We start from the raw sequence: 55,638 nt of genomic DNA, 5'->3' as shown, positions 1-55,638 counted from the left end.
CTCCAGGAACACATCCGGTTCCGGCTTGCCGTGCGCCACCTCCTCGGCGGAGACGTACGTGGTCAGGCACGCGTCGAGCCCGGTGCCCGCCAGCACCGCCTCGATCGCCGCCCGCGACGAACCCGAGGCCACCGCCATGGCGACGCCCTCCTGGTGCAGCCGCTCCACGAACTTCCGCATCTCGGGGAAGACCTCGGTCGATGTCCTGGCCAGCTCCAGATACAGGGCGTCCTGGCCCGCCACCAGCTCACCGACGGGCGCCGCGATCCCGTACCTGTCGCGCAGCGCCGCCAGCGTCTCGTGGACGCCGATGCCGATGAACCCGAGGTGTTCGGCCCAGGTGAAGCCGGGCACGCCGTGCTCCGCCAGCAGGCGGCGCGCCGCCTCGTAGTAGTTGGGCTCGCTGTCCACCAGCGTGGCGTCGAGATCGAGGACGACGGATGGTGCGGGGAGATGTGGGGAACTCATGGCGCCAAGCATGCCAAGCCGTAGGTCACTTCCGGCCGCCCGCTGCCGTACGGCCCACCGATTCGACCAGTGGCAGCAGCCGGTGCGGCACCCGTTCCCGCAGTGCCACCTCGGTGCGTGTCCTGACCACTCCGGGCAACTGGATCAGTTGCTGGATCACATCCTCCAGGTGTCCGTTGTCACGGGCCACCACCCGGGCCAGCAGATCCCCGCCGCCCGTGGTCGAGAACGCCTCGACGATCTCCGGCACCTCGGCGAGCGCCTCGCCGACCTCGTCGAGATGCCCCTGGGTGACCTCCAGATGGGCGAAGGCCAGCACCGGGTGGCCCAGCGCTGCGGGGGACAGCACCGGCCCGGTCCCGGTGATCACACCGTCCCGCTCCAGCCGGTCGATCCGGGCCTGGAGGGTTCCCCGGGCGACGGAGAGGATGCGCGCGTACTCACGGACGCTGGTACGCGGCTGCTCGATGAGCAACCGGAGAATACGGGTGTCGAGGGCGTCCACCGCCATGGTCCGCTGGCCTCTTCCTGGTACGACGATCCGGGCTGCGACTGTACCAACGGCACACCCGACGCCCGGTGGGAGCAAGGCGGCCGCTCACCTGCCGCGTGTCATACCCGTAGTCCTTGAGAGCTACGAAAAAGGTTCGCACCCCGGTGGGACGCCGACTACGGGACCCCGTCCATACCTTCTGTACCCGAACCACCGAAGCCGTCAGGTACGGAAAGGAACAACCCCGCCATGCCGTCCCATCCGCGCAGATCCCGCCTGCGCCGCGGCCTGCTCGCCGCGCTGGTGGCCGCCTCGGTGGCCGTGCCGCTCGCGGGCGCGGCGGGCCCCGGGGCCGTACCCGCGCCGGCTCCGGCCGTCCGGGCACCGCTGCGTACCGCCACGCCCGAGGCACTCGCCGAGCGGTACGCCGCGACGCGGGCCGACATCGGCGCGGCCGAGCGTGCGGCGGCCCGTCACGGCGACCACAAGCGGGCCGCCGCGCTGCACACGATGGCCGGCCCGGCTCGCAGTTTCCTCTCCTTCGACGGCCGGGACGGCGGCCGCGGCGTCGAGGTCGTCGGCGATCTCTCCCACGCGGAACGGATCGCCGTACTCGTCCCCGGCGCAGGCATCGGCATCGACCACTACTGGCGCCTGCGCAACGGCGCTCTCGCCCTGCGCAAGGAGCTGGGGGAGCGGTCGGCGGTGATCGCCTGGCTCGGATACCGGACGCCGACGACGGTCGGCCCGGCCGCCCTCACCCCGGGGCGCGCCACCGAGGCGGCTCCCGGACTGGTGCGATTCATGGAGGAGTTGAGGCGGATCAAGCCTGAGGCCCGCACCACCGTCCTGTGCCACTCCTACGGGTCCGTCCTCTGCGCACACGCCGCGCACGGATTACGGGTCGCCGGCATCGTGCTGTACGGCAGCCCGGGCACCGGCTACCGCAACGCCTCCGCCCTGCACACCACGGCCACCGTCTGGGCCGGCCGGGGCCGCGACGACTGGATCGCGGACGTACCGCACGTCGAGCTCCGACTGCCCTTCGTGGACATCGGGTTCGGAACGGATCCGGTCTCGCCCGGTTTCGGAGCCGAGATCTTCGCGGCGGGCTCCGGCGGCCACAGCGACTACCTGAAGACCGGCTCCGAACCGCTGAGGAACATCGCCCGGATCGTGGCCGGCGCGGCCGGATCCGCCAAGGCCCCGGGAGAGCACCATGCGTGACTTCGCCCGGCGGATCGAATCCGCCACCCCCGCCGACCGCGACCGTGCCGTCGACGCACTGCGCGCCATCGCCATCCTCGGCGTGGTCCTCGGCCACTGGCTGGTGACCGCGCTGGTCGTCGACAGCGGGACCGTGCACGGCGCGAGCCCGCTCCGGTACCTGCCGGAACTCACCCCGGTCTCCTGGATGTTCCAGACCCTCGCGGTCTTCTTCCTGGTCGGCGGACTGGTCGGCGCGAGAAGCCATGCCGCCGTCCGCGCCCGGGGTGAGAGCTACGGCCGGTGGCTCCGGGCGCGGATGGGCCGGCTGCTGCGCCCGATGGCCGTGGTGCCGGTCGTCTGGTCCGTGGCGGCGTGCGCGATGCTCTTCGCCGGGGTGGACCAGGACACGGTGCGCGCACTGTGCAAGCTGGTGTGGTCCCCGCTCTGGTTCATCGTGGTCTTCGCGGCGCTGACGGCGGCGACCCCGCTGGTGGCGAGGCTCCATCCACTGTGGCCGTTCGCCGTCGTACTGGTCGTCGACCTCTACCGCTTCGGCCTGGATGCGCCCGGCGGACTCGCCTCGGTCAACGTGGCGGCCGGCTGGCTCGTCCCGTACTGCCTGGGCGCGGCCTGGGCCCGGGGCGAGCTGCTCGGCCGCCGCACCGGCTGGACGCTGCTGCTCGGCGGAGCCGCGGCCACCGCCGCACTGGTCCGGTGGGGCGGCTACCCCGCGAGCATGGTCGGAGTGCCCGGTGTGGAGATCTCCAACCTCGACCCGCCGACCCTCGCCGTGGTCACCTTCGGCCTCGCGCAGTGCGGAGCGGCGCTGCTGCTGCTCGGCCCGCTGCGCCGGGTGCTGCGCCGCCCCGTCCTGTGGGCGGTGGTGGCGACGGTGAACCTCTCGGCGATGACGGTGTTCCTGTGGCACCAGACCGCGATGATCGCGGTCACCGCCACCGGCCTGTCGGCGGGCAGGATGCTGCCGGGCCTGCACACCCTGCCCGACGGGCCCGGCTGGGTACTCGCGAGGCTGGCCTGGCTGCCGGTGTTCGCCGTGGCGCTGCTGATCTGCCGGCTGGCGTTCCGCGGTTACGAACGGCAGCGGCCGAGGCGGACGAGGAGCCGGGTCGTCCGCGAGGGGCGCCCCGCAGGATCGATGGCGGCACGACGTGTCTGAGGTGCGAGCGGTGAACCGGGGAGACATAGGGTGCGAACTGTGAACCAGGGGGACATGGTGAAGCGTGCGGCGCGGGTACTGCGGGCACTGCCCCGTACCCTGCGCGAGGACCTCGCGACCACGGCGGTCGACCCGAACGGGCAGTCTCGGAAACCGCGTTGGCTGGAGTGGCGTCCGGTGATCATGGTGCCGCTGGTGATGTTCGCGGTGGGGGTGCTCATCGTCGGCAGCAACCAGTACGCCTTCGGCTTCGGGATGGGTATCCAGCTCGGCGTCCTGCTCGCCGGGGTCCAGTCGGCGGCTATCGTCGTCGCCCTGTACCGCCCGCTCCAGGCCTGGTGGGCGTCGATGCTCGTCATGGTGCTGGTCACCCCGTTCGCCGCGAACGTGGGCCTCGGCACGCGGTTCCCGTGGAGCGGCGCGTTCCCCTGGAGCGGGGCCGGGATCGCGATGCAGGCCGGGGTGATGTTCCTGCTCGCGCTGCGGCTGCGCCCCCGGATCGCCGCCGAGACCCTGACGATCACCGTGCTGGCGGGGCTCCTGTGCGGAGCGAGCACCTCCTGGCGCAGCACCGGCGACATCCTCCTCGCCGTCGGCGTGCTCGTCATCACGGTGGTGATGGGTATCGCGCTGCGCGGCCTCGCGGTGGCCCGTACCCGGCTGGTCGAGCAGGAGGAGCTCACCGCCGAGGAGCGCGCCAGACGCACCCTGCTGGAGGAACGCAACCGCATCGCACGCGAGCTGCACGACGTGGTCGCCCACCACATGTCGGTCATCTCCATCCAGGCGCAGGTCGTCCCGCATCTGGTCGAGAACCCGTCCGACGAACTGCGGGAGAACGTCGAGGGCATCCGCAGGAACGCGGTCGACGCGCTCACCGAACTGCGCCGGGTGCTCGGCGTACTGCGCTCCGAGTCCCCCCTGCCGCAGGCCGCCCGGCACGCCCCGCAGCCCACCCTCGAACGGCTGGACGAGCTGATCGGCAATGCGCGCGGCGCCGGTCTCACGGTCACCGCCGGGACGACCGGGGAGCCGCGTCCGCTGTCGCCGGGCGTCGAGCTGTCGGCCTTCCGCATCGTGCAGGAGGCGCTCAGCAACGCGATGCGGCACGCCCCCGGGGCGCGGGTACGGGTGGAGATCCGCCACCAGGAGTCCGGGGTCACCGTCAGGATCACCAACACCGCGCCGGACCGGGCCGCGCCGCCCACCCCGGGCGAGGGCCACGGCCTGCTCGGCATGCGCGAGCGCACCACGATGCTGGGCGGCGAACTCGCCACCGGAGCGACTCCCGACGGCGGGTACGAGGTCACTGCGATACTGCCCGCACTGCCCCCCGCGGACCGGACCGGTCCCGCCGAACCTGCCGAGGACATCCGATGACGGCCATCCGCGTTCTGATCGCCGACGACCAGATGATGGTCCGGCAGGGCCTCACGGTGCTGCTGAACGCCGAAGCGGGCATCGAGGTCGTCGGCCAGGCGGTGGACGGCGCCGACGCCGTGGAGAAGGTGGCCGAACTCGATCCCGACGTCGTCCTGATGGACATCCGCATGCCCCGGCTCGGCGGCATCGAGGCGACCCGCACCGTCACCGAGGCGGAGGGCGCCACCGTCAGGGTGCTCGTCCTGACCACCTTCGATCTCGACGAGTACGTCTACGAGGCGCTGCGCGCGGGCGCGTCCGGGTTCCTCCTGAAGGACGCCTCGGCCGAGGAACTCGCCCATGCCGTACGGGTGGTGGCGGAGGGCGAGGCCCTGCTCGCGCCGAACATCACCAAGCGGCTGATCGCCGAGTTCGCCCGGGTGAGTGCCGCTCCGCGCGCCCGGCTGAAGGCCCGCACCGGCGACCTGACGGAACGCGAGACCGAGGTACTGGCCCTGATCGCGCAGGGCCTGTCCAACACCGAGATCGCCGAGCGTCTCGTGGTCGCCGAACAGACCGTGAAGTCCCACGTGGGCCGGATCCTGTCCAAGCTGGGACTGCGCGACCGCACCCAGGCCGCGGTCCACGCCTACGAGACGGGCCTGGTGCGCCCGACCGGCTACTGATCAGGCCGCGTCACCCGGGCGACACCGGGTCCGCACCCGCGTAAACACCCCCGTCCGCACCCGCCCTTGGCTCCCGCACGACCGGAAACGGCGGGAGCGGTGCGGCTGTGACACGTACAGAACCGACACACCGACCGGACGGCACAGGCCCGCTCGGCGAGCCGTCATGCCCGCGACCGGGCATCCGGCTGCCTTCTCCCGGCGGTCCGGCCCGTTCCGAACCAACCGAAGGAACCGAGGACTCCATGGGCTCCACCCTTGTCATCACCAATGACTTCCCGCCCCGCCAGGGCGGCATCGAGACCTTCGTGCACGCGATGGCCACCCGGGTACCGGACGACGACGTGGTCGTCTACACCTCGCACGAACCCGGTGACACCGCCTACGACGCGCGTCTGCCGTTCCCCGTCGTACGGGATCCGAGCCGCATGCTGCTGCCGACCGGCCGGGTGACCCGCCGGGCCGTCGAGATCGCCCGGGCCCATGGCTGCGACCGGGTCTGGTTCGGCGCCGCCGCACCGCTGGCCCTGATGGCGCCGGCCCTGCGGCGCGGCGGCGTACGGCGCATCGTGGCGACCACCCACGGGCACGAGATCTGGTGGGCGAGGACGCCCGGCGCGCGCGGGCTCATGCGCCGGATAGGCAGCGGTGTCGACGTGGTCACCTATCTGGGCCAGTACACCCGCGCCCGGATCGAGCCCGCGCTCGGCCCGCGGGCGCACATGAGCCGGCTCGTTCCCGGGGTCGATCCGGAGGTGTACCGGCCGCGCGCCGACGCCGGACCCGACCCGCGCACCGAACTCGGGCTGCACGGCAGGCGCGTCATCCTCTGCGTGGCCAGGCTCGTACCCCGCAAGGGCCAGGACACCCTCATCCGGGCCCTGCCGCTGATCCGGGACAAGGTGCCGGACGCCGTGCTGGTGGTGGTCGGCCAGGGGCCCGACGAGTCCCGGCTGCGCAAGCTGGCGGAGCGGTACGGAGAGGGGGCGGTCCGCTTCGCGGGCGGCGTCTCGCACACCGACACACCGCCCTACTACGCCGCGGCGGACGTCTTTGCGATGCCGTGCCGCACCCGGCGGGCGGGGCTGGAGGCGGAGGGGCTCGGGATCGTGTTCCTGGAGGCCGCGGCGAGCGGTCTGCCCGTGGTCGTCGGCGACTCGGGCGGCGCTCCGGACACCGTCCTGGACGGCCGGACCGGCCGGGTCGTGGACGGCACCGACCCGGTCGCCGTCGCCGGGGCGCTGACCGGGATCCTCCTCGACCCCGACCGGGCCGCGATGGGCGCCGCGGGCCGTGAGTGGGTCCGGGAGTCCTGGTCCTGGGACGCCTCGGCCCGTCATCTGACCCGGCTTCTGACCCCCGCCGAGCAGCAGGCGGTGCCCCTGCCGGGAGAGGAGTAGGCAGCCGCCGCGGGGTGGAGCGGCCACCGGCCACGGGCCGGTGCGCCGCCGGTCCGTCGGCCTGCTCGTGGCGCAGTGAAGATCGGCGATCGCTGCGCCAATGGCTCTGTGATTGCTGCTCGGTTCGAGCCATGGGTCCCAAGGGCGGTGTGACGTACCCGTCGATGGTGCTGCGGATCTCCGCGGCGCCTCTTTCACGCCGGTGTACAGGACCGGTGCGCCGAAGCGGGAGCAAGTCGGTGCTGAGGAGGATGCTCGTCGCCCCGGACCCGGGCCGGACGAGGCTGCGCAGCAGTGTCCGGGCCGTCCTCGGCATCGGACCGGCCGCCGCGGTGTGCGGTTCGGCCGGACACTCCTCGTCGCGGCCGTCACCGGCGTCGTTGTCGCGCTGCCGGCCCTGTTCGCGGTGCTGGACAAGGTCGACGGCATGACCACCGCAGTCACGTCATGAAGAATGCGGGCGACGCTGCCGACGTCTCCTGGCGGAAGGCCCGCACCAAACCTGAGAGTGCGGTGCACAAGCCTTTGTCCGATTCGCTGTTGTGTGGATGGGGCGCGGCGAGCAGCGGTTCGGGGCGTGGCCGATACCGGGTGCCGAGCGATGCAACTCAGTGGGCGGGAACCGGCTCGGACGACGGCCGCCACTCCCGCCTGATCAGCCCGTAGACCCACGAGTCGGAGACCTCGCCGTTGACGACGCAGTCCTCCCGCAACGTCCCCTCACGCGCGAAACCGAGCTTCTCCAGCACGCGGGCAGATGCCACGTTGCGCGTATCGGCCTCGGCTTGGACGCGATTCAGGTCCAGCGTGTCGTACGCCCACCGCAGCAGAGCACGCGCGGCCTCGGTCGCGTAGCCGTGGCCCCACGCCGCATCGTCGAAGCAGTAGCCGAGCGACGCGCTGCGGTAGTCCGGATTCCACCCGGTCAGGCTGCACCAGCCGATGAACGCCCCGTCGGAGACACGATCCACGGCCAGCCGCGCCCCGGTGCCCTCCTGCGCCATCTGCCGGCAAGCCGTGATGAACTTCTCGGCGCGCACGCGTTCGCTCCACGGTGGCGCGTCCCAGTACCGCAGCACGTAGGCGCTGCTGTGCAGTGCGAAGAGGTCGTTCGCATCCGCTTCCTCGAATGCACGCAGTCGAAGGCGAGCGGTGCGCAACGAGTGGATGGGCAGCGGCATACTCATGTTCCGTCCCCTGATCGGTGGCCGACCAATCAGACATCCGATGCGGGGCACCCGCAATGGATTTTCCCGGCGGGCCGGCAGAACGACGTGTCCGCCGCGATCGGCACACCGTCACTGTCGTCCAGCACCTCCACGGCCCAGGCCGCCGTCCGCTGCAGGACGCGCTCCTGGACCCGGACCGCGCGGGAGAGCGGATCCTGCAACCGGTGCGGACCCCCATGCCCGATCGCCCGGCCGCGTCCGGCAGTTCACCTCCTCCAACTCCATCAGCAGGCCCTGGGCCGTCTCCCGGAGATTCCCGCGCCTTTCCCGCCGCGGGGAGCAGCCGGCCACCCGGATCACGGGCTACAGCTGCCGTGAGAACACGGGAGACCTGCTCAGCAACCAGAAAGCGCTGCTCGTGCCGACGCCGTAGGCGAGGTGGGCGGTCAGATCCTCACCCAGCGTCCTGGCGTCGTATGTCCAGATGGGCTTGTAGAGTCCCGTGATCGGAAGCAACACGTATCCGCTGAGCCACACGAGCGCACCGTACGGGAGCCCGTGGAGGACGTGGGGTTTGCGCAGCGAGGCGCTGACGACGCCGTAGAGGGCCGCGTTGCCCACACCGTAGGCCCAGTGCATGGACGTGCTGACGGGGAACGCCGCGCTGTCCGGCAGCTCGCGCCGGGTGAGGGCCTCGGCCAGACGCTTTCCGACCTGCCCAGGATCCGGCGCCTCCTGCCAGGTGCGGACCGGGGCGAACTCCCAGTGCAGGGCGTTGTGTTCGCCGCCGGCCCGGCGCTGGCGCAGGAACCGCACGGTGTCCATGCAGACGGTGCCGATCACTCCCGCCGCCAGACCCGCACCGACAGCGCCGAGCGGAGTCAGCTGCTTGCGAGTGCGCATAGGTCGATCACTCCCGATCCCGGTACTTTCAGAAGCCGGCGCTCTGGCCGCCCTCGACGTGCAGGATCTCGCCGGTGACGAACGAGGCCTGTTCCAGGTACATGATCGCCTCGACGACGTCGTCGATCTCGCCCATTCGCCCGAGCGGGTGCAGCGCGGCGCGTGCGCCGCCCGGGTCGTCCGGGTGCATCGGAGTGCGGATGACGCCGAGTGAGACGGCGTTGGCGTGGATGTGGCGCGCCGCGTATTCGATGGCCGGCTCCTTCGTCGCCGCGACCAGGCCGCCCTTGGTCAGCGAGGCGAGCGCCGCAGATGTGCGCGCGTCGGCGCGGCCGACCAGCGACGTCAACACGCACAGGACGTGCCCGCCGTCGCCGCCCGCGAGCATCGCGGGGGCCGCGCGTGACGTCGAAGAAGCCGCGCAGATTGACGCCGAGCACCAGGTCGTAGTCGGCGTCGGTGTAGTCGGTGAATGGCTTCTCCCGGTGGACGCCGGCGTTGTTCACCAGCGTGTCGATCCGGCCGAAGCGGTCCAGCGCCTGCTCGACGATCTGCGCACCGGTACCGGGTCGGCTCAGGTCGCCGGGCACGGCGAGTACGTCCGGATCGTGCGACGAGGGGATGGACCGGGCGGTCACGACGACGGCGTACCCGCGCCTGCGGTACGCGTCGGCCGCGCCGATGCCTTGTGAAGCACCGGTGACGATTGCCACCTTCTTCTGCGAGCTCATGGGCATGTCCAAGCTGAGGTTCTCGCGCTGGAGGTCTCCGGCTCACGGCGGGCCACAAGCGGCGACGGCACCCACCGAATCCCACTGTACGTTTCGCCGGGCCCCGGCGCCGCGCAGAGCTCTTCGGGTGCGGTCGGCGGCCGACCGTACGACGCCGGGGGCACCGGCCTGTCGAGCGCGGGAGGAGCACAGGTCATGGCCGCTCTGATCGCCGTGGATGTCGGCATGCCCCAGGGCGTCCCCTGGCACGGCAGGACCACCCGCACCGGCATCCGGAAGCACCCCGTCACGGGCCCGTGACGGCGCGCCGCCTCGACCTGGACGGCGACGTGCGGGGTGACCTCGCCGGGTACGGCGGCGAGCAGCGTGCCGTGCCGGTCCACCAGTCGGGCTCCTGTCGCCACGGGCAGGATTACCCGAGGCGGGACGACTTCACGTACGGCCGGTTCGGCGAGAACCCCACTGTGACCGGCTCACCGACGGCGAGGTGTGCATCGGTGACCGCCACGGCATCGGCGGTGCGGTCTTCGAGGTCACCCAACCCCGCTTGAGGTGCTACCGCGTGGGGCTGCCGCTCGGCGAGCCGCAGATGGCCGTCCTGCTGGGTGCCCCATCGCCGCCCGGGCTTCTGCATGCGGGTGCTGACTGAAGGGCGGGTGCGGGCCGGGGAAGAGGTCGTGGAGATCTCCCCGGGCCCCGAGGAGATGACCGTTGTGGAGATCGACGCGCTGCTCCACCTGTCCGGCCACGCCCGGCCGCAGCTCGAACGGGCCCTGCGCATAGCCGCGTTGATCCTCGGACGGAACGTCGCTGCGATCCCTGCTCGGCGACGCGGATCGCGGCTCCGGACCCGTGGGTGGAAACCGCGGGCCGACCACCAGTAACCCGCCGCCGGCCCGGTCCGGGTTCCGTCGGCTCGAAGTCGCCCGCATGGTGCCAAAGAGTGCGAGCATCTTCTCGCTCACTACGGCGGCAGTCGACGGTGAGCCCCCCAGCAGCTCTGCCGGGGCAGTAGTCCCTCACGGTCCGCCTGCGGCGGGACCCGCAGGCCTTCCCGGTCATCCGTAACTGCTCGGTCTCCGGCCGACCGGGCGCCGAGACGTACCGCATCAGTGTCGAACAGGAGCCACACGGCGTCGCCGGCACCTGCCTGCGTCAGCACGTGAAGGGGTGACGTTCTCGATGTCGCCGCTCCGCGCGGCACGTTCCTGCTCGCGGACGGGGACACTCCGGTCCTGCTGCTGTCCGCCGGTGCCGGTGCCGGTGCCACCCCGGTCCTGGCCATGGCAGCAGGAGATGCAGTGATCAGGTGGAGGCTCCGGGGTGGTGGTTGCCATTCGCGCGCCGGTGTCGCAGGAGGTTGGTCCGTTGGCTCTGATGCGACGGGCAGGGGGAAGCCATTCTGAACCATTGGCCCAGTAGATGGGGCTTGGTTTGAACCATTAGCCCTCAGGATGCTGAGATGGAGCTATCAATGGCGCTGCGGGTTCCCCCAGGGATCTCTGCGGCGCCTTTCTCATGTCTGCACTGGTCTATGTGCGAAAGGGGCAGGGCAGCTTGCTGAAGAGGGCATTCGTTGCACATGATCCGGGCCTCATGCGGCTGCGGTTCGCGTGCCGGGCTGTGCTCGGCATCGCGCTCGCCGTCGCGGTGTGCGGGGCGGCGGGGCATTCCCTGGCAGCGGCCATCACCGGTGGCCTGGCCGCGCTGCTCGCCCTGTTCACGGTGACGGACCCGACGGTGCGTGGGCAGGCGATCACTACCGTGCTCCTCCCCGTCGTCGGTCTGCCGGTGCTCACGCTCGCCGCCGTGCTGCACGATGTGCCCATCGCGCGTGACCTGGTGTTCCTTGCCGTCGTGGGGGCAGGGGTGTATGCGCGGCGGTGGGGGCCTCGCGGGCATTCGCTGGGCGTGTTCGGCTTCATGGCCTACTTCTCGGCCCAGTTCCTGCACACTGTGCCCGGCCGGCTGCCCGAGCTGTACGTGGCCGTGCTGCTGTCGCTCATCGCGTCGTCGGTGGTGCGGTTCGGTGTGTGGTGCTATGAGCGGCGGCTCGCGGTCCCCGTGGCAGTCGCCCTTCCTGCCGGGGCCGCGGGGCTCGGTCGAATCACGACGCGGCAGGCCGTGCAAGCGACATTGGGGGCGGGGTTCGCGCTCGCGGTGGGGCAGGTGCTCTCCGATCAGCGTTGGTACTGGGCGGTCGGCGCCACCTGGTGGGTTTTCGTGGCCACGGCCTCGCGGGGCGAGGTCGTCGTGCGAGGGTTCCGGCGAGTCCTGGGGACGGTGCTCGGGATCGGCTTGGGCTTCGCCGTGGCTGTGCCGCTGCACCATGAGCCGGTCGTGGCCGCCGTGGTGGTGGCGATGAGTGTGTTCGGAATCTTCTATACCGCCGCTGTCTCCTACACCTGGATGATGCTGGCCGTGACCGTGATGGCGAGCATGCTGTACGGGCTGCTCGGCGTGCTCGATGCGGGCCTGCTCATGCTGCGGGTGGCTGAGACGGCGGTCGGGGCGCTCGGTGCCGTACTGGCGGTGCTGTTCGTGCTGCCGGTGACCACGCACGCGGTGACTGAGGCGTGGGTGGAGCGGGCGCTGCGGTGCGTGCACGCGTGCACGGCGGAGGCAGCCGCCCGGCTCGCCGGGAGCGAGGACGCCGACCCACCCCGGCGCGTCGTCGAACTGGAGGCGCTCCTCGGCAGGGTGCGCTTGTCGCTTGCGCCGCTGGAGCATCCGCTCAACCCGATGAAGGCCCGCAAGGGACGGGCACGGCAGGTGCTCGCGCTGCTCGACGACTGCGCACGCGAGGTGCGCGGCCTGGCGTCCGTCGCTGCCGATCCGGAGGCCTCGCACGACGTCCGGCTCGCCGCAGCCTGCTGGCGTGTGGAGGCTGCTGTCGAGGCCCTCACCGATGCGCCGGCCCTCGGGCGGGACCTTCGACTCGACAACGCGACGGCTGCACAGCCTGCGGGCGTCGAACCGGTGCTCGCCCACCTCCACGCGCTGGAACGAGCGCTGCTCGAACTTGCCGTTCCCCTGCGGAGGTCCAGCCGGATTCCGGCCGGTGCCTGAGCCGTCGCGCGCGAGATGACCGAGCACCACCCGACCCGGCGCTGCTCCTCGGCCTCCGGCATACGGGTCGGGACGAGCACGACGGTGCGATCGCCCTCCCGGCAGCGGAGACCGTTCGGCTTCGCCGGGTGTCCGAGAACGTCGACTGCGCCCCGCGCGACGTCGTCGCACATGCGACACTCTTCGCCGGCCGGCTCCTGCACGGCTGTGCAGCGCGTAGATCTGATACCCGTGCCGAGCAGCCTCGCGCAGCGAGAGGCCGCTGCGCGGCCCTGCGCTGCGCGCACGCCTGCACCGCGGGAGCCGCCGCGCAGCTCCCGGGATCGACGACCGCCGATCCCGCACCCCGGATCGCCGAGCTGGAGGCGCTGCTCGGCCGGGTGCGGATGTCACTGGCCCCGCTGGTGCACCCGCTCAGCCCGCTGCGCGCCCGCAAGGCCCGTGCCGGTCAGGTACTCGCCCTGCTGGACGACTGCGCACGCGAGGTGCGCGGGCCGGCCTCCGTCGCGGCGGACCCGGAAGCCTCCCACGACGCCCGCCTCGCCGCCGCCTGCTGGCGGGTCGAGGCGTCCGTCCAGGCTCTGACGGCCCCCGACCCGCGGCACCGGGCCGGCGTACCGGACGTCCCGCCGCACACGGCGGCGGCCGCGCTCGTCCATCCGCACGACCTGGAACGGGTGCCGGCCGGACCGGCCGGCACCGCTGCGCAGCGACCCGTGCGCTCCGCCGGTCGGCGTGTGAACCGCCCCCGACACGTTCCCGCAGGCGACCCCGGCGACCGGGGCGCTGGTCCGGACCTGGCCGGTGACTGTACGGTCGCTCCGGAAGATCACGACGGTACGGACCGTCGTGATCAGTCGGCGGAGAGGGGACAAACGGTGACCGGCAGTGCGGTGGGCAGCGACAACGGCGCGGTACGGGCATTCATCGGGTCGTTCACCTCGGCGGGCGGACGGGGAATCACCGTCACCGCCGTGGACGACGGGACCGGGGCGCTGACCGTCCTCGGCGCCACCGACGCGGTCCCCGACCCGTCGTATCTCGCCCTGGGCCACGGGCCGGGGCCGGGCGGCGGCGCGCTCTACACGGTCAGCGAGACCGAGCACGGCGCGGCAGCCGCCCTGGACATCACCGGTGACGTACCGCGGCCGATCGACGGGATCCGACCGGTGGACGGCAGCGGCCCCACCCATCTCGCGCTCGCCGGCGGTCATCTGCTCACCGCCAACTACGGCTCGGGCAGCGTCAGCGTCCTGCCGGTGCGGCCGGACGGTTCCCTCGGCCCGGTCGCCTCCGTGCTCCGGCACGAGGGCAGCGGCCCCGATGCCGGCCGGCAGCAGGCCCCGCACGCCCACCAGGTGCTGCCCGACCCGTCGGGGAACTGGGTGGTCAGCGTGGACCTCGGGACCGATTCCGTACGGATCTGTGCACTCGACACCACGACCGGGACGCTGCGGCTGCACGGCGAGACGGCCCTGCGGCCGGGCACCGGCCCGCGCCACCTGGCCTTCCACCCCGCCGGCGGCCACGCCTACGTCCTGAACGAACTCGAACCGACCGTCACCGCGTGCAGGTGGAACGCCGCCGCGGGCGTCCTGGAGCCGGTCGGGGAGACGTCCGTGCTGCCGGCCGGAGCGGAAGGCGGAGAGGCGGCGACCTACCCGTCCGAGATCGTCGTCTCGCACGACGGAAGGTTCCTCTGGACCGCCAACCGGGGGCACGACAGCATCTCGGTTCTCGCACTCGACGCGACCGGTGAGAAGGCCGCCCTGGTCACGACCGTCGACTGCGGCGGGCACTGGCCGCGCGATCTCGCACTCGACCCCACCGGCCGACGGCTGTACGCGGCCAACGAGCGGTCCGGCGACGTCACCTGGTTCGACATCGACCCGGAGACCGGTGTCCCGAGCCGCGCGGGCTCGCTCGACGCCCCCGCCGCATCCTGCGTGATCTTCGCCTGACCTCGTAGCGCGCACAGCACGAACGCCGGACGGGCCCGGTTCTCCGGGCCCGTCCGGCGTTCGTGGACCGACGGTCCGCCGGGCGCACCGGCGACGGGTCAGTGCGCCTGGGCACCCTGCGGCGCGACCGGCGTGATGCCGAGCGTCGTCATGTACATCGACAGCACGAGCTTGCCGATCGCCGGGTACGCCCCCAGCGGCTCGGCCGTCGCACAGCCGGCCTCCTTCGCGGCGGCGTCCAGCAGCCCCTCGGCCACCTCCGGGCCTACGAGGTAGGGAGCGACCGCGAGCTGTGCCGAGCCGGAGCCGGTGAGCTGCTCGGCGACCGACGCGACGGAACCCTCCACGTCGAGAGCCGCGGCCATCACCGGAACCGCGAGCCGGGCGGCCAGCAGCATGCCGGTGATCCCGGCCGCCTGCACCGCCTCGTCGCCGCCCACCGTGGCCAGCACGATGCCGTCGGCCGCCGTGGCCACGGTGAAGAGCCTCGCCCGGTCGGCGCGGGCCAGACCGGCCTCGGAGAGCCGCACGTGCAGCGCCTCGGCGAGCAGCGGATGCGGGCCCAGCACATCGGTCAGCTCGACCTGTGTACCGCTGTCCATCACGGCCTGCCGTATCCGCCGGATCAGGGCGCTGTCCGGCCCCGCGAGCAGCGGTACGACGACGGCGGACGGCCCCTCGGGCTCGGCGACCTCACGGCCCGCGGCCCGCGCCTGCTCGAAGCGCGCGACCCGCTCGGCGGCACAGTGGGTGAGGACGGCGGAGAGTGCGGGGTACTCGGCGTCGTCACCGTCGAGGTAGCCGATCCGGGCGTTGAGGCCGGGCAGCTCGGAACGGGCGATGCTGATCACCTCTTCGGCCAGACTGCGAGTGGCCGAAGAGGGGGTACCGGGAACGGCGAGAACGAGCGCGGCAGCGCCCTCGGGCGCGACCACGGGCTCCGGGCGGCGGTGCCGTCCGGACTGGCGAGGTCGCGGCATTCGTACAGGCAGGCCGGAAGCGGGCCCAGTGGGGGTGCTCATGGCGCCGCATGCTACTGGTTTTGGGTACGGCTCTGTTCGGGGAGGGCCCGGACAGGCGTTATCTGTCCGCTTTTATCCGATGGGCGGCTTAATGGTCGACTGTCCTGCTCTGTCGGCGCCTACGCGGGCTTCTGCCCAGGCCCTTCGTCAAGGACCCGGAGCAGCGTCGGGTGACGGGGCAGCCGCAGATCCCCGGCCGCCAGTGCCTGGGCGATGGACAGCGCACCGGCCAACGGATCACCCGAACCGGGGACCGCCCGTGCCTGTGGGACCTGCCGGGACAACTCCTCGCGCAAGGGCACGAGCAGCGGCTCGCCCATCCGGAACAGGCCACCCGTCAGCGCCACTTCGCACGGCTCGCCATCGATGCCCGCCTCCGGGCACACCGCCGCGGCCGCCTCCGCGATGTGCTCCGCCGCCTCGCGCAGAATCCCCGCGGCGACCGGATCGCGCCCGGCGCACGCGGCGACCTCGGGCGCGAACGAGGCCAGTACGGCAGGCCGGTCGGTACGCGGATACAGCAGCCCGGGCAGCTCGGGCGCCGGCCCGAACACCGCCTCCAGCCGGGACAGCAGGGCGTCGGACCCGCCCCGCCGGCCGTCATGGGCACGCATCGCCGCGTCCAGCCCGGCCCGGCCGATCCAGGCCCCGCCGCCGCTGTCGCCCAGCAGATGACCCCAGCCGTCGGCCCGCCGCCAGTCCGCCAGGTCCGTACCCAGCGCGATCATGCCCGTGCCCGCCGCGACGACCGCCCCCGGGCGGTGACCGACCGCCCCCGCGTACGCGGTCACCGCATCGGCGGCCAGCGCCAGCCGGCGCACCCCGAGCGCGTTCTCCAGGGCCGACGGAAGCTCCGCGCGCAGCTGTCCGCCGAGCGTCGCCATGCCGGCGGCGCCGATCGCCACGGCGTCGATCCCGGCACCGTCCGGGCCGCCGCACCGCTCCAGCAGCCGGTGGACGGCGGGCAGCAGCTGTTCCAGCAGATGGCCCGCGTCGATCCCGGCCGGACCGGTGCGCACCGGATGCGCGCAGACCGTCGTCGCCAGTGCGCCGGACGCGCCGACGGCGCCCAGTGCCACGCGCAGCCCCGAACCCCCCGAGTCCACACCGAGCACATACGGCCCCGATGCGGCCGCCCCGCCCGCGCGCACACCGGCGGCGGGGCTTTCCGGTGATCGCCGCGGTGCGCTCATGGGCCGACTCCAGGAAGGAAGGGTAAGGACGGGCGGCAGCCTATCCCCACTACCCCCGACCCGGGCCGGGGGAGTAGGAGTTCGAGGTCAAAGGTGGTTCGTGTACGCCGGTAGAGTGACGTTCCGTGGCACCACGACCGTTGAATGAAGTAGTCGAGCCCGGCTGGGCCGAAGCACTCGCCCCCGTCGCCGGACGGATCGCAGCGATGGGCGATTTCCTGCGCGCGGAGGTGGCGGCGGGACGCACCTATCTGCCGGCCGGGGCGAACGTTCTGCGCGCGTTCCAGCAGCCGTTCGACGAGGTACGCGTCCTGATCGTCGGTCAGGACCCCTATCCGACACCCGGAATGGCGATGGGGCTGAGCTTCTCCGTGGCCCCCGAAGTGCCTCAGGTTCCGGGCAGCCTGGAGAACATCTTCCGGGAAATGCACACGGACCTGGGGCTTCCGCGCCCGTCGAACGGCGACCTGACGCCCTGGACGCGACAGGGCGTTCTGCTGCTGAACAGGGCGCTCACCACGGCGCCCCGCAAGCCCGGCGCGCACCGCGGCAAGGGCTGGGAGGAAGTGACCGAGCAGGCCATCCGGGCCCTGGCAGCACGCGGCAAGCCACTGGTGTCCGTGCTGTGGGGGCGCGACGCCCGCAACCTGCGGCCCTTCCTCGACGGCTTCCCGGCGATCGAGTCCGCGCACCCCTCGCCCATGTCGGCGGACCGCGGCTTCTTCGGCTCGCGGCCGTTCAGCCGCACCAATGAACTCCTGCTGCGCCAGGGGGCCCAGGAAGTCGACTGGCGGCTGCCGTAGCGCAGCGGTCCGGGCGTCAGGCGGTTTCGACGACTCCGGAGTGGCACCGGCTCCTTCACGGGGCCGGTGCCACGTCCGTGGACGCTGTGTCGCGTCCCCCGGGTCAGGACGCGTCGCGTACCGTGCCGGTGAACACCGGCCCCTGGTGCGGCTCCCAGGAGTCGTCGTAGGTGACCATCCGCAGCCGCAGGGATTCCTCCGGCTCCTTCAGCCCGTCGGCGACCGTGGGCACGGTCACTTCGGTGCTCAGCTCACCGGCGGGAACGCCGGCCCACAGGTACGGCTGCTCCACCACCTCCGACAGCGGCCGGGCCGGATCCGGCGACTCGCCGAAGGTGTCCCGCAGCCATGATTCGTCGACGTCCAGGGTGGACAGCTCCGCCCCTTGCCCGACCGGCAGGATGTCGAAACCGACGGAGTCCATGTCCACGTCGGCGGCCTCGGAGAGCGTGATCCGCCAGCGCAGGCTCTGCCCCTCGGTGACCCGGTCCGCGACCGGCTTCACTTCGGCCGTGGGCATCGGATCGTCGTTCTTCACGGTCAGCCCGCCGAGGTGGGAGCCGACGACCGCGCCGCGAACCGCCTTGACGAACACCCTGTGCGTGAGGTCGTAGCCGAAGCGGGTGTTGCCCCGCACCTCGACCGGCACATCGAGGACGTGGCTCCCCGGACGCACCGTCACCGTCCGCTGGTCGGCGCCGTCCTGTCCCGGCTTTTCGACGTACAGCCGGACCCGGCCGCTGTGGTGCCCGGAGACCCGCACCGGGACGCGATAGGTGCGGACCCCGGAGTCGCCCTCTTCGACCGTCGGATGGCCGATGTCCACCCGTGGCAGCGCGGCCGCCCGGACCGCGGGTGTACCGGGGCGCCAGCCCCATGCGTCGACCAGCCAGGCCTGCCCGGACCTGTTGCGCGGGGTCAGTTCCAGGGTCTTCACGTGCTTCAGGTCCACCTTGCTCCGCACGGTGGCGGAGAGCGGCACCCGGATCTCGCGGCCCCAGTAGGACGCGGTACGGTCGCTGCCCGGCAGTCCGTCGATCCGGGCCCCGCCGAGCGTCACCCGGCGGCCCGTGGTGTCGGTGAGAGCGACGTCCAGACGGGTGCCGCCCGTGTTGGGCGGCACGATCACCCGGAGCGCCAGCGACTCGGAACCCGCCACGGAGACCGGACGGGCGGGACTGATCCTCACCGCGGTGCCCGGCTTCGACCAGCGCATCGCGACCGCGTGACGGCCGGGCTCCCGCGCGGTCTCCCACAGGGCGAAGTGCGGGGAGACGGCCGTCCCTTCGGGCGGCAGACAGGCACGGCCCGGATCGGGATCCACCTGTGCGCACACCCGGCCGCCGCTGACGGCCACCGAGGTGTCCGGAAGGAACGCGGGCGTCCGCCTCCCGCCGACCGCGTGACTGAGCACGCGCGCCGGGCCGGCCGAGGGCGCGCGCCGGTCCGAGCCGTCCAGCAGCGACCGCACGCGGTCGTCACCCGCGACGAAGAGCCGGGCCGCCGCCGCGATGTACGTGGCACCGGCGGCCTGCTGCCGGTTGGCGGTCAGCCGGGTCTTCTTGCCCGGCGTGCACACCGGGTCCGGACTGTCGCCGGCCCAGAAGTCGTCTTCCGCGGGCGCCTTCGCCTGCCCGGGTGTCCATTCGCTGTTGAAGAAGTTGTGGTTGGCGCCGACCATGTACACCGCGCTGTGCAGTGCGGCGCCTCGGCTGACGCCGCGGGTGCCGTCGACGTAGATCTGGCCCTGGAGATCGGACACGTCGCCGTCGCAGCCCGGCAGGATGGTCATGGACGGCACATCGGGAACGGGGTTCTGCCCGAAGACCGTGGGACCGATCAGGACGGTGCCGCGTATCCGCCAGCGCACCGGGCCCCGGTAGCCGTCCTGGTCCGAGGGCGGCCGGTAGAGGCTGTCGAGCGCGGCCCGGTTGACGCCTTCTCCGCCCCGGGAGTGGCCTACGAGCAGCACCTCGGACATGTCGGCGGGCGGTGCGGCGCGCACGGCCGCGGGGGCCCCGGCCCGATCACGGGCCCAGTCCGCCCAATGGGCGAGGTGCAGCCGGACCAGGGACGAGCGGGCCTGGGCGCCGCCGTCGTCGGCCTCGCCGTCCTGCCCGTTGATCCCGTTGGCCGAGATGGACACCGTGACATAGCCCTGGGAGGCCAGGAGCTTCTGGTCGCGCAGATAGCCCCGATGGCTCGGCACCGCCTGCATGCCCGCCTCGCAGGGCCAGGAGATGCCCTGTTCACCCCCGGCGTCGAAACACGTGTAGTGCCTGCCGTGCAGGAACAGCGCGAGCGGCCGCCGTCCCGGCGCGCCGACCGGTGACACCACCACGGCGCGCATCTCCACCGGGGCGGCGAAGCCGGGCAGTCGTACCGACTTCAGGGCGTACTCACCGCTGACCGTCCGGTACGTGCCCGGGACGCCGGGGTCGACCGGGTTCGCCGGAAGGGGCGCCGCGGGCTGCGCCGCCTCGGTGGTCCTGCGGGCGTCCGGGGCCCGCCGGGCTCCCGGCGCGTCGAGACGGCGTCCGCCCGCCAGCACCTTGAGACCCGACGGCGGCCCGATGCGAGCGCCGTCGAGCCTCAGCCGGAACGCCCGCCGGTCACGCGTGGCCACCGGCCGGCCCAGGAGCTTGTCCCCGGAGTGGAACTCGACCCGGGCATCGCCCATGGGTACGGGGTCGGGCGAGGTCCAGACGAGCTGCTTCCCGGCTCCCGTACCGGTGATCCGCCAGCCCGCCGGAAGCGGGCCGTCCGGCTCCTCCCGCGGCGCGGCGGGCGCCGCGGAGGATATGGAATCGGCGGAGGACATGGAATCGATGGAACGCTGCGTATGTGCCGGTTGCGGCGACGCGCGCGCCGCCTCCGGCCATCCCACGGTCAGGGTGAGCACCGCCAGTGCGGCGGTAACCGTGCGCGAGACACGGATCAAGGTGGTCCTCCTGGTCATCGGCCTTCTCGGACTCCCCGGAGATCTCGCTCCGGGCCCCCACCCCCGAATGACGGAGAGTGAAGCTCGGGGGTTGCCTCCTGTCGCGTCGGATGACGCGGAACCGATGCTGCGGGGCGACGAGTTGGTCCGATGGCGGGCAGGGGCATGCCGAGGAGGACCGCGGGCCGGTGACCGGGCTCAGGTGTCGATCACCGCCGCCCGCACGCACAGGACGTCCGGCAGATGCGAGGCGAGCTGCTGCCAGCTGTCCCCGTCGTCCGCGCTCGCGTACACCTCGCCGTTGCGATTGCCGAAGAAGACGCCTGCCGGGTCGGCGTCGTCCGTGCAGAGTGCGTCGCGCAGCACCGTGCCGTAGTGCGCCTCCTCGGGCAGGCCCGCCGACAGCGGCTCCCAGGTGCGGCCCGCGTCGCCGGTGCGGAAGACCCGGCAGCGGTGCTCGGCGGGCACCCGGTCGGCATCGGCGTTGAGCGGGAAGACGTACGCGGTGTCCGCGCGGTGGGGGTGCGCGGCCGCGGCGAAACCGAAGTCCGACGGCAGACCCTGCCCGATGTCGGTCCAGTTGTCCCCGGAGTCGTCGCTCCGGAACACCCCCCAGTGGTTCTGGAGGTACAGGCGGTCGGGATCGACCGCGTCCCTAGCCACCTTGTGGACGCACTGACCGAACTCCGGATGCGGGTCGGGCAGGAAGACCGCGGACACCCCCTTGTTCGACGGGGCCCAGCCGGCGCCGCCGTCCTTCGTGCGGAACACTCCGGCCGTGGAGACCGCGACGGTCACCGCCCGGGCGTCCCTCGGATCCGTCAGGATGGTGTGCAGTCCCTCACCGCCACCGCCGGGCTCCCATCTCGGACGCGTCGGGTGCTCCCAGAGCGGGCGGACCAGCTCGAAGGACTGCCCGCCGTCCTCGGAACGGAACAGCGCGGCGGGCTCGGTCCCCGCGTACACCACATCGGGCGCCTCGGGGCCGGCCGGATGCAGCTGCCAGACCCGCTCCAGCGACGCCTCGGTGAACGGCGGGAACCTCACGGCCGGTTGTCGTGGCTCGGCCCAGGTCCTGCCCAGGTCGTCCGAGCGGAAGACCGACGGGCCCCAGTGCGCGCTGTCACCGCCGACCAGGAGCCGTGGGACCTGTCCGCGGGTGTCGATGGCGACGGAATAGATCGCCTGGGCATTGAAATGCGGGCCGTCGAACTCCCATGCGCCATCGCGCCCGCGGCCGATGAAGAGTCCCTTGCGGGTGCCCACGGTGAGCAGTACGTCGGTCATGACCGGACCTCCCGAAACGCCGTTGTGTCGGATAAGGGTCAGTCTGCACCGGGCCACTGACAGTGGCCCGCAAGGCGGCCGCCCGACATCCGGCCCCTGTTGCGTCGAGGCGGGCGCGGGTACGGTTCCCCAGTAGGAGAAAGCGCTTGCTGAGGCTGATGGCCCCTCAGGTGCACCATGCGCGGGCCTCATGGCGGAGAGACCGAGGAGCAGCTGTGCCGACCTTCGAAGGGCTGCCGGGCGCGGTCGCCGTGTCCCATCTGCGGGTGTACGACTGGCCCGCCGCGGACGGCCTGCGCGGCGGGACGCCCCACCTCCACCTCACCTGTTCCGAGGGGTACGTGGTGGTCGGGGGCACCGGCTCGGTGCAGACCCTCACCGCGTCGGGATTCCGGGAAACGCCGCTTGAGCCGGGCGCGCTGGTGTGGTTCACGCCGGGCACGATCCACCGGCTCGTCAACGGGAACGGGCTGCGCATCGTCGTCCTCATGGAGAACAGCGGGCTGCCGGAGGCGGGCGACGCCGTGCTCACCCTGCCGCCGGACCGGCTGGCGGACCCCGACGTCTACCGGGCGGCGGTGACCCTGCCCGCCGACGGCTCGGAGGCGGAGCAGGAACGGGCCGCCCGCGCCCGCCGTGACCTCGCCGTCGAGGGCTTTCTCGCCCTGCGCCGGGCCGCCGGGGCGGGCGACCCCGAACCGCTCGCCGCCTTCCACCGGGCCGCGGCCGCACTCGTACGCCCGAGGGCCGAGGGCTGGCGTGAGCGCTGGCGGCGGGGAGCCGCCGCGGCCTCGGAGGTGACCGGCGAGCAGCTGGACGCGGTGGCGCGCGGCGACGGAGGGTATCTCGCCGACGCCTGTGTCCATGCCGAACAGCCCTCCGGATACGGGAAGTTCGGCATGTGCGGCCGTCTGGACGTCTACCGGGGCTGACCGGCCCCGGCTGCTTCGGGCGCGACGGAGCGGGTCAGGACCCGCGTCGTGCCGCCGTCGTCCTCCGCGATGTCCCGGACATGCCGGAAACCGATCCGCTCCAGCAGCGCCAACGACGCGGTGTTCTCGGCGGCCACCGTGGCATGCACCTCCGTGAGCCCGAGCTCGTCGAACCCGTACCCGGTCAGTGCCTGCGCGATCTCGGTGCCGAACCCCTGTCCCCACGCGGTGGCGGCCAGCGCGTAGACGATCTCGTGGCCGCCCGCTGCCGGGGACGGCTTGATCTCCGCATGGCCCATGAACGTGCCCTCGTGCCGGACCGCCCAGACATCGAACAGGTCCTGTGCGTACACCTTGCTGAAGACCCGTCCGAACAGCGCGCGGTCCTCGGCCTCGGTCTGCGGCCCTTCCCCCATCCAGCGGGATACCCGGGTGTCCTGGAACAGCGCGACGAAGTCCTCCTCGTCGGCGGGCGTGTACGGCTCCAGGTGCAGTCGTGCGGTGTGCAGGGCAGGGGTCGTCATGGCCGATGACGTTACGCAGCGCCCCGGCCGGCCCGCAATCGCAATACCCGTGCCCGGGTGGCGGCCGCCCCGCGTCGGCCGGCGCCCATGACCTCCCGGCGTTCGGGACCGCCGCTCCCGACGTGTTCGCCCACCGCGGCCGGGCCGCCGCGGACACCGGATACTTCACCGAGGAGCCGGCGCGACGCCGGCCGCCGATGTGCCGGGCGGACGAGAACCGGGCGAAGGGACGAGTGGAGCGATGACGAGCGGGATCGAGGACGCCGAGGGGCGCGGAGCGGGTCTGGAGGTCGACCCCGTCGGGGCGCGGGTCGGGATCAGGGTCACGACGCCCTCGGGCGAGCTGTCGCTGATCTGCACCCCCGCCCGCGCCCGCGAGCTGGCGGCGGCGCTCGCCCGCGCGGCGGACGAGGCCGACGGTGCGGCGTCGGCGCGCCCCGTCACCGTCATGGCGCGCGAGCTGCGTCGAGGGGATGTGCGGGACGGTGACCGGGTCATGACGGTGGACGGCATCAGGGTCGACGGGGCGACCGTCCACGTCACCTGGAAGTCGGGTGCCGGCCGCAGCTGGACCCAGGGCTATGACGCGGAAGCCGGGATCACACTCCGGCGGCGCGGCGGGAGTCGCTGACCGGCTCCGCTCGTCCCGCCGCACCCGTCCCGGCCCGAGCCTTGTACGGGAGGCATCGTAATTTGACGGGTGTCGTAGTACGGGATGTATCGTACTAGCGATCCTTCCGTACCCGTCGAAACGGAGTCCGACGTGAGTGCCCTCTTCGAGCCCTACACCCTGCGGTCGCTCGTCATTCCCAACCGGATCTGGATGGCGCCCATGTGCCAGTACAGCGCCGCACCGGACGGGCCGGACGCGGGCGTCGCGACCGACTGGCACTTCGCCCACCTCGCCGCGCGGGCCACGGGCGGAACCGGGCTCATCCTCACCGAGGCGACGGCCGTCAGCCCCGAGGGCCGGATCAGCCCCGCCGACCTCGGCATCTGGAACGACACCCAGGTCGCCGCGCTCCGCAGGATCACGCGGTTCATCAAGGGGCAGGGGGCCGTCCCCGGTATCCAGCTCGCGCACGCCGGACGCAAGGCCTCCACGGCGGCCCCCTGGCTGGGCGGACAGCCGGTCGGGCCGGAGGCGCACGGTTGGACGCCCGTCGCTCCCAGCCCGCTGCCGTTCGACGACGGCCACCCGGTGCCGCACGAGCTGACCACGGAAGAGATCCAGGGCATCGTCGACCGGTTCCGCGAGGCCGCGCGCCGCGCACTCGACGCGGGCTTCGAGGTGGCCGAGGTCCACGGCGCCCACGGCTACCTCATCGGACAGTTCCTCTCCCCGCACAGCAACCGGCGCACCGACGAGTACGGCGGCAGCTTCGAGAACCGCGTCCGCCTCGCCCTGGAGGTCGTCGACGCGGTGCGCGAGGTCTGGCCGGAGGAACTGCCCGTCTTCTTCCGGATCTCCGCGACCGACTGGCTCACGGAGAACGACGAGGACGAGCGCGAGGGCTGGACCGTCGACGAGACCGTCCGGCTGGCCGCGCAGCTCCAGGCCCACGGGGTCGATCTGCTGGACGTCTCCAGTGGTGGAAACGCCCCGCACGCCCGCATCGGGACCGGGCCGGGGTATCAGGTCCCCTTCGCGGAGCGGGTCCGGACCGAGACCTCGCTGCCTGTGGCGGCGGTGGGCCTGATCACCGAGCCGCAGCAGGCCGAGAAGATCCTCACCGAGGGCCGGGCGGACGCCGTCCTCCTCGGGCGCGAGCTGCTGCGCAGCCCGTCGTGGGCGCAGGAGGCGGCCCGCGAGCTGGGCGGAGAACTCCGCAAGCCGGAGCAGTATCTCCGCGCGGTCTGACCACTGGAACCACCACTCGCACCGCACCGGCCCGGCCGGTCCCGCACGACGCGCGACGTCATGGGGCCCCGGGCCGGTTCGGTGCGTCCGTACCGAGTTTCACCCGGAGGCGGGCGCGGCGGAGAGGCGGGCGCGGGCGAAGGGGCCCGTCACGAGAACGAAGAGGGTGAACGCGGCGAGGCGCAGCAATCCCGGCTGCGCGGACACGCCGATGTGCTGGATTCCGTATGCCGCATACCAGTTGGCCGCCAGATCGGTCGCCATGATCGCGCACATCAGATCCACGCCGGCCCGCCTCCCGCGGAGCAGCAGCAGGGCGGCCAGTGAGTCCAGGAACGCCAGCGAGGACCAGTACAGGTTCAGCCAGGCCGGCGCCCACTCGTAAGGACGCAGGCCCTTGCCGAGAAGGTCGGCGAAGTGTGAACCGGCACCCACGAAGACCAGGACCGCGACGTACAGAGCCACAAGTGCGACCACCCACCCGGGCACGCGTCCTGACCATCCGCCCATGGGGGTGATCGTCTCATTCCGTGCGCTGCCCGGAGAGCGGAACGCGTCGGTGGTGAGCACCTGCGGCCTTGATCCGCAAGGGATCCGGGCACTTCATCGAGTGGGCTCGGTGCGCCTCAGAAACAACTCGACGACATCTTGCCGCTCGCGTCACACCGCCTATATAACGTTGTAAACCGAGTCGCCGCCATGCCACCGCCGCACGCCGGCCAGCGTGCCGTCCTCCCGCCAAGGAGCGTCCCGCGCATGATGACCCAGCGCCGATCCCGTACCCTCGCCCTGGCCTGTCTCCTCACCGCCACCGCCACGCTGGCCGCCTCCGGCTGCTCCAGGCCGGAGACCGCGGACGACGCGGGCGGTGACAGCAGCCAGGCCGCCCAGGCGGCCAAGTCCCCCGGGAGCAGCTCCGGTTCGGGCTGCTCGCTGCAGACGTACGGCGCACCGAAGCTGGACCTGAAGGACACGGTCGTCGGCTTCTCGCAGTCGGAGAAGGAAGCCAACCCGTTCCGTATCGCCGAGACCCGGTCCATCAAGGACGAGGCCGCGAAGATCGGCGTGAAGAAGCTGCTCACCACCAACGCGCAGTCGCAGCTCTCCAAGCAGATCAGCGACATCCAGGACATGCTGTCCCAGGGTGCCCAATTCCTGATCGTCGCACCGTTGAACTCCGACGGTCTGGAACCGGCGTTCAAGGCGGCGGCGGCCAAGAAGGTCCCGGTGCTCACCATCGACCGCAAGGTCAACTCCACCGCCTGCAAGGACTATGTGGCCTTTCTCGGCTCCGACTTCGTGGAACAGGGCAAGCGCGCGGCCGACGCGATGATCAAGGCGACCGGCGGCAAGGGCAAGGTCGCCATCCTCCTCGGAGCGTCCGGCAACAACGTCACCACCGACCGCACCAAGGGCTTCGTCGACCGGGTCGCGGCCCGGGCCCCCGGCCTGCGGATCGTCGCCCAGCAGACCGGCGAGTTCGCCCGCGACAAGGGCCAGCAGGTCATGGAGCAGCTCATCCAGTCCAAGCCCGACATCACCGCCGTCTACGCGGAGAACGACGAGATGGGTCTCGGCGCCGTCACCGCGCTGAAGGCCGCGGGGAAGAAGCCCGGCAAGGACATCAAGATCGTCTCCGTGGACGGCACCCGGAACGCCGTACAGGCCCTGGTCAACGGCGAGTACAACGCCGTCATCGAATCCAATCCGCGCTTCGGGCCGCTCGCCTTCGCGACCGCCCAGAAGTTCTACGGCGGCGAGGAGATCCCGGAGAACGTCATCATCTCCGACCGGGCGTACGACGAGTCCAACGCCAAGTCCTCTCTCGGCGGGGCCTACTGACATGGCGTCACCGGAGCCCGCGCCGCAGGCCCCTCCGGAGGCCGCCCACCCGGGAACGGCGACCACCACCCCGTCCTCGGCCGCAGCCGTCCTCGAAGCCCGCGCGGTGAGCAAGCGGTTCCCGGGCGTCGTCGCGCTCGACGACGTCTCCTTCTCCCTGCGCGCCGGGGAGACCCATGCGCTGGTGGGGGAGAACGGCGCCGGAAAGTCCACCTTGATCAAGGTCCTGACCGGTGTCCACCGGCCCGACGGGGGAGAGCTCCGGCTGAGCGGACACCCCGTCGGGTTCGCGCGGCCGTCCGAGGCCCAGCAGGCGGGGATCTCCACCATCTACCAGGAGGTGAACCTCGTCCCGCTGATGAGCGTGGCGCGCAACATCTTCCTCGGCCGTGAGCCCAAGAACCGCCTCGGTCTCATCGACTTCGCCCGGATGCACCGCGAGACCGCCGCACTGCTCGACGACTTCGGAATATCCGTCGACCCCCGAAAACCCCTGCACACGCTAGGCATCGGCACCCAGCAGATGGTCGCCCTGGCCCGCGCCGTCTCCATCGACGCCCAGGTCGTCATCATGGACGAACCCACCTCCTCGCTGGAACCGCGCGAGGTCGAAACCCTCTTCCGCGTCATCGGGAACCTGCGCGGCCAGGGCATCGCCGTCCTCTACGTCAGCCACCGCCTGGACGAGCTCTACCGGATCTGCGACCGCGTCACCGTGCTCCGCGACGGCCGCCACATCCACACCGGCGACCTCGCCGGCCTCGACCGCATGCAACTGGTCTCGATGATGCTCGGCCGCGATCTGTCCGAGGTCCGCCGCACCGGCCTGACCCGCTTCGGCGGCGAAGGACACGACACGGCACGCACCCCCGTGCTCACCGCGACCGGCCTCCACCGGCGCCACCGGATCCACGGCATATCCCTGTCGTTGTACGGCGGCGAAGTGCTCGGCCTCGGCGGCCTCCTGGGCTCCGGCCGCAGCGAGACGGCCAAGGCCCTCGCCGGTGCGCTCAGCCTCGACTCGGGCGAAATCACGATCGGTGGGCGGAAGTTGCGCAGGATCGGCTCGGCCGGTGCCATCCGCTCCGGGATCAGTCTGCTGCCCGAGGACCGCAAGGCCGAAGGCATCGTGCCCGGCCTCTCCGTGCGCGAGAACATCGTGCTGGCCGCCCTGCCCAGGCTCTCCCGCTTCGGTGTGGTCTCCCGCCGCAAGCAGGACCGCGTCGTCGACACCTTCATGAAGCGGCTGCGGATCAAGGCGGCGAGCCCCGAGCAGAAGGTCGGCGAACTCTCCGGCGGCAACCAGCAGAAGGTACTCCTCGCCCGCTGGCTCTGCCTGGAGCCCAAGGTGCTGCTGCTCGACGAACCGACCCGAGGCATCGACGTCGGCGCCAAGGCCGAGGTCCAGAGCCTCATCGACGACCTCGCCCGCGAGGGCCTCGCGGTCCTGCTCATCTCCTCCGACATCGAGGAACTCATCGAGGGCGCCGACCGCATCGTCGTGCTGCGCGGCGGCTCGGTGGCGGGCGAACTCGCGGGCGACACGGTGACCGAGAGCCATCTGCTCGAAGTGCTCGCCGACCACTCAACGGCGCCCTGCGCGAAGGCCCCGGCAGCACAGGAGGACCCGCGATGACCGCCGAGGCCGCCCTCCAGGCCCGCGCCCGCCCCCTGGACCGGCTGCGCGACCCCGCCTGGTACCAGGAGTACGGCGTGTATGTCGCCGTGGCGGCGGTGCTCGTCTTCAACGCGCTGTTCACCGAGCACTTCATGACCGCCGGCAATCTGCGCACCCAGCTCGTCCAGGTCGCCCCCGTCGTCATCGTCGCCCTCGGCATGGCCCTGGTCATCGGAACCGAGGGTGTGGACCTGTCCGTCGGCTCGACGATGGCGCTCGCCACCGCTCTGCTGCCGCTCTACCTCGGATACGGGCTCGTGCCCGCGCTCGCCGTCGCACTGCTCGCCGGCGCCGCCGTCGGGGTGGTCAACGGCACCCTGGTCTCGGTCGTCGGACTGCAACCGATCGTCGCCACGCTCGCACTCTTCGTCGGAGGCCGGGGACTCGCCCTCGTCATGGCCGACGGACAGCTCAAGCAGATCGTCAACCCCGACCTGCTCGCGCTCGGCACCGGCTCGCTCCTCGGCGTCCCGCTCGTCGTGCTGATCGCCGCGATCCTCGCCGCGGCCGTGGCCTTCCTCGTCCGGCGCACCACCTTCGGCCGCCGGATCGTCGCCGTCGGAGGCAACCGTTCCGCAGCTGCCCTGGCCGGACTGCCCGTGCGGCGCGTACTCATCGGCGTATACGTGCTGTGCGGCGTGCTGGCCGCCCTGGCCGGCATCCTCGCCACGGCCAGGCTCACCGCCAGCGACCCCTCCTCGCTCGGCACCCTCATGGAACTCTCCGCCATCACGGCGGTCGTGGTCGGCGGCACCCCCCTGAACGGCGGTTCCGTCCGCGTGCTCGGCACCGTCGCGGGCGCCCTGCTGATGCAGTTGCTGCGCGCCACCCTCGTCAAGCACGACCTGCCCGACTCCACCGCACAGATCGCCCAGGCGGCCATCATCATCGCCGCCGTCTACATCGCCCGGGAGCGTCGGTCCCGATGAACGAAACCACACCCGCGGCGGTGGCCCAGGTCCCCCCGCCGCACAAGAACCCCGCGGCATCCGCGGACGGCGCGCCCCGCCCGGCGGACGGGCGGCCCGGGCCCCGGCCCACACCTGCGCAACGGCTCGTCGGGCTCCTCCGGCGCCAGGGCGTGCTCGCCGTGCTGCTCGCCGTCGTGCTGGTCGCCTCGTTCGTCTACCCGACGTTCGCCACACTGGACAACGCCCGCGGTGTGACCGTGCAGGCGTCGTTCCTCGCCGTGGTCGCCCTGGGCATGACTCTGGTCATCATCACCGGCGGCATCGACCTGTCCGTCGGCTCCGTCTTCGCACTCGGCGGGGTGCTCGCCGCGTGGGCCTCGCAATGGGGCATCCTGCCCGCGCTGCTCGTACCGCTCGTGGTCTGCGGGGCGATCGGACTGCTCAACGGATTCCTGATCGCCCGCGCCGGGATGGCCCCCTTCATCGTCACCCTGGCGACCCTGCTGGCGGCCCGCGGCATGCTCCTCGCCTTCACCGACGAGGGCGCCACCACCTACCTGGTACCCAAGGGCTCCGCCTTCGCCGAGCTGGGGCAGGGCAGTGTCCGGGGCTTCGGCCACCCGGTCCTCATCGCCCTGGTGCTGTTCGGCGCGGGCGGTCTGCTGCTGCAGCGCACCTCGTTCGGACAGACCCTCTTCGCCGTCGGCGGCAGCGGCGACGCGGCCACCCTCATGGGCCTGCCCGTCGCGCGCGTGAAACTCCTTGTGTACACGCTCAGCGGTCTGCTGGCCGGACTCGCCGGTGCGCTGAACGCGGCCAGGCTCTCCTCCGGCGTCACCATCGTGGGCGTGGGCATGGAACTCGACGCGATCTCCGCCGTCGTCATCGGCGGCACCCTCCTCGCCGGCGGCGCCGGATCGGTCAGCGGCACCCTCTGGGGCGTACTGCTGCTGGCCGTCATCCAGAACCTCATCAACCAGATCGGCTCGCTGAACTCCTCGTACCAGTCCGTGGTCAGCGGAGGGTTCCTTATCGTTGTCGTCGTGGCCCAGCGCTATCTGGCGCGCGGCCGCGGAACCGGCTGAGCCGAGCCGGACCACCGCGCCCGAGTGCGCATCGAGCAGAGTCGGGGAGTGCCGTGGGCGTCAGCCTCAAGGACGTTGCACAACGGGCGGGCGTGTCCATCAAGACCGTGTCGAACGTGGTGAACAACTATCAGCACGTCACACCGAAGATGCGCGCCAGGGTGCAGCAGGCCATCGACGAGCTCGGCTACCGGCCGAACCTCACCGCACGCCATCTGCGCAAGGGCCGCACCGGCATCATCGCGCTCGCCGTTCCCGAGTTCGGCAACCCGTACTTCGCCGAGCTCGCGGGCGCGGTCGTCGATGCGGCCGCCCGGCACGACTACACCGTCCTGGTCGACCACACCGCGGGCCTCCGCGAGAAGGAACTCCTGGTCAGCCAGGGTTTCCGGTCCCATGTGATCGACGGCCTCATCCTCAGCCCGATCCATCTGGAGACCGAGGACCTGATGGCACGCACCGAGACCGTCCCCCTGGTCCTGCTCGGCGAGCGGGAGTACGAGGCACCGTACGACCACATCGCCATCGACAACGTGGCCGCCTCCCGTGACGCCGTCCGCCATCTCGTCGAGGGCGGCCACCGCCGGATCGCCTTCCTCGGCTCCCGCACCGGACGCGAGCGCCAGCCCGCCCATCTGCGGCTGCGCGGCTGGCGCGAGGAGCTCGCCGCGTCCGGTATCGAGCCCGACGAGTCGCTGGTGGTGGTCACCGACGGCTACGGGCGCGAGGACGGTGCCAGCGCCATGGCCGCTCTCCTGGACCAAGGAGAGCGGCCCGACGCGGTGTTCGCGTACAACGACCTCATCGCCATCGGCGCGATGCGCACCCTCGCTTCACGCGGACTGCGCATCCCCGAGGATGTCGCCGTCGTCGGTTTCGACAACATCGAGGAGAGCCTCTACGGGGCCACCACGCTCACCACGATCGCCCCCGACAAGGAAGCGATCGCCCGGCTCGCGGTCGACAGCCTCGTCGAACGGCTCTCCGGCAGCCCGGTGCCCGAACCACGGCGTCCGCGCCCCGGCTACCGCCTCGTCGTCCGCGAATCCACGGCCACTACTTGAGGTACGGACCCGCCTCGCCGATCCTGCCGGGTGCCGCGTTCCGGCCGCCCAGGTCGAGGACGTAGACGCGCAGGTTTCCCTTGCCGGGCGCGGCGACCGACAGCCTGCCGTCCGACACGACCCGGGTGTCCCCGGTGACGACGTCCTGGTAGGTGCCGTCGGGGATCCCGGTGTAGTCGGCCGCGCCGGTGACGGTCACCAGCGCGAAGCTGTCGGTCCCGCTCGCCGCGTCGGTGTAACGGCGCTTGTACGCCATCGAACCGGTGATGCCTTCCGTGGAGTACTGGCCCATCTGCAGCGCGGGCACGGCGCGCCGGATCTCGTTGAGCCGCTGAAGATGTCTGACCAGCGGCTTGGCGAGCGTGTTGGCGACCTCGCCGGTGGCCGACGCCACCTTGCCGAAGCCGGAGGCCTCGACTGAGCCCGCGAGGTGGTCGCCGTAGTAGGCGCGACCGGTGCTCGCCAGCGGGCAGCCGGGCCCGCAGTCGATCTTCTTGCCCGCCTGGAACTCGATCTCGGAGCCGTAGTAGAGAGTGGGGATGCCGCGGAACGTCCACATCAGCGACATGTTCTCGGCCCACGCGTCGGTCCCGCCCGCGTAGCGCTCACCGCTCTTGTTGGGCCCGTAGTCGTGGCTGTCGACGTACACGACGTTGTACGTGGCGTCGTTGTAACTGTCGTCCGAGTCCTTGCCGTTGTGGAAGGCGTTGCCGGCGTCACCGAAGTTCATGTGCATCCGCATGTCGATGACGTTCATGCCGGAGAAGCGGCTGTGATCCGGTGTGTGGTAGGCGTTTCCGTCCAGGAAGGCGTTGGTGGAGGTGGGCTGGGATCCGGTGCCCAGTTGCTCCTCGTAGTCGTACATCTCCAGTGCGGCCCTGGTGTCGTCGGCGTCGTACTCCTTGCGTTCCTTCCAGGTGAAGAACTGCGCGGAGTGGTTGACCGAGCCGCGGTTCCACTTGTCGTTCACGAAGGCACCGACCTCGCCGAAGACGAAGAAGTTCTTCGCCGCCCCGGCGCCGAACCGCGAGGTGACGCGCTCCTGGATGGCGGGCAGGAAACGGCGGTTCCAGGTGGTGCGCGGAATGTGGACGGCGGTGTCGATCCGGAAGCCGTCGACGCCCATGTCGATGTACTTGTCGTAGGCGCCGATCAGGTAGTTCTGGACGGGCGCGCTCTCGGTGTCGAAGTCGGCCAGGTCCTCGTGCAGCCAGCAGCTCCGGGAGTCCTCGCCCTCCCAGTTCCCGAGCCAGCAGTTGTGATAGTAGATCTTCGGGAACATGCCCGAAGTCGGGCTGTGCCACTGGCAGTTGTAGAGCCGGTAGCCCTCGGCGGAGGTTGTGCCGGTGGGCTTGCCCCAGTTGAGACAGGTGTTGCCGGACGGTTCGGCGGTGGACCAGAGATCGCCGTTGTAGTACGACTTGCCGGACTTCGGTTCGACACTCACCCCGTCGTACTCGAAGCCTTCGCTCTTCTCGTCGTAGTACCAGCTCCACTGGTCGTCGCGGACTCCGTACACCGTCGGTGTGAAGAGGCCCTTGGCGCCCCACCGCGAGGAGTGGTTGTAGACCACGTCCTGGTAGATCTTCATGCCCTTGGCGTGGGCGGCGTCGATCAGGTCCTGGTACGAGGCGCCGGCCGACTCCAGCCGGCCGTCCACCTTGTAGAAGTCGTAGCCGTGATAGCCGTGGTAGTCGTAGTCGGACCGGTTCAGTACGACCGGGGTGATCCAGATGGCGGAGAAGCCCAGTCCCTTGATGTAGTCGAGTCTGTCGACCAGGCCCTTGAAGTCGCCGCGGAACATGGGGTCGTTGTTGGCCGCGTTGCCGGACTTCACGTGCTGGCTGCCGCCCCGGTTGTTGGCGCTGTCGCCGTCGTTGAACCGGGCGGTGAGCACGAAGTAGATCGGGTCCTTGCGCGGGTCGGTGCCCAGTGGCTTCCCGGTGGCCGGAGCGGTGGGCCTGTCGCCGGTGGTGGCGGTGGCCGAACCGGACGCCGCGGACACGTTGCCGGCCGCGTCCACGGCCTTCACCGTGTAGCTGTAGGCGGTCCGTTCCTCAAGGTTCGTGTCGGAGTAGACCGTGGAACCGACATCGGTGACCATCGTGCCTCCGGTGCCTCCGGTGCCTCCGGTGCCGCCGGTCCGGGTCACCTGGTACCGGGTGACGCCGCGGTTGTCGGTGGAGGGGTCCCAGGTCAGCACGACGGAGACGCCGTCCGCGTCGGCGCGCACCTTCGACGGCACGGTGGGGGCCTCGGTGTCGGCGGGTTCCGTGGCGCACGGGTCCTCGGCGTCGGCGGTGACGGTCTTGTCCTTCACCGTGGAGACACCGGCCGGGATCGTGTAGTCGCGGCCGTTGTTGTTGTCCCAGACCCCGTTGCCGTTGTTGAACGCGGCCTGCATGGAGGTGGCGGTGCCGAGATCGACGGACCGTTTCACCCACCCCGTGCAGGCCGCCTCCATGCCCACGCCCGGAACGGTGGTCCACGATCCGCCCGCGGGCTGGTAGTGGATGTTGGCGGTGGACCAGCCGACGGTGGTCGTCGAGTAGTAGACCGAGGCGGTGTCGGCGTCCGTGGGGGAGGGCGAGGGGTCCGGGCCGGAGCCGGCGCAGGGGTCGCTGTGGGCCACGACCCCGTCCTTGACGGTGATGTTCCCGGTGCCCAGCGCGTAGTTCCTGCCGGCGTTGTTGTCCCAGGTGCCCGAGCCGTCGTTGAACGTCGCGGCCAGCCCGGACGCGCTGCCCAGGCTGACGGTCCTCTTCACCCAGTCGGTACAGGCCGCCTCCATCCGTGCCCCGGGCACGGTCGTCCACGAGCCGCCGTCGGGCGCGTAATGCAGGTTGTACGCCGACCAGTTCCTGGTCTTCGTGTAGTAGAAGACCGTCGCGGTGTTCTCCGCCGCCGCGGCGGGCACTGCGGACGGTGCGCCGGTTTCCGGTACGGCGCTCTCCGGTACGGCGGTGAGAAGCCCCAGAAGCCCGGCAGCTGCCACGGCTGCCGCCAGGGGCCGTCTCGGTACGGAGCGTGGGGTGCGTTTCATGTGTGTCTCCAGGGGAGGGCCACGGCCGGGGGCCGGGGCAGCCGGAGAACCCTGACGCGCCTCGGGGTTCGAGAGAGCAGTCCGTTCCGCTGAGCAAGGTCTGCCGGAATTTTGCTGCAAGCTCTTGCGGTCAGGAAGTTACCTGGGCATGACAGGTACGTAAGAGGTGCGGTGCGGGCGGTGCGGACACGGGGAATGGCAAAAGACGTCACGGGGTTGGGGCGTTCATGACCTTTTTTGTTGACGTGACCGTCCGGGGCTACGAGCTCGACACGCAGGGGCATCTGAACCAGGCCGTCTATCTCCAGTACGCCGAGCACGCCCGCTGGGAGCTCCTGCGCGCCGCCGGCCTGCCGCAGGACAAGCTGCTGGCCAGCGGCGTCGGTCCGGTCGCACTGGAGACGACGGTGAAGTTCCTGCGGGAGCTCCGCGGTGGCGACCGGGTCCGGGTGACCTGCCGGTTCGTGTACGGAGAGGGGAAGACGTTCACGGTCGCGCAGCAGATCCTCAAGGAGGACGGCACCGTCGCGGCGGAGGTCACGGGCGTGGCGGGGATGCTCGACCTGGCGCACCGCAAGCTGATCGCCGACCCGGCCGCCCATCTCGCCTCGCTCGCCGACAACCCGGACCTGCTCCGTGGGTGACGGGAGGCCCGGTCGGTCCGTCAGGTCCTCACGATCCTGAAGTGCGTGCGGTGGCGGCTCGGGGCGTCGGGCTCATCGACGCCCCGAGGCGGCATCGCGCGCACGGAGCGATGAGTGACAGGCCCACCGTCCGGTGAATGTCGAACTACGACGGATCTCGTATTATGGAGGCCGAAGCAATCCCCGTCATGGAACCGGAACGGTCCCAGGAAGTGGAGCCGTCGTGACCCCCGCCAGCACCCCTGTCGCAAGCGCCACCGAGGCCGGGGGCCGTGTGCTCGACCACCCCGCGCGCGACGAGATCCGCATCGAAGGGGTGCTCCACGCGCTCTCCGACCCGATTCGACTGCGCATCGTCCGCGAGCTGGCCGCGGCCGAGTCCGAGCTTTCCTGCTCCTGTTTCGACCTCCCGGTGTCCAAGTCGACGTCCACGCACCACTTCCGGGTGCTGCGCGAGAACGGGATCGTCCAGCAGATCTACCGGGGCACGGCCAAGATGAACGGCCTGCGGCGCGACGATCTGGAGGCGCTGTTCCCCGGGCTCCTCGGCCGTGTCCTCGACGCGGCGAACCGCCAGGTACAGCGCATCGGCGAGGACCGGTAGCCTCACCCGTCGTCCGGGCCGCCCCTGCGTGCGGCGCTCAGCAGCCCCGCCCAGTCCGGGATCTTCACCCGCTCCCGGCCCAGCGACCGGCCCAGCGCCGTCTCCGCCCGCTCGATGGACAGCCAGCCGTCCCACTCCACCGGACACAGCCCCCACGCCCGCAGCGCCGCCACAGGATCGGCTGCCGGGGCGCGCCCGGTGAGCAGTGCTGCGTCGTCGAGCAGTGAAGCCACCGTCTCCTTCGCGCACGACCGGTTCGAGCCGATGACCCCGGTCGGCCCCCGTTTGATCCACCCCGCCACATACTCCCCGGGCGACGGCACTCCGTCCCGAAGCACCCGTCCCGCGAGATGCGGCACGGTCCCGTGCACCGGGTCGAAGGGCAGGCCGGGCAGCGGAATCCCGCGGTAGCCGATCGCCCGCAGTACGAGCTGGGCGGGGACGTCCTCGTACGTACCGGCGTCGCGCACGCCCCCGCTGCCGTCCGGCACCGTATGGGCGAAGCGCACCCCAGCCACCCGGCCGTCCCGCTCCAGCAGCTCGACGGGGCGCAGAAAGAACCGCAGGTGGATGGTGCGCACCGGATGCCCGCCGGTGCTCGCCCCCGCGTCGCCGGCGGCGGCCCATCCGCGCAGCACCTCCATGTTGCGCCGCGCCGCCGCCGTCAGGGGCGGCGCGTTCGGGGGCGAGGACGGGGCCACGGGCCGGCCGGACGGATCGGTGTACGCCGGATCGCGGGCGAGCTCGGCCTCGTCCACCACGACCCGGGCCTGTGGCAGCCCGCCCAGCTCGCGCAGCTCCTTGGTGGTGAACCTGGCCTGTGACGGCCCGCGCCTGCCCGCCATGTGGATCTCGTGCACCCGGCTGCCGGCCAGCGCGCCGAGCGCACCGTGCGGTACGTCGGTGGGACGCAGTTCCCGCGCGCTGCGCGCGAGAATCCGCGCCACGTCCACCGCCACATTGCCGACCCCGATCACCACGACCGAACGCGCCCGGAGCGCGAAGCCGTCGGGGGCCGCGTCCGGGTGTGCGCTGTACCAGGCGACGAACTCGGTGGCGGAGCAACTGCCGGGCAGATCCTCGCCGGGGACGGCGAGCGCGCGGTCGGTCGCGGCCCCGACGCAGTAGACCACCGCGTCGTACAGCTCGCCGAGTTGCTCGGGCGGGATCCCGTCGCCGCCCACCTCGACGTTTCCGAGGAAGGTGATCCGCTCGTGTTCCAGAACGGTCCGCAGGCTGTTCTGCAGCGACTTGATCTTCTCGTGGTCCGGGGCGACTCCGTAGCGCACCAGGCCGTACGGGCAGGGGAGCCGGTCCAGCACATGGACCCGGACATCGGGAACCCGGTCCTGCGCGACCAGGGCCTGGGCGGTGTAGACCCCGCTGGGACCGGAGCCGACGACGGCGACACGGAGCACGGCGTACCTCTTCCCCGAGGATCCCTCCAGCATGGCACCGGTGGGCGGTGCGCGGGGGAGAGGGACGCGCGGGCATCAGGGCGACAGGGTGCGCATTTTGTCGATCTCCACCGTCTGCTGGGCGATGACGTCCCCGGCCATCTCCTCGATCTGTACGTTGTTTCCCTCCGCGAGCACCTCGGTCGCCATCGTGACCGCTCCCTGGTGGTGGGTGATCATCAACGTGAGGAAGAGCCTGTCGAAGGCGGCTCCGTCCGCCTCGCGCAACTTCTTCAGCTGCGCCGGGGTCGCCATGCCGGGCATCGCCGAGTGGTCATGGGCGGACTTGTGCCGGTCGCCGCCGTTGTGCGTGAGCCATCCCTCCATGGCGCCGATCTCCGGCTTCTGGCTTGCCGTGATGCGTTCGGCGAGCCGTTTCACCGGGGACGAGCCGGAGCGGGAGGGGACGAGTGCGGTCAACTCCAGGGCCTGGGCGTGATGTTGGATCATCATCTGCGCATAACGGTAGTCGGCCGAGTTGGGAGCGTCGTCCCCGGCGGCCTCGGCGGCCTCCTCGGCGGAGAGGGTCCTGGCGGGCTCGCCCGGTTTCCCCGGCGCCACCACCGAGGGACCCCCGCCGGCCTGCGCCTTCGTGCGACTCCCGCCGTCTCCCGCATCGCACGCGGTGAGGGCGAGCGCGGCGGACACGGCTGCCGCGACGAGAACGGATCTGCGTACACACATGGTCTGACGGCGGATCAACAAGTGGACCTCCATGGCCATATGGGCGATTGTCAATCGTCCTGACACGCTTCCGCACTGCGGTGATCAGAAACTTTCATTACGTCTCTGTTGCCATCTGTTGGGATCACCATGGGAAGGACGATACTGCCGAGGTCCGTGAACCGTTCAACTACGTTCGGATCCATGGGAGGACGCAGTGAATTCGTTGCACACGAGCCCGGTGCGGCGCAGACGCCTGGGTGCGGCGGCGGCAGCCGCCGGACTGCTGGCCACTCTGCTGATGGCCGGACCCGCGGCCGCGACGCCCGACCCCGGTGACACGGCCGCGGCCCGGACCGAGGTCTCCGCCGCCCAGCAGGCCGAAGCCACGGCCGCCATCAGCAGTGGCGAGGTACCCGGTGTGGACGAGATCGTCCACAGCGACAACATCACCCATCTGGCCAACGTTCCGAAGGACGCGCTCAAGGGCCTCAACACGGACCTGGCCTTCCAGGGGAAGTACGCCTTCGCCGGAAACTACGACGGTTTCCGGATCTTCGACATCAGCAACCCCAGGTCCCCGAAGACGGTCGCGCAGGTTCTGTGCCCCGGCTCGCAGAACGACATCTCGGTCTCGGGCAACCTCCTCTTCCTGTCCACCGACTCCTCGCGCAGCGACAACTCCTGTACCAGCACCACCCAGCCCGCCACGGAGAAGTCCTCGTGGGAGGGCATGAAGGTCTTCGACATCAGCGACAAGCGCAACCCGAAGTACGTCGCCGCCGTCGAGACCGCGTGCGGATCGCACACCCACACCCTGGTCCCCGAGCGCAAGAACGTGTACGTGTACGTCTCCTCGTACTCGCCGAGCGAGGCGTTCCCCGACTGCCAGCCGCCGCACGACGGGATTTCCGTCATCAAGGTGCCGCGCAACGCGCCGGAGAAGGCCGCGGTCGTGAACTTCCCGGTGCTCTTCCCGGACGGCGGCAACCCGGGTGCGCCGCAGAACCCGGGCGTCTCCAAGACCACCGGATGCCACGACATCACCGTGCTGCCCTCGAAGGACCTGGCCGCCGGTGCCTGCATGGGCGACGGCCTGCTCTTCTCCATCAAGGACCCGGAGAACCCGAAGATCATCGACCGGGTGCAGGACAATGTGAACTTCGCCTTCTGGCACTCGGCGACGTTCAACCAGACGACGGACAAGGTCGTCTTCACCGATGAGCTCGGCGGCGGTGGCGCGGCCACCTGCAACGAGGAGATCGGCCCGAAGCGCGGCGCCAACGGCATCTACGACATCGTCGGCAGGGGAGACCACCGCAAGCTGGTCTTCCGCAGCTACTTCAAGATCGACCGTCCGCAGGCCGACACCGAGGTCTGTGTCGCCCACAACGGTTCGATCATTCCGGTCAAGGGCCGCGACCTGATGGTCCAGGCCTGGTACCAGGGCGGGGTGTCGGTGTGGGACTTCACCGACTCGTCGAAGCCGAAGGAGATCGGCTACTTCGAGCGCGGTCCGGTCAGCACCGACGCCGTCACCACGGCCGGCCCCTGGTCGGCGTACTACTACAACGGCTACATCTACTCCAACGACATAGCCAAGGGCTTCGACGTCCTGAAGCTCGACGACCGGCGGACCGACCCGGCGAAGCGGGTGCGGCTGGACGAGCTCAATGTGCAGACGCAGCCGGATTACTTCGACCGCTGACCGGCCGGATCCTCCACCCGGCCGGCGGCAGCCGGCTCCATCGGGCGCCGAAGGCGCCCCGCAGGGCGGTTCCCCCGCCGTGCGGGGCGCCGCGTCGCGTCAGGCGGCGGTCCGGGCGGTGCCGCCCGTCGCCGCGGCCCACTCCACCAGCAGACGCTGGTACTGCTCCTCGTCCTCCGGGGACAGGCAGCCGCCCGAGCGCTGCCACAGGTCGCGGATCTCTTTGTTCACCTCGGCGGCAGTGCGCGTGGAGTCGGAGGAGCGCGGAGAACGGGACATGACTACAGGCTAAGGCCCCGATGTGACAATCAGACCCATTGGGCGTCAGGGACATCTCTCACATGTCTGTCAGGCAACGCCCTGCACCAGTTCGAGCGTCCGCAGTCCGTCGGGCCGCTCCTCCACGGGCAGATGCTGCACGAACCGCACGTCACAGCCCAATGCGGCGGCCCCGCCGTCCGCGTGCCGGTCGTCGCCGACCATCACCACATCCGCCGGATCCAGCCCGAGAAATGTGCAGGCCGTGTGGAAGAGCTGTGCGTCCGGCTTCTGCACGCCGTGCTCGTACGACAGCACATAGGCATCGACCAGGTGGTCCAGGCCGTGCGCCCGGAAGACCGGCCGCAGGTCCCAGCCGATGTTGCTGACCACCCCGATCCGGGTGCCGCCGTCGTGCAGCGCGCCGAGCACCTCCGCCGCGTCCGGGTAGGGCCGCCAGGCGGCGGGTGCCCGGTGCCGCTCGTACAGCGCGTCGTACAGCCCGGGATCCGGCAGCTCCACCTGCCTGGCCAGTCCGGTGTACGCCTCCCGGTGCAGTTCGGCGCTCTCGTCACGGGTGGCGTACGCGGCGGCGAGCCGGGCGGGGACGTGCCGGGGGGACGGGCCGCCCGGCAGGGCCCCGGCGTCCTCCAGCTCGCTCGCGTACCGCTCGAAGTCGGCCTCGCCGACCGTCACCCCCCGCTCGGCGAGGGCCGCACGCAACCAGGACCGGACCGGCTCGATCCGGAAGAGGGTCCCGGAGAAGTCGAAGAGCACACCCTTGATCTGCATGGCTGCGATCCTTCCCCGCGCGGGGACACCGGGGCAAGGCGGGGCCGGTCCCGGTACGGGCACGGCGGGACGGGGCCTTACCGGGACGGTTCAGGAACTGCGGGGACGGCGCCGCCCGCCGCGCCGCTCGTACCGGGCGAATCCGTCGATCGAGAGGGCCACCAGGGCCGCCCCGAACAGCCAGCCGCCCAGTACGTCGCTCAACCAGTGCACCCCCAGGTAGAGCCGGGTCAGGCCCACCCCGACGACCGAGACGCACGCCACGACCAGCGCGGTCCACCACAGCCGGGGCCCGGCCCCGTACCGTCGCAGCAGCCAGAGCAGCAGACCGAGGCTCACCGTCGCCGTCATCGCGTGACCCGAGGGGAACGCCGCGTAATGGGCGGAGTCCACCGGGTCGGGCCAGTGCGGCCGCTCCCGGCCGACCGCCGACTTCAGCCCCTGCTGAACCAAGGCGGCCAGCACGCTCGTCGCCGCCACCCACACCGCGAGCACCCGCGCCCCGCGCCACCAGAGCACCACCACGGCCACCGCGATCAGGGCGCGCATGGTCCACGGATCCCAGGCCCAGTCGGTCAGGATCCGGTTGACGTGCACCAGGCCGGGTTCGGCCACCGCCCTGCGGTGCAGGGCGGTGGCGACATCACGGTCCAGCGTCATCAGCGGCGACCAGCGCACCGCGACGAGGACCAGCACGGTCAGTGCGAGAAGCGCACAGACCGTACCCGCCCCGAAGGGTGTGACACGGGAGCGGGGACGCGTGGGCGGGGAGAGCTGCGGGGACGGCATGGGGTGATCTTCCCGGACGGCTGCCGCCGTTGGCTATCGCAGCGCACTGAGTCCCGGAATGAGGGCCACCAGAAGCGGAACCACCGGCACCAGCGCGGCCGCCGCGGTCAGCCGGAGCCGACGGCCCGCGGTGAGCCGGTCCGCCGGGGTCAGCAGCCGGTTCACCCTCAGCGGAAGCTGCGCGTCCGGCGCCGGGCAGGGGCCGAACACGCCCCGGTCCTCGTTGAGTTCCACCAGGGCCAGGGCGATCGTCAGCCGTCCGAAACGCTTGGACGCCACATCGTCCGCGGCCAGTTCGACCAGCCGGTGCATCTCGTCGCGGAAGGCCGCGAAAACCGGCACCTGCGGGAACCCGGTCGCGAGCGCGCCGGAACAGTGCAGCAGCCAGTCGTGCCGCGCCTTCGCGTGCCCCTGCTCATGGGCCAGCACCGCATCCAGCTGACGGCCCTTCAGGCGCCGGAGTGCCGTGGTGGTGATGACCAGTTGGGGCGCGGCACCCGGCAGCCACCAGGCATCCGGACGCTCCCCCTCCAGCACGACGAGACGGCCGCTGCCCGGCTCCTCGCCGGGCAGCAACGGGGCACGTACCAGCAGTTCGGCGCGCCGCTGCCTGCGACGTACCCGGGCCCGGTGGATCTCCCGGGTCAGCATCACCGCCGACCACACCCCGCCGAGCGCCAGCAGCACGGCCATGGCGGCCGACCACCGCCCGTGCCCGCCCAGTGCGTACGCCTCCACCACCGCGCGTGGCGCCGGGGCGAACACATGGCCGCGCACCGCCTGCCAGGCGGCGGCCGCGCTGAACGTCATGGAGAGCGCGAAGGAGACCAGCACCCCGGCCACCACGCACTGCCACACCCAGAGCGCCACCACGGGCTCGCGCTCCGGCCACCGTGCCCTGGCCATCAGCCGTGGGGTCAGGACGGCGGCCAGTGCACCGAGCAGCAGCAGTGCGAGGGAGACCAACATGGCGTCAGCCTATGAGGGGCGCGGCGCCCGCGGATACGGCTGTGCACGTCAAGTGACGCACACCACGGTTTGCCCGGCCGGCTGTCTCACAAGGTGAGCAGCATCGCGAACATGGCCATCCCCATCGTCAGCCGGCAGGCGAGCGCCAGCTCGGGCCGCGCAGCCCAGGAGCCCCCGGCAGGGCCACCGCCGCCGGCCGTCACCGCACCGTCGGCGGCCACGGGTATCAACCGGGCACCCGACCGCAGTACGTACACCGCGTAATAGGCCAGCAGCAGTCCGGTCAGCAGGGGTACACCCCCCGCCGTCGCCGTGACCCCGTGGCCCGTGTGCCCGCCGTGTGCCGCGCCGCCCGGTGCCATGGTGAGCGCCATGTAGACCATCGCCGCGGAGCCGACCAGGTGGTGCAGATGGTGCCCACTGCGCCGGGAGAACCACAGCGCCCGCAGTGAAGCCGCGCCGAACAGCGCCGCGTACACCGCCCATGCCCACGCGGGGGGCGGCACGACGGCCGCAGGCACCGCCATGGCGGCCATGCCGAAGCCCATCAGGGCCTCCGCACGTGCCGTTCTGCGCCCCTCCCCGGTCTCGCTGCGGGTGCGCAACAGGCAGTACGCACCCGTGATCGCGCACAACGCCATCAGTAGCCAGCCCGACACCGCCGGTCCGTGCACAGCGCACCACCCCCAATTGCCGCACGCTCCAGATCGATGCCCGGACGGGGACCGTCGTACGCGGCGCACTGAAGTACAAGGGGAGCGCGCGGAGGGAGTGTTCCCACCGCGCGCTGTGCTCTCCGCCCCCTGTCAGCCGAGCGTGAGGGACTTGAAGGCGCGTGCCTGCTCGGTGATGGCGCGCTCCGTGGGCAGCCGTTCCATGGACGAGGCGCCGAAGAAGCCGGCGATCCCGGAGGTGTGCTCCAGGACGTGGCGGGCGTCCTCGGGTTCGGCTATCGGCCCGCCGTGGCACAGCACGACGATGTCGGGATTGACGCGCTTGGCCGCGTCGTGCATCTCCTGCACGGCGGTGGCGGCCTGATCGAGCGTGAGCGCGGTCGAGGCACCGATGGAACCCTTGGTGGTCAGCCCGACGTGCGGGACGAGTACATCGGCACCCGCCCGCGCCATGTCGGCGGCCTGGTCGGGGTCGAACACGTAGGGCGCGGTCAGCAGATCGCGTTCGTGGGCCTGGCGGATCATGTCGATCTCCAGGCCGAAGCCCATGCCGGTCTCTTCGAGGTTCTCGCGGAACTTGCCGTCGTACAGCCCGACGGTGGGGAAGTTCTGTACGCCGGTGAAGCCGATGGCCTTCAGCTGGTCGAGGAAGTTGCCCATGATCCGGAACGGGTCGGTCCCGCACACACCGGCGAGCACGGGGACGTCCCGCACCACGGGGAGGACCTCGCCCGCCATGTCGAGCACGATGGCGTTGGCGTCGCCGTAGGGCAGCAGGCCCGCCAGCGAGCCCCGGCCGGCCATCCGGTACCGGCCCGAGTTGTAGATGATCAGCAGGTCGACGCCGCCGGCCTCCGCGCACTTGGCGGACAGGCCGGTGCCTGCGCCCGCGCCGATGACGGCCCGGCCGGTCCTGACCTGCTCGGTCAGGCGGGCCAGGGCTTCCTTGCGGTTCACTGATGGGCTCCTGTTCGGTGGGTGTGTTCTCGCGGCCCGGGCTCCGAGCGCTCAGACGTCCGGGTGCGAACGGCTCCGGGTGGTGATCAGCTGGTGGAGGTGGTCGGCGGCGGCGACGGCGAACGACGGGTCGTTGAGATGGGCGCCGATCTCACGCAGATCGACGGGGCTGCCCCGCAGGGCCGTGCGCAGTGACGCCAGCCCGGCCGCGTCCGCCTCCGGGTCGTGGAACGGGCCGCCCGGGGCGTCCACGGCGGAGACACCGCCCAGCGGCCAGAGCACCGCCGTCGGGCCGTGCGCCGAGGCCAGCTTCCGCCCCATGGATGCACCGAGTCCGGCCATCTCGTCGGGAGTGGTGCGCATCAGGGTGACGGTGGGGTTGTGCACGAGGAGGTGACGGTCCGCGAAGCGCTCCGGGACGGTGTCGGCGGGGCCGAAGTTCACCATGTCCAGTGCGCCGGGCGCGACCACCTGTGGCAGGCCCGCCCGGCCCGCCGCGGTGAGCCGGTCGGGCCCGGCGCTCAGCACGCCGCCGACCAGTTCGTCCGCGAGTTCGGTGGTCGTCAGGTCCAGGACACCGGCGAGGAATCCGCCCGAGGCGAGCTTCTCCAGCGCCCGCCCGCCCGCTCCCGTGGCGTGGAAGACCAGGACCTCGTAGCCCAGCTCGTCCAGCCGACGGCGGGCGGCGTCGACCGCGGGCGTGGTGACGCCGAACATGCTGGCGCCGATCAGCGGACGCCCCTGGGGTTCCGGCCGCTTCAGGCTCTGCTCGTGGTGGACGGCCATGCCGGCCGCCGCGGCCGCCGCGTTGCCCAGGATCCGGGACGACACGGAGTTGATCCCCGCCACGTCGACCACGCTGTACATCATGGTGATGTCACTGCTGCCCACGTACGGCGACACGTCCCCGCCGGCCATGGTGGACACCAGCACCTTCGGAACGCCGATGGGAAGCGCCTGCATGGCGCGCGCGGCGATGAAGGACCCGCCGCTCCCGGCCACGGCCAGCACCGCGTGCAGCTGTCCCTCCCGGTGCAGATCACCGACGATCCGCTCGACGCCCTCGGCCATGGCCGTCACCGCCGCACCACGGTCCCCGGCGGCGCGCAGTGCCTCCAGGCCGTGCCCGGCTCTACGTGCGACGGCCGCGGCGTCGATGTCACCCGCGGGACTGCCGACGGGTGACGGCATCACCCCGGCATCGACGAGCACCACGTCGCATCCCGATTCACGGAGCCGCGCCGAGAGCCACGCGTACTCCGCCCCCTTGGTGTCCAGCGTCCCGACGAGCACCACGGTCGCCATGTTCCTGCTCCTTTGCAACGGCGTTCTCCCGATCATGTGCGAGCCGTCGGAGGGCGGCAAAGACCACTTGACGGCAATTGGCCTGCGGCGGGCGATGATGGGGGGCATGGACCGGATTCCTGCCACCCGGCTGTCCCGCCTGCTGACCGGGTGGTCCAAGGACGGCACGGGCGCGATGCCGCAACTGCTGGCTCAGGCGCTGCGCGAACTGGCGGAGCGCGGAGACGTGGCACCGGGCACGGTGCTCCCCTCGCAGCGCGTCCTGGCGACGGCGCTGGGGGTCAGCCGCAGTACGGTGACCGCCGCGTACGGTCTGCTGGAGGCCGAGGGGTGGCTGGAGAGCCGGCAGGGCAGCGGCTCCCGGCTGCGGGGCTCGGGCTCGGTGGGTGAACCCGCGACCGAGGGACGGCTGGCCAGCTTCGGTACCAGGGACGGCGGCATCGATCTGTCCAGCGGCGCGCTGGACGGCCTGTCCGCGGTCGCGGCGGCGGCCGGCGAGCTGTCCGCCGAGGACCTCACCGCCGCACTGGCCGGCGACGGCTACCTCCCGTACGGGCTGCCCGAGCTTCGCGAGGGGATCGCCGAGTACCACCGCTGCGCGGGCCTGCCGACCTCTGCCGAACAGATCCTGGTGACCGCCGGATCCCAGCAGGCCCTCTGGCTGATCACCCAGGGCCTGGTCGAGCCCGGTGACACGGTGATCGTGGAGGACCCGACCTACCGGGGAGCCCTCGAAGCACTGCGCGGCCGTGGCGCCCGGCTGGTCCCGCTGCCCGCCGGCGGGGCCGACGGCGCCCGTGCACTGGCCCGGCTGGCCGGACATGTCCGCCCGCGCCTCGTCTACCTGCAGCCGTCCCTCCACAACCCCACCGGACTGGGCATGGACGAGCCCACCCGCCAGGCCTGGGCCGCCGTGCTGGCCGAACAGGGGCTGTACACGGTGGAGGACAACGCCTACGCCGAACTGTCCCTGCACCACGACGCCGCGCCGGTCTCCCTGGCCGGCCTGCTGCCGCCCGCCGCCACGGCCACCGTCGGTACCCTCTCCAAGCTCTTCTGGGGCGGCCTCCGGCTGGGCTGGATCCGCGCCTCCACCACCGTCATCCGCCGCCTGGCCGACATCAAGAAGTCCGTGGACCTGTCCTGCCCGGTGGTGGACCAGATGCTGGCCGTGAAGCTGCTCCGGCGACTGCCCGAGGCCCGGGCCCTGCGCCGCTCCCGGCTGCGCGAACGCCTGACGGAGACCGAACGGCTCCTGCGCGACCAGCACACCGGCTGGCGATGGGAGCGGCCCGACGGGGGCTCCGCGCTCTGGGTGGAGATCCCCGGCGCCGACGCCGAGGCCACCGCGCAGCTGGCCCGCCGCGCGGGCGTACTGATCGTCCCCGGCCCGGCCTTCTCCGCCGTGGACGGCTTCCGCCACCACGTGCGGCTCCCGTTCGCCGACCGGGACGGCGGCCTGGAGAAGGCCCTGCCCGTGCTCGTCGACTGCGCGCGGCGAAGCCGTTGGACGCAGAGCTTCAGGGGCGATACCGCAGCGGGTGGTCCGCCGGTACTTCCACCATGACGATCCGGTGCCCGTCCGGATCGTGGATCCACATCTCGACCAGGCCCCAGGGCTCGCGCAGCGGCTCCCGCAGCACGTCGACGCCGCGGGCCGACAGCTCCTCGTGCGCCGCCCGCACGTCCGCCACCTGCATCCACAGTTCCAGGCCGGGCACCGGCGGTCCGTCGGCGCGTCCGGACACCTCCAGGAAGCCTCCGCCGAGGAAGTAGACGGTGCCCCGCTCGGGGCCGGTGCCGAACTCCCGGTAGACGGGCAGCCCGAGGGATTCCCCGTAGAAGATCCGCGAGCGTTCGGGGTCGGCCGGGTGCAACAGGATCCGGCTGCTCAGCACATGAACCATGCGCCCGAATCTAGTTCGGGCAGCCGGGTTACGCTGCTCCGGCACGGCCACAGGACAGAAACGGAGAGCCACCGCCATGGACACAGCCCCCGCCCAGGACCCGGGACAGCTGACCTTCCGCGACGCCGCCGACGCCGATGTGCCCGCGCTGGTGACGCTGATCGAGTCGGCGTACCGCGGGGACTCCAGCCGGGCCGGATGGACCACCGAGGCGGACATCCTGCAGGGGCAGCGGACGGACCCGGCCGGTGTGCGGCAGGTCGTCGAGGCGCCCGGCAGCCGGCTGCTCGTGGTGGAGTGCGACGGCGAGCTCGCCGCCTGCTGCCAGCTCGAACACCGCGGCGACGCCGCCTACTTCGGCATGTTCGCGGTCCGTCCCGGACTCCAGGGGGCCGGGCTCGGCAAGGTGATCATCGCCGAGGCCGAGCGCACCGTGCGGGAGAGCTGGGGCGTGCGTGAGATGCACATGACCGTCATCTCGGTGCGCGAGGAGCTGATCGCCTGGTACGAGCGGCGCGGCTACCGCCGTACGGGAAAGCTCAGCCCGTTCCCGTACGGCGACGAGCGCTTCGGTATTCCGCAGCGCGACGACCTCGCCTTCGAACTGCTGGTCAAGGACCTGGTCTGAGCCGAGGGAGGGCTACGGGCCCCTCCCCGATCAGGCGGTGAAGCGGCCGGCGCGGCGGATCTCCGGGTAGTCGGTGGTCGCGCCGTCCAGCCGCAGGGCGCGCGCCAGCCGCAGATGGTCCTGGGTGTTCACCACCCAGCCGATCACCTTCAGCCCCTCGGCATGTGCCTGTTCGGTCACCTCCAGGGTGAGTCGGCGGATGTTCAGCGCCAGCGTGGCCGCGCCCACCGCCTTCGCCCGGTCCACCACATCGCCCTGCCAGCGACTGGCGATGAGCACGGTCCGTACCCCCGGCACCAGCCGGGCGATCTCGGCCACCGCCTCGTCATGGAACGAGGACACCTCGACCCGGTCGGTGAGACCGCGCCGCAGCATCACTTCGGCCAGCGCGCGGGCCGCGGCCGCGTCCTTGATCTCGGCCTGCACGGGGGACCGTACGGCGTCGAGCACCTCCTCGAAGACCGGCACCCGCTCACCCTGTCCGGCATCGAGTTCCCGCAGTTCGGACAGGGTCTTCTCGTTGATCGGCCCCGTGCCGTCCGTCGTACGGTCCACGTCGGCGTCGTGCATGACGGCCAGTGCGCCGTCCTTGCTCAGATGAAGGTCCAGTTCGATCGCGTCCATTCCGGCCCGTTCGGCGTGGACGAACGAGCGCAGGGTGTTCTCCGGCTCGACACCCATCACTCCGCGATGTCCGATGGTGAGAAAAGACAAGGCAACCCGCTTCCGTCGACGGCGTCTTCCCGCGCGCGGCTCCTACCCACGAGGCGCTACGGCATACGGCGATCCGGCAGCCTAACGGTGCCGGGGGAGAGACGGAGGGTGGACACCCGCGGCATGCACGCGGCCGACGGAAGTGTCTGCCGAGAACGGCACGCACAGGAAGAATCGCTGTGACCATGGGGGGCGGCAGGATAATTTTCTGAGGCCCACTTGTCTCAAGGAACTGCACATGGATACGGTTGCTTAACGCGAGGTTCTCCTGTGAAGGAAGTGTTATGACGGAAATTCTTGTGCAGGACGCCACTGCGGGCGGCATAGCCACGGACCAGCGGGTGGTCGATCACCCTGCCTGGCCCGTACTCAGGAATGCCGTGGAGGAGATCCGCCCCTGGCAGTCGAAGGACGGTTCCATCGACTTCGAGGCCGAGGGTGCGCCGTCCCCCGAGGCCGCCCGGTCGATGCTCGACCGCGTGATCGCGGCGGTGGAGGAGCTCTCCCCGCTGCTGCCGCACGACGCCGCGTACCACCGCGCCCTCGCCGTGGACCTGCGCCGCTGGGCCGCGGACGGCTTCGGTGTGCCGGACTTCCTCGACTCACTGCTCGCCTTCCAGCCGGCCAGGGACCGCGCCGACGGGCTGCAGCACCTGGTTGTTTTCGCGATGTACACGCAGAACGGCAACCCGGACCGCAACCTCGAAGCGGTCGTGCTGCGGATGGTCTGGCCCGAGTGGCTGGCCGAGCTCGAAGCGACCCGCTACGACAACCCGCTGTTCTGCGGCATCACCTTCGAGGACTTCACCTCGGGTTACGACACCAACTCCGCCGTGCTCTTCCCGGAGACCATCGCCGTGCGCGAGGCCCCCGAGCGCTTCAGCTGGGGCGGCATCTTCTGCGACCGCGAGGCGGCCCGCTTCCGCCGGGTCACCGAGGCCTCGGTCGAGCTGCTCGGCGTCGAGCTGCCCGGCGACATCCGCGACATGGTGGCCGACCAGCAGCGCTGCGAGCAGGCCTTCGTGCTCTGGGACATGGTCCACGACCGGACGCACAGCCATGGCGACCTGCCCTTCGACCCCTTCATGATCAAGCAGCGCCAGCCGTTCTGGATGTACGGCCTCGAAGAGCTCCGCTGCGACCTCACCGCCTTCAAGGAGGCCGTGAAGCTGGAGGCCGACGGCTTCGCCCAGGGCCGTGACGTGCAGTACGCCGTGCTGTTCGACCGGATGTTCCGCTTCCCCGTCACCGGCGAGCGCGTCCGCAACTACGACGGCCTCGGCGGCCAGCTGCTCTTCGCGTACCTCCACAAGCACGACGTGGTCCGCTGGACCGACAACACGCTGAAGATCGACTGGGACCGGGCCCCGCAGATCACCAACCAGCTCTGCGCCGAGATCGAGAAGCTCTACCGTGACGGCATCGACCGTCCCAAGCTCGTCCACTGGTTCGCCGCGTACGACCTGGTCTCGACCTACCTCGCCCCGCACCCGGGCTCCCGCTGGGCCAAGGGCCCGGACGCCCTGGACCTGTCGCAGCCGCCGCGTAAGCTCGTCGACGACGTGCTTCCGGACGAGTTTCCCCTGAGCATGTTCTATGAGGCGCTGTCCAAGAAACTGAAGAACGTGATCGCCTCGACCAAGGGGATCACCGCCGCGGGTGCCGAGCAGGCAGCCGCGTGAGCGCCCGGTCCGAGGAGGCGGTGGCCATGAACGCAAACGGCAGGGGCAATGGGAGCGGTGCTCTCGAAGGTGCCGTGGTCGCGGTGGCCGGGGCCGCGGGCCCGGCCGGCCGGGCCACACTGATGAGGCTCGCCGAGGCCGGTGCGACGGTCGTCGCCTCCGACGCGGACGCCGCCCGTCTGGCCGAGGCGGTCGACGCCGCGCGCTACGCCCACGGCGGCGCCACCGTGACCGGTGACACGGTCGATCTGCTGGACCTCGACGCCGCCCGTGAATGGGCGGACAGGACCGAGAAGGAATTCGGCCGGATCGACGGCCTGGTCCACCTCGTCGGCGGCTGGCGCGGCAGCGCGAGCTTCGCCGAGACCGACCTCGCCGACTGGAACCTGCTGGAGAAGCTGCTGATCCGTACGGTCCAGCACACCTCGCTGGCCTTCCAGGAGGGGCTGCAGCGCAGCGACCGGGGGCGCTATGTGCTGATCAGCGCGGCCGGGGCGAGCAAGCCCACCGCCGGAAACGCGGCCTACGCCGCGTCGAAGGCGGCGGCGGAGGCCTGGACGCTCGCGCTGGCGGACGCGTTCCGCAAGGCGGGGGGCGACGAAGGGCCGAGGACGGCGGCTGCGATCCTGGTCGTCAAGGCACTGGTGCACGACGCGATGCGCGCCGAGCGCCCGAATGCGAAATTCGCGGGCTTCACCGACGTCAAGGAACTGGCCGATGCCATCGCCGGCGTCTGGGACCGGCCCGCCCCGGAAGTGAACGGAAAGCGCCTGTGGCTGACCCCGCAACCGTAAGGACCGACGCGCGGCGCCGCCACGACCCGCAGCTCCGCGGCTTCGCCAGCGACAACTACGCGGGCACGCACCCGGAGATCCTCGCGGCACTCGCCCTCGCCAACGGCGGTCACCAGATCGCCTACGGCGAGGACGAGTACACCGAGCACCTCCAGCGCGTCATGCACAGTCACTTCGGCCCCACCGCCGAAGCCTTCCCGGTGTTCAACGGAACCGGCGCCAACGTCGTCTCCCTCCAGGCGATGACCGACCGCTGGGGTGCCGTGATCTGTGCCGAGTCGGCCCACATCAACGTGGACGAGGGCGGCGCCCCGGAGCGGGTGGGCGGCCTCAAGCTGCTCACCGTGCCCACCCCGGACGGCAAGCTCACCCCCGAGCTCATCGACCGGCAGGCGTACGGCTGGGACGACGAGCACCGGGCCATGCCGCAGGTCGTCTCGATCACCCAGAACACCGAGCTGGGCACCGTCTACACCCCCGACGAGATCCGCGCCATCTGCGAGCACGCCCACGGACACGGGATGAAGGTCCATCTGGACGGGGCCCGGATAGCCAACGCCGCGGCGTCGCTGGACGTACCGATGCGTACGTTCACCAACACCGTCGGCGTCGATGTCCTGTCCTTCGGCGGCACGAAGAACGGAGCGATCTTCGGCGAGGCCGTGGTCGTCCTGAACCCGGACGCCGTCCGCGCCATGAAGCATCTGCGCAAGCTGTCGATGCAGCTCGCGTCGAAGATGCGTTTCGTCTCCGTACAGCTGGAGGCGCTGCTCGCCGGAGATCTCTGGCTGCGCAACGCCCGCCATGCCAACGCGATGGCCCAGCGGCTCGCCGAGGGCGTGCGCGCGGTGGACGGCGTGGAGATCCTCCACCCCGTCCAGGCCAATGCCGTCTTCGCCCGGTTGCCGCACGAGGTGAGCGAGCGGCTGCAGAAGCGCTTCCGCTTCTACTTCTGGGACGAGGCGGCCGGTGATGTGCGCTGGATGTGCGCCTTCGACACGACGGAGGACGACGTCGACGCGTTCGTCCTCGCGCTGAAGGAAGAGATGGCGAAGTAATCAGAACTGAATAGATATGCGGTCGACCGGAAAGTCATTGACATCGGGTCGGCCGCATACCTACGCTCGGCGACCATGGAGCTGATCCAGCAGGTCCCGGAGCTTTCCGCCTACCTCGTCGCCGACGAGGCCATCGACCACGAGCATCCGTTGGTGCGGGAGACCGTCGCCGAACTCCGGGAAGACGCTGCCGACGCATATGCATACGCGGCCGCCGCCTATGTCCTCGTACGCGACACCATCGCGCACTCCGCCGATTCCGGCGACATGCGCGTCGCCTGGCGCGCCTCCGACGTCCTCGCGACACGCAACGGCATCTGTCATGCCAAGTCCCATGCCCTGGCCGCCCTGCTGCGCGCGGCGGGCATTCCGACCGCCCTCTGCTACCAGGCGCTCGCCGCCGACGACGGGGGCCCCGGTCCCGTGCACGGGCTGATCGCGGTCCGGCTGCCCGGCCGTGACCGCTGGGACCGCCAGGACCCCCGCGGCAACAAGCCGGGCGTCGACGCGCGATTCTCGCTCGACGAGGAGCGGCTGGCGTGGCCCGTCCGCCCGGAACTCGGCGAAGTGGACTACCCGGTCCTCCACGCGGCTCCGCACCCGGCGGTGCTGCGCGGTCTGAGGTCCGCCGAGAACCGCCCGCAGCTGTGGCGCACCCTTCCCACGGCGCTCTGAGCGGGCAGAGCGCACCCCGGGGCGCGGATGTGCGTCCGGCGCCCGGAGTGACGTTTCGGCCGCGTCAGCTCTTCTCCCGCACCTCGGCGGGGGTCGGGGCCGTGCCGCCGAGGTGGGCGGGCACCCACCAGGTGTCGCTCGCGTCCTTCGGGCGCACGGGATAGGCGCGCTGGGCCGCCTCCAGGAGCTCCTGGACCCGCTCCCGCAGCCGCCGGGTGATCGCGCCCGCGTACTGATCGGTGGGCGCCTCCACCGGCTCGCCGACCCGGATCGTCACCGGCACGTGGTTGCGCTTGAAATTGCGCGGCCGGCCCTTGGTCCACAGCCGCTGCGTCCCCCACAGCGCCATCGGGATCAGCGGTACTCCGGCCTCCTGGGCGAGCCGGGCGGCGCCCGACTTGAAGCTCTTCAGCGTGAACGACTCCGAGATGGTGGCCTCGGGGAACACGCCGACGATCTCGCCCGAGCGCAACGAGGCGAGCGCGTGCGCGTACGCCTCCTCACCCTGTTTGCGGTCGACGGGGATGTGCTTCATGCCGCGCATCAGCGGTCCCGAGACCTTGTGGCGGAAGACCGACTCCTTGGCCATGAAGCGGACCAGCCGCTTCTGCGGCAGGGCCGCGAGCCCGGTGAAGATGAAGTCCAGATAGCTGATGTGATTGCTCACCAGTACCGCGCCACCGGTCTTCGGGATGTGCTCGGAACCCTGGGTGTCGATCTTCAGGTCAAGCGCCTTGAAAAACGTACGAGCGGCGCCGATGACCGGCCGATAGACGAGTTCTGCCATCTGGGGAAGACCCTTCTTCAGCGCCTGAGGAGGGTTCTCCCGGCGGAAGTTACGCAGCCGTAGGTTTGCGGCATTGCGCCGATCGTGCCCCATGCGCGACGCGGTGGCCAGTCTCCGAGGGCTCGGGGCGCGAGATTCTCGTCACGTGGAACATCCGGGAATGTCTCGCGGGCCGGTGGCGCTGACCTCTTGCGATGAGCTCTGACAGGAGGACGAGGGTGGACGGGCAGACTCGTGGGGGATCGCTGGACGCGGCCGGGCTCGGTGCCGAACTGGGGGAGCGGGCAACGCTCGTGCAGTTCTCCACCGCGTTCTGCCAGCCCTGCCGGGCGACCCGGCGCACGCTCGGCGAGGTGGCGCGCATGGTGGACGGCGTGGCCCATGTGGAGATCGACGCCGAGACGCATCTCACGCTCGTACGGGAGCTGGGGATCAGCCGGACGCCGACCGTGCTGGTCCTCGATGCGGCCGGCCGCATCGTCCGCCGGGCGGTCGGGCAGCCACGCACCGTCGACGTGGTCGCCGCGCTGGGGCAGGCGATGTGACGGACCGTGACGCATCTCCCACATTGCGGAACACCCTTGACTGCACCCACCACGCATCGTCAGTCTGACGCTATGCCGCCGGAACTCCTTCTCTACGGCCGGGTCCACGTGGATCTCGCCCGCCATGCGAGTGCGCGCTGTCCGGGTGCCTGAGCAACCACGGCCCCGTACGCCTCTTCCGCAGAAGGACATCTCCATGACGGCTTCGCCCGAGCTCGGCACCACACGTCAGGCTTCCCCCGAACTCCTCCGCTCCGTCTTCCGGCAGCACGCCGCCGGAGTGGCCGTGATCACCGCCGCGGGTGACCGGCCGGTCGGCTTCACCGCCACCTCGCTCAACTCCGTCGCCGCCGAGCCGCCGCTGCTCTCCTTCGGGGTCGGCACCTCGTCCTCCAGCTGGCCGGTCCTGGCCGAGGCCGAGCACGTCGGCGTCCATGTACTCGGCGAGCACCAGCAGGAGCTGGCCGCCACTTTCGCCCGCAGCGGTGCCGACCGGTTCGGCCCGTCCACCTATTGGCGCAGCGGGCCCGAAGGAGTGCCGGTACTCGACGGCGTACTCGCGTGGCTGGTCTGCCGGGTGGTCGCCCGTGTCCCGGCGGGGGACCATCGGATCGTCATCGCGCAGGCCGTGGTCGGCGACCCGGCCGGAGGCGGCCGTCCGCTGCTCTATCACCAGGGCCGTTTCAACGCTCTGCGAGACTGATCCCGCCCAGACGGCACATGGGTGCCGCACGTTGGACAGATCACAGTTCCGAGCGCTTGCCCATGGGTGGGCCGCTGGGTGTACTGGCTAGTAATATTTCCGGTCGGGGCGTCGGTCGCCCCGACCGGAATCCGCCCCATCAGGCGCCTATGCTGCGTGCAACAAGGCAGCCCCGGAAATGACGATGCAGTAGGAGAGCCGGCGTGAGCTTGAGGATCGTTGTCTGTGTGAAGTACGTGCCCGACGCCACCGGCGACCGGCATTTCGCCGATGACCTGACGGTGGACCGGGACGATGTGGATGGTCTGCTGTCGGAGCTGGACGAGTACGCGGTGGAGCAGGCGCTGCAGATCGCGGGCGAGGCGGACGAGGCGGAGGTCACTGTGCTGACGGTGGGTCCGGAGGATGCCAGGGACGCGTTGCGCAAGGCGTTGTCGATGGGTGCGGACAAGGCGGTTCATGTCGAGGACGAGGGTCTGCACGGCAGTGATGTGATGGGGACGTCGTTGGT

The 55,638-nt window shown here is 71.3% G+C and carries 52 protein-coding genes and 2 pseudogenes (1 of these 54 only partly in view); 29 read left to right on the top strand and 25 right to left on the bottom strand.

Annotation, left to right across the window (positions count from 1 at the left end; all coding sequences use genetic code 11):
* Positions 1-468 carry the 5' portion of an HAD family phosphatase gene (locus AB0D53_RS33250; protein WP_362452940.1) on the bottom strand. 264 nt of this gene lie to the left of the window's left edge, so 468 of the gene's 732 nt are visible here — the first part of the coding sequence; the start codon lies at positions 466-468; the stop codon falls past the left edge of the window.
* A gap of 25 nt (positions 469-493) precedes the next feature.
* Entirely contained in the window at positions 494-979 is a 486-nt protein-coding gene (locus AB0D53_RS33245; RefSeq protein WP_362452939.1) for an Lrp/AsnC family transcriptional regulator, read from the bottom strand.
* A 231-nt stretch (positions 980-1,210) separates the two neighbouring features.
* On the opposite strand from AB0D53_RS33245, the gene AB0D53_RS33240 reads away from it, so the two are divergent.
* From AB0D53_RS33240 to AB0D53_RS33220, 5 genes are all read left to right on the top strand, one after another.
* Complete coding sequence (locus AB0D53_RS33240) at positions 1,211-2,188, top strand: alpha/beta hydrolase (RefSeq protein WP_362452937.1); 978 nt, start codon at positions 1,211-1,213, stop codon at positions 2,186-2,188.
* Complete coding sequence (locus AB0D53_RS33235) at positions 2,181-3,347, top strand: acyltransferase (protein WP_362452936.1); 1,167 nt, start codon at positions 2,181-2,183, stop codon at positions 3,345-3,347. The genes AB0D53_RS33240 and AB0D53_RS33235 overlap by 8 nt, the downstream gene beginning before the upstream one ends.
* Positions 3,348-3,401: 54 nt before the next feature.
* Positions 3,402-4,727, top strand: coding sequence for a sensor histidine kinase (locus AB0D53_RS33230; RefSeq protein ID WP_362453007.1), 1,326 nt, complete (start codon positions 3,402-3,404; stop codon positions 4,725-4,727).
* Positions 4,724-5,395, top strand: a complete 672-nt coding sequence (locus AB0D53_RS33225) for a response regulator transcription factor (protein WP_362452935.1) — start codon at positions 4,724-4,726, stop codon at positions 5,393-5,395. Before AB0D53_RS33230 ends, AB0D53_RS33225 begins: the two co-directional genes overlap by 4 nt.
* A gap of 245 nt (positions 5,396-5,640) precedes the next feature.
* Positions 5,641-6,795, top strand: coding sequence for a glycosyltransferase family 4 protein (locus tag AB0D53_RS33220; protein ID WP_362452933.1), 1,155 nt, complete (start codon positions 5,641-5,643; stop codon positions 6,793-6,795).
* 608 nt (positions 6,796-7,403) lie between these two features.
* Here AB0D53_RS33220 and AB0D53_RS33215 read toward each other — a convergent pair.
* The 4 genes and pseudogenes from AB0D53_RS33215 to AB0D53_RS33200 form a co-directional block, all read right to left on the bottom strand.
* The gene (locus AB0D53_RS33215) at positions 7,404-7,976 is read right to left on the bottom strand and encodes a GNAT family N-acetyltransferase (protein ID WP_362452932.1); all 573 of its coding nucleotides are present in this window, start codon (positions 7,974-7,976) and stop codon (positions 7,404-7,406) included.
* A 351-nt stretch (positions 7,977-8,327) separates the two neighbouring features.
* Positions 8,328-8,867 carry a hypothetical protein gene (locus tag AB0D53_RS33210; RefSeq protein ID WP_362452930.1) on the bottom strand — a complete coding sequence of 180 codons (540 nt, stop codon included), beginning with the start codon at positions 8,865-8,867 and terminating at the stop codon, positions 8,328-8,330.
* Between the two features lie 28 nt (positions 8,868-8,895).
* A pseudogene (locus AB0D53_RS33205) lies at positions 8,896-9,598 on the bottom strand (SDR family oxidoreductase).
* A 412-nt stretch (positions 9,599-10,010) separates the two neighbouring features.
* The gene (locus AB0D53_RS33200) at positions 10,011-10,232 is read right to left on the bottom strand and encodes a hypothetical protein (RefSeq protein ID WP_362452929.1); all 222 of its coding nucleotides are present in this window, start codon (positions 10,230-10,232) and stop codon (positions 10,011-10,013) included.
* Between AB0D53_RS33200 and AB0D53_RS33195 the strand changes: the two genes are divergently transcribed.
* From AB0D53_RS33195 to AB0D53_RS33185, 3 genes are all read left to right on the top strand, one after another.
* Positions 10,231-10,482 (top strand): hypothetical protein, encoded by a 252-nt coding sequence (locus AB0D53_RS33195; protein ID WP_362452928.1) that lies wholly within the window; start codon positions 10,231-10,233, stop codon positions 10,480-10,482. The two genes, AB0D53_RS33200 and AB0D53_RS33195, sit on opposite strands and share 2 nt — an antisense overlap.
* Before the next feature lie 712 nt (positions 10,483-11,194).
* On the top strand, positions 11,195-12,667 hold the full coding sequence (locus tag AB0D53_RS33190; RefSeq protein ID WP_362453006.1) for an FUSC family protein: 1,473 nt from the start codon (positions 11,195-11,197) through the stop codon (positions 12,665-12,667).
* An 893-nt stretch (positions 12,668-13,560) separates the two neighbouring features.
* Positions 13,561-14,628, top strand: coding sequence for a lactonase family protein (locus AB0D53_RS33185; protein WP_362453004.1), 1,068 nt, complete (start codon positions 13,561-13,563; stop codon positions 14,626-14,628).
* Between the two features lie 98 nt (positions 14,629-14,726).
* Here AB0D53_RS33185 and AB0D53_RS33180 read toward each other — a convergent pair whose 3' ends face one another.
* Entirely contained in the window at positions 14,727-15,650 is a 924-nt protein-coding gene (locus AB0D53_RS33180) for a hypothetical protein (protein WP_362452927.1), read from the bottom strand.
* A 119-nt stretch (positions 15,651-15,769) separates the two neighbouring features.
* Entirely contained in the window at positions 15,770-16,843 is a 1,074-nt protein-coding gene (locus tag AB0D53_RS33175) for a BadF/BadG/BcrA/BcrD ATPase family protein (RefSeq protein ID WP_362452925.1), read from the bottom strand.
* A gap of 125 nt (positions 16,844-16,968) precedes the next feature.
* On the opposite strand from AB0D53_RS33175, the gene AB0D53_RS33170 reads away from it, so the two are divergent.
* Entirely contained in the window at positions 16,969-17,646 is a 678-nt protein-coding gene (locus tag AB0D53_RS33170; protein WP_072486448.1) for a uracil-DNA glycosylase, read from the top strand.
* Positions 17,647-17,749: 103 nt separating this feature from the next.
* Here the strand turns inward: AB0D53_RS33170 and AB0D53_RS33165 are convergent, their stop codons facing one another.
* Positions 17,750-20,587: a hypothetical protein gene (locus tag AB0D53_RS33165; protein WP_362453003.1), complete on the bottom strand. Its 2,838-nt coding sequence runs from the start codon at positions 20,585-20,587 to the stop codon at positions 17,750-17,752.
* A gap of 198 nt (positions 20,588-20,785) precedes the next feature.
* Positions 20,786-21,874 carry an exo-alpha-sialidase gene (locus AB0D53_RS33160; RefSeq protein ID WP_362452924.1) on the bottom strand — a complete coding sequence of 363 codons (1,089 nt, stop codon included), beginning with the start codon at positions 21,872-21,874 and terminating at the stop codon, positions 20,786-20,788.
* Between the two features lie 215 nt (positions 21,875-22,089).
* On the opposite strand from AB0D53_RS33160, the gene AB0D53_RS33155 reads away from it, so the two are divergent.
* Positions 22,090-22,806, top strand: coding sequence for a cupin (locus tag AB0D53_RS33155; RefSeq protein ID WP_362452923.1), 717 nt, complete (start codon positions 22,090-22,092; stop codon positions 22,804-22,806).
* On the opposite strand, the gene AB0D53_RS33150 is transcribed toward AB0D53_RS33155, so the two are convergent.
* Positions 22,794-23,330, bottom strand: a complete 537-nt coding sequence (locus AB0D53_RS33150) for a GNAT family N-acetyltransferase (protein WP_362452922.1) — start codon at positions 23,328-23,330, stop codon at positions 22,794-22,796. The two genes, AB0D53_RS33155 and AB0D53_RS33150, sit on opposite strands and share 13 nt — an antisense overlap.
* Before the next feature lie 241 nt (positions 23,331-23,571).
* Here AB0D53_RS33150 and AB0D53_RS33145 point away from each other — a divergent pair, with 241 nt between their 5' ends.
* Together AB0D53_RS33145 and AB0D53_RS33140 are read left to right on the top strand one after the other, a co-directional pair.
* Complete coding sequence (locus tag AB0D53_RS33145) at positions 23,572-23,961, top strand: hypothetical protein (protein ID WP_362452921.1); 390 nt, start codon at positions 23,572-23,574, stop codon at positions 23,959-23,961.
* A 132-nt stretch (positions 23,962-24,093) separates the two neighbouring features.
* Entirely contained in the window at positions 24,094-25,191 is a 1,098-nt protein-coding gene (locus AB0D53_RS33140) for an NADH:flavin oxidoreductase/NADH oxidase (RefSeq protein WP_329820665.1), read from the top strand.
* 99 nt (positions 25,192-25,290) lie between these two features.
* Here the strand turns inward: AB0D53_RS33140 and AB0D53_RS33135 are convergent, their stop codons facing one another.
* Positions 25,291-25,668, bottom strand: coding sequence for a hypothetical protein (locus AB0D53_RS33135; protein WP_362452919.1), 378 nt, complete (start codon positions 25,666-25,668; stop codon positions 25,291-25,293).
* Positions 25,669-25,947: 279 nt separating this feature from the next.
* Here AB0D53_RS33135 and AB0D53_RS33130 point away from each other — a divergent pair, with 279 nt between their 5' ends.
* Genes AB0D53_RS33130 through AB0D53_RS33110 form a run of 5 tightly spaced genes read left to right on the top strand, consistent with a single transcriptional unit; the run spans position 25,948 to position 31,771 of the window.
* Positions 25,948-27,033, top strand: coding sequence for an ABC transporter substrate-binding protein (locus AB0D53_RS33130; protein WP_362452917.1), 1,086 nt, complete (start codon positions 25,948-25,950; stop codon positions 27,031-27,033).
* A 1-nt stretch (position 27,034) separates the two neighbouring features.
* Positions 27,035-28,669: a sugar ABC transporter ATP-binding protein gene (locus AB0D53_RS33125; protein ID WP_362452915.1), complete on the top strand. Its 1,635-nt coding sequence runs from the start codon at positions 27,035-27,037 to the stop codon at positions 28,667-28,669.
* Entirely contained in the window at positions 28,666-29,640 is a 975-nt protein-coding gene (locus AB0D53_RS33120) for an ABC transporter permease (RefSeq protein ID WP_362452914.1), read from the top strand. The genes AB0D53_RS33125 and AB0D53_RS33120 overlap by 4 nt, the downstream gene beginning before the upstream one ends.
* Complete coding sequence (locus AB0D53_RS33115) at positions 29,637-30,707, top strand: ABC transporter permease (RefSeq protein ID WP_362452913.1); 1,071 nt, start codon at positions 29,637-29,639, stop codon at positions 30,705-30,707. Before AB0D53_RS33120 ends, AB0D53_RS33115 begins: the two co-directional genes overlap by 4 nt.
* Before the next feature lie 53 nt (positions 30,708-30,760).
* Positions 30,761-31,771 carry a LacI family DNA-binding transcriptional regulator gene (locus AB0D53_RS33110; protein WP_362452911.1) on the top strand — a complete coding sequence of 337 codons (1,011 nt, stop codon included), beginning with the start codon at positions 30,761-30,763 and terminating at the stop codon, positions 31,769-31,771.
* Here AB0D53_RS33110 and AB0D53_RS33105 read toward each other — a convergent pair.
* Complete coding sequence (locus AB0D53_RS33105; protein WP_362452909.1) at positions 31,764-34,814, bottom strand: carbohydrate binding domain-containing protein; 3,051 nt, start codon at positions 34,812-34,814, stop codon at positions 31,764-31,766. The two genes, AB0D53_RS33110 and AB0D53_RS33105, sit on opposite strands and share 8 nt — an antisense overlap.
* A gap of 227 nt (positions 34,815-35,041) precedes the next feature.
* On the opposite strand from AB0D53_RS33105, the gene AB0D53_RS33100 reads away from it, so the two are divergent.
* Together AB0D53_RS33100 and AB0D53_RS33095 are read left to right on the top strand one after the other, a co-directional pair.
* Positions 35,042-35,458, top strand: a complete 417-nt coding sequence (locus AB0D53_RS33100) for a thioesterase family protein (RefSeq protein ID WP_362452907.1) — start codon at positions 35,042-35,044, stop codon at positions 35,456-35,458.
* 223 nt (positions 35,459-35,681) lie between these two features.
* Complete coding sequence (locus AB0D53_RS33095; protein WP_362452905.1) at positions 35,682-36,062, top strand: helix-turn-helix domain-containing protein; 381 nt, start codon at positions 35,682-35,684, stop codon at positions 36,060-36,062.
* A 2-nt stretch (positions 36,063-36,064) separates the two neighbouring features.
* Here the strand turns inward: AB0D53_RS33095 and AB0D53_RS33090 are convergent, their stop codons facing one another.
* Together AB0D53_RS33090 and AB0D53_RS33085 are read right to left on the bottom strand one after the other, a co-directional pair.
* On the bottom strand, positions 36,065-37,480 hold the full coding sequence (locus AB0D53_RS33090; RefSeq protein WP_362452904.1) for an FAD-dependent oxidoreductase: 1,416 nt from the start codon (positions 37,478-37,480) through the stop codon (positions 36,065-36,067).
* A 75-nt stretch (positions 37,481-37,555) separates the two neighbouring features.
* The gene (locus AB0D53_RS33085; RefSeq protein WP_362452902.1) at positions 37,556-38,242 is read right to left on the bottom strand and encodes a DUF305 domain-containing protein; all 687 of its coding nucleotides are present in this window, start codon (positions 38,240-38,242) and stop codon (positions 37,556-37,558) included.
* Between the two features lie 157 nt (positions 38,243-38,399).
* Here AB0D53_RS33085 and AB0D53_RS33080 point away from each other — a divergent pair, with 157 nt between their 5' ends.
* Positions 38,400-39,890 carry a hypothetical protein gene (locus AB0D53_RS33080; RefSeq protein ID WP_362452901.1) on the top strand — a complete coding sequence of 497 codons (1,491 nt, stop codon included), beginning with the start codon at positions 38,400-38,402 and terminating at the stop codon, positions 39,888-39,890.
* Positions 39,891-39,989: 99 nt separating this feature from the next.
* Here AB0D53_RS33080 and AB0D53_RS33075 read toward each other — a convergent pair whose 3' ends face one another.
* The 7 genes from AB0D53_RS33075 to AB0D53_RS33045 all read right to left on the bottom strand — a co-directional run bounded on the left by AB0D53_RS33075 (position 39,990) and on the right by AB0D53_RS33045 (position 45,634).
* Positions 39,990-40,169 (bottom strand): hypothetical protein, encoded by a 180-nt coding sequence (locus tag AB0D53_RS33075; protein ID WP_329820653.1) that lies wholly within the window; start codon positions 40,167-40,169, stop codon positions 39,990-39,992.
* 69 nt (positions 40,170-40,238) lie between these two features.
* Positions 40,239-40,940 carry an HAD-IA family hydrolase gene (locus AB0D53_RS33070; RefSeq protein ID WP_362452899.1) on the bottom strand — a complete coding sequence of 234 codons (702 nt, stop codon included), beginning with the start codon at positions 40,938-40,940 and terminating at the stop codon, positions 40,239-40,241.
* A 90-nt stretch (positions 40,941-41,030) separates the two neighbouring features.
* On the bottom strand, positions 41,031-41,729 hold the full coding sequence (locus tag AB0D53_RS33065) for a phosphatase PAP2 family protein (protein WP_362452898.1): 699 nt from the start codon (positions 41,727-41,729) through the stop codon (positions 41,031-41,033).
* Between the two features lie 33 nt (positions 41,730-41,762).
* Positions 41,763-42,698, bottom strand: coding sequence for a M56 family metallopeptidase (locus tag AB0D53_RS33060; RefSeq protein ID WP_362452897.1), 936 nt, complete (start codon positions 42,696-42,698; stop codon positions 41,763-41,765).
* 86 nt (positions 42,699-42,784) lie between these two features.
* The gene (locus AB0D53_RS33055) at positions 42,785-43,372 is read right to left on the bottom strand and encodes a DUF5134 domain-containing protein (RefSeq protein WP_362452896.1); all 588 of its coding nucleotides are present in this window, start codon (positions 43,370-43,372) and stop codon (positions 42,785-42,787) included.
* A 132-nt stretch (positions 43,373-43,504) separates the two neighbouring features.
* Positions 43,505-44,329, bottom strand: a complete 825-nt coding sequence (locus AB0D53_RS33050; protein ID WP_329820648.1) for a phosphoenolpyruvate hydrolase family protein — start codon at positions 44,327-44,329, stop codon at positions 43,505-43,507.
* A gap of 51 nt (positions 44,330-44,380) precedes the next feature.
* Positions 44,381-45,634 (bottom strand): Tm-1-like ATP-binding domain-containing protein, encoded by a 1,254-nt coding sequence (locus AB0D53_RS33045; protein WP_362452895.1) that lies wholly within the window; start codon positions 45,632-45,634, stop codon positions 44,381-44,383.
* A 106-nt stretch (positions 45,635-45,740) separates the two neighbouring features.
* Here AB0D53_RS33045 and AB0D53_RS33040 point away from each other — a divergent pair, with 106 nt between their 5' ends.
* Positions 45,741-47,201, top strand: a complete 1,461-nt coding sequence (locus AB0D53_RS33040; protein WP_362452894.1) for a PLP-dependent aminotransferase family protein — start codon at positions 45,741-45,743, stop codon at positions 47,199-47,201.
* Here AB0D53_RS33040 and AB0D53_RS33035 read toward each other — a convergent pair.
* Positions 47,155-47,541 carry a VOC family protein gene (locus AB0D53_RS33035; protein ID WP_362452893.1) on the bottom strand — a complete coding sequence of 129 codons (387 nt, stop codon included), beginning with the start codon at positions 47,539-47,541 and terminating at the stop codon, positions 47,155-47,157. The genes AB0D53_RS33040 and AB0D53_RS33035 overlap by 47 nt on opposite strands.
* A 76-nt stretch (positions 47,542-47,617) precedes the next feature.
* Here AB0D53_RS33035 and AB0D53_RS33030 point away from each other — a divergent pair, with 76 nt between their 5' ends.
* The gene (locus AB0D53_RS33030; RefSeq protein ID WP_362452891.1) at positions 47,618-48,169 is read left to right on the top strand and encodes a GNAT family N-acetyltransferase; all 552 of its coding nucleotides are present in this window, start codon (positions 47,618-47,620) and stop codon (positions 48,167-48,169) included.
* A gap of 30 nt (positions 48,170-48,199) precedes the next feature.
* Here the strand turns inward: AB0D53_RS33030 and AB0D53_RS33025 are convergent, their stop codons facing one another.
* Positions 48,200-48,850, bottom strand: a complete 651-nt coding sequence (locus AB0D53_RS33025) for a glycerophosphodiester phosphodiesterase family protein (RefSeq protein WP_362453002.1) — start codon at positions 48,848-48,850, stop codon at positions 48,200-48,202.
* Positions 48,851-49,167: 317 nt separating this feature from the next.
* Between AB0D53_RS33025 and AB0D53_RS33020 the strand changes: the two genes are divergently transcribed.
* The 4 genes from AB0D53_RS33020 to AB0D53_RS33005 all read left to right on the top strand — a co-directional run bounded on the left by AB0D53_RS33020 (position 49,168) and on the right by AB0D53_RS33005 (position 53,092).
* Complete coding sequence (locus AB0D53_RS33020; protein ID WP_362452889.1) at positions 49,168-50,565, top strand: DUF6421 family protein; 1,398 nt, start codon at positions 49,168-49,170, stop codon at positions 50,563-50,565.
* A gap of 26 nt (positions 50,566-50,591) precedes the next feature.
* Positions 50,592-51,359 (top strand): SDR family NAD(P)-dependent oxidoreductase, encoded by a 768-nt coding sequence (locus AB0D53_RS33015; protein WP_362452887.1) that lies wholly within the window; start codon positions 50,592-50,594, stop codon positions 51,357-51,359.
* Positions 51,338-52,417, top strand: a complete 1,080-nt coding sequence (locus AB0D53_RS33010; RefSeq protein ID WP_362452886.1) for a low specificity L-threonine aldolase — start codon at positions 51,338-51,340, stop codon at positions 52,415-52,417. The genes AB0D53_RS33015 and AB0D53_RS33010 overlap by 22 nt, the downstream gene beginning before the upstream one ends.
* A 75-nt stretch (positions 52,418-52,492) precedes the next feature.
* Positions 52,493-53,092, top strand: coding sequence for a transglutaminase domain-containing protein (locus AB0D53_RS33005; protein ID WP_362452885.1), 600 nt, complete (start codon positions 52,493-52,495; stop codon positions 53,090-53,092).
* Positions 53,093-53,156: 64 nt separating this feature from the next.
* On the opposite strand, the gene AB0D53_RS33000 is transcribed toward AB0D53_RS33005, so the two are convergent.
* Positions 53,157-53,879, bottom strand: a complete 723-nt coding sequence (locus AB0D53_RS33000) for a lysophospholipid acyltransferase family protein (protein WP_362452883.1) — start codon at positions 53,877-53,879, stop codon at positions 53,157-53,159.
* Between the two features lie 218 nt (positions 53,880-54,097).
* On the opposite strand from AB0D53_RS33000, the gene AB0D53_RS32995 reads away from it, so the two are divergent.
* The 3 genes and pseudogenes from AB0D53_RS32995 to AB0D53_RS32985 form a co-directional block, all read left to right on the top strand.
* Positions 54,098-54,424: a thioredoxin family protein gene (locus AB0D53_RS32995; RefSeq protein WP_362452882.1), complete on the top strand. Its 327-nt coding sequence runs from the start codon at positions 54,098-54,100 to the stop codon at positions 54,422-54,424.
* A gap of 196 nt (positions 54,425-54,620) precedes the next feature.
* Complete coding sequence (locus AB0D53_RS32990) at positions 54,621-55,127, top strand: flavin reductase family protein (protein ID WP_362452880.1); 507 nt, start codon at positions 54,621-54,623, stop codon at positions 55,125-55,127.
* A 203-nt stretch (positions 55,128-55,330) separates the two neighbouring features.
* Positions 55,331-55,638 (top strand): annotated as a pseudogene (locus AB0D53_RS32985) (electron transfer flavoprotein subunit beta); the annotation flags it as partial.

The organism is Streptomyces sp. NPDC048295 (assembly GCF_040652135.1).
GTDB lineage: Bacteria > Actinomycetota > Actinomycetes > Streptomycetales > Streptomycetaceae > Streptomyces.
Note: the sequence above shows the minus strand (reverse complement) of the source record. Positions and strands in the feature narration are given on the sequence as shown.

Bases quoted from the DNA above. Each gene is read 5' to 3' on its own strand.
- AB0D53_RS33015 (WP_362452887.1), top strand. From the start codon at position 50,592: ATGAACGCAAACGGCAGGGGCAATGGGAGCGGTGCTCTCGAAGGTGCC.
- AB0D53_RS33045 (WP_362452895.1), bottom strand. From the start codon at position 45,634: ATGGCGACCGTGGTGCTCGTCGGGACGCTGGACACCAAGGGGGCGGAG.
- AB0D53_RS33035 (WP_362452893.1), bottom strand. From the start codon at position 47,541: ATGGTTCATGTGCTGAGCAGCCGGATCCTGTTGCACCCGGCCGACCCC.
- AB0D53_RS33115 (WP_362452913.1), top strand. From the start codon at position 29,637: ATGAACGAAACCACACCCGCGGCGGTGGCCCAGGTCCCCCCGCCGCAC.
- AB0D53_RS33030 (WP_362452891.1), top strand. From the start codon at position 47,618: ATGGACACAGCCCCCGCCCAGGACCCGGGACAGCTGACCTTCCGCGAC.
- AB0D53_RS33105 (WP_362452909.1), bottom strand. From the start codon at position 34,814: ATGAAACGCACCCCACGCTCCGTACCGAGACGGCCCCTGGCGGCAGCC.
- AB0D53_RS33235 (WP_362452936.1), top strand. From the start codon at position 2,181: ATGCGTGACTTCGCCCGGCGGATCGAATCCGCCACCCCCGCCGACCGC.
- AB0D53_RS33085 (WP_362452902.1), bottom strand. From the start codon at position 38,242: ATGGCCATGGAGGTCCACTTGTTGATCCGCCGTCAGACCATGTGTGTA.
- AB0D53_RS33220 (WP_362452933.1), top strand. From the start codon at position 5,641: ATGGGCTCCACCCTTGTCATCACCAATGACTTCCCGCCCCGCCAGGGC.
- AB0D53_RS33020 (WP_362452889.1), top strand. From the start codon at position 49,168: ATGACGGAAATTCTTGTGCAGGACGCCACTGCGGGCGGCATAGCCACG.
- AB0D53_RS33040 (WP_362452894.1), top strand. From the start codon at position 45,741: ATGGACCGGATTCCTGCCACCCGGCTGTCCCGCCTGCTGACCGGGTGG.
- AB0D53_RS33150 (WP_362452922.1), bottom strand. From the start codon at position 23,330: ATGACGACCCCTGCCCTGCACACCGCACGACTGCACCTGGAGCCGTAC.
- AB0D53_RS33225 (WP_362452935.1), top strand. From the start codon at position 4,724: ATGACGGCCATCCGCGTTCTGATCGCCGACGACCAGATGATGGTCCGG.
- AB0D53_RS33070 (WP_362452899.1), bottom strand. From the start codon at position 40,940: ATGCAGATCAAGGGTGTGCTCTTCGACTTCTCCGGGACCCTCTTCCGG.
- AB0D53_RS33210 (WP_362452930.1), bottom strand. From the start codon at position 8,867: ATGCGCACTCGCAAGCAGCTGACTCCGCTCGGCGCTGTCGGTGCGGGT.
- AB0D53_RS33130 (WP_362452917.1), top strand. From the start codon at position 25,948: ATGATGACCCAGCGCCGATCCCGTACCCTCGCCCTGGCCTGTCTCCTC.
- AB0D53_RS33005 (WP_362452885.1), top strand. From the start codon at position 52,493: ATGGAGCTGATCCAGCAGGTCCCGGAGCTTTCCGCCTACCTCGTCGCC.
- AB0D53_RS33000 (WP_362452883.1), bottom strand. From the start codon at position 53,879: ATGGCAGAACTCGTCTATCGGCCGGTCATCGGCGCCGCTCGTACGTTT.
- AB0D53_RS33025 (WP_362453002.1), bottom strand. From the start codon at position 48,850: ATGGGTGTCGAGCCGGAGAACACCCTGCGCTCGTTCGTCCACGCCGAA.
- AB0D53_RS33215 (WP_362452932.1), bottom strand. From the start codon at position 7,976: ATGCCGCTGCCCATCCACTCGTTGCGCACCGCTCGCCTTCGACTGCGT.
- AB0D53_RS33125 (WP_362452915.1), top strand. From the start codon at position 27,035: ATGGCGTCACCGGAGCCCGCGCCGCAGGCCCCTCCGGAGGCCGCCCAC.
- AB0D53_RS33240 (WP_362452937.1), top strand. From the start codon at position 1,211: ATGCCGTCCCATCCGCGCAGATCCCGCCTGCGCCGCGGCCTGCTCGCC.
- AB0D53_RS33100 (WP_362452907.1), top strand. From the start codon at position 35,042: ATGACCTTTTTTGTTGACGTGACCGTCCGGGGCTACGAGCTCGACACG.
- AB0D53_RS32990 (WP_362452880.1), top strand. From the start codon at position 54,621: ATGACGGCTTCGCCCGAGCTCGGCACCACACGTCAGGCTTCCCCCGAA.
- AB0D53_RS33195 (WP_362452928.1), top strand. From the start codon at position 10,231: ATGCGGGTGCTGACTGAAGGGCGGGTGCGGGCCGGGGAAGAGGTCGTG.
- AB0D53_RS33160 (WP_362452924.1), bottom strand. From the start codon at position 21,874: ATGACCGACGTACTGCTCACCGTGGGCACCCGCAAGGGACTCTTCATC.
- AB0D53_RS33200 (WP_362452929.1), bottom strand. From the start codon at position 10,232: ATGCAGAAGCCCGGGCGGCGATGGGGCACCCAGCAGGACGGCCATCTG.
- AB0D53_RS33175 (WP_362452925.1), bottom strand. From the start codon at position 16,843: ATGAGCGCACCGCGGCGATCACCGGAAAGCCCCGCCGCCGGTGTGCGC.
- AB0D53_RS33230 (WP_362453007.1), top strand. From the start codon at position 3,402: ATGGTGAAGCGTGCGGCGCGGGTACTGCGGGCACTGCCCCGTACCCTG.
- AB0D53_RS33060 (WP_362452897.1), bottom strand. From the start codon at position 42,698: ATGTTGGTCTCCCTCGCACTGCTGCTGCTCGGTGCACTGGCCGCCGTC.
- AB0D53_RS33180 (WP_362452927.1), bottom strand. From the start codon at position 15,650: ATGAGCACCCCCACTGGGCCCGCTTCCGGCCTGCCTGTACGAATGCCG.
- AB0D53_RS33245 (WP_362452939.1), bottom strand. From the start codon at position 979: ATGGCGGTGGACGCCCTCGACACCCGTATTCTCCGGTTGCTCATCGAG.
- AB0D53_RS33145 (WP_362452921.1), top strand. From the start codon at position 23,572: ATGACGAGCGGGATCGAGGACGCCGAGGGGCGCGGAGCGGGTCTGGAG.
- AB0D53_RS33075 (WP_329820653.1), bottom strand. From the start codon at position 40,169: ATGTCCCGTTCTCCGCGCTCCTCCGACTCCACGCGCACTGCCGCCGAG.
- AB0D53_RS33065 (WP_362452898.1), bottom strand. From the start codon at position 41,729: ATGCCGTCCCCGCAGCTCTCCCCGCCCACGCGTCCCCGCTCCCGTGTC.
- AB0D53_RS33190 (WP_362453006.1), top strand. From the start codon at position 11,195: ATGCGGCTGCGGTTCGCGTGCCGGGCTGTGCTCGGCATCGCGCTCGCC.
- AB0D53_RS33120 (WP_362452914.1), top strand. From the start codon at position 28,666: ATGACCGCCGAGGCCGCCCTCCAGGCCCGCGCCCGCCCCCTGGACCGG.